The 56301-nt window shown below is 62.1% G+C and carries 39 protein-coding genes and 1 pseudogene (1 of these 40 cut by a window edge); 29 read left to right on the forward strand and 11 right to left on the reverse strand.

Annotated features, from left to right (window positions below; genetic code table 11):
* Positions 1–70, forward strand: a pseudogene (fdhA, locus tag P0D73_RS29285) (formaldehyde dehydrogenase, glutathione-independent); it begins 1130 nt to the left of the window's first position.
* Positions 71–254: 184 nt separating this feature from the next.
* Here the strand turns inward: fdhA and P0D73_RS29290 are convergent.
* A complete protein-coding gene (locus tag P0D73_RS29290; protein WP_408433988.1) occupies positions 255–1250 on the reverse strand; it encodes a GlxA family transcriptional regulator in 996 nt (331 codons plus the stop codon).
* 445 nt (positions 1251–1695) lie between these two features.
* Between P0D73_RS29290 and P0D73_RS29295 the strand changes: the two genes are divergently transcribed.
* The 10 genes from P0D73_RS29295 (at position 1696) to P0D73_RS29340 (ending at position 14205) form a co-directional block, all read left to right on the forward strand.
* Positions 1696–2970 carry a serine hydroxymethyltransferase gene (locus tag P0D73_RS29295; protein WP_408433991.1) on the forward strand — a complete coding sequence of 425 codons (1275 nt, stop codon included), beginning with the start codon at positions 1696–1698 and terminating at the stop codon, positions 2968–2970.
* Between the two features lie 18 nt (positions 2971–2988).
* The gene (locus tag P0D73_RS29300) at positions 2989–3960 is read left to right on the forward strand and encodes a dipeptidase (RefSeq protein WP_408288610.1); all 972 of its coding nucleotides are present in this window, start codon (positions 2989–2991) and stop codon (positions 3958–3960) included.
* Between the two features lie 52 nt (positions 3961–4012).
* On the forward strand, positions 4013–4549 hold the full coding sequence (locus tag P0D73_RS29305; protein ID WP_408224254.1) for a DUF5943 domain-containing protein: 537 nt from the start codon (positions 4013–4015) through the stop codon (positions 4547–4549).
* Positions 4550–4598: 49 nt separating this feature from the next.
* A complete protein-coding gene (locus P0D73_RS29310) occupies positions 4599–6662 on the forward strand; it encodes an oxidoreductase (protein WP_408433994.1) in 2064 nt (687 codons plus the stop codon).
* Positions 6663–6664: 2 nt separating this feature from the next.
* Entirely contained in the window at positions 6665–8578 is a 1914-nt protein-coding gene (locus tag P0D73_RS29315; protein ID WP_408433997.1) for a (Fe-S)-binding protein, read from the forward strand.
* Between the two features lie 4 nt (positions 8579–8582).
* Positions 8583–9755: an electron transfer flavoprotein subunit alpha/FixB family protein gene (locus P0D73_RS29320; RefSeq protein WP_408434000.1), complete on the forward strand. Its 1173-nt coding sequence runs from the start codon at positions 8583–8585 to the stop codon at positions 9753–9755.
* The gene (locus P0D73_RS29325; RefSeq protein ID WP_408179160.1) at positions 9752–10528 is read left to right on the forward strand and encodes an electron transfer flavoprotein subunit beta/FixA family protein; all 777 of its coding nucleotides are present in this window, start codon (positions 9752–9754) and stop codon (positions 10526–10528) included. Before P0D73_RS29320 ends, P0D73_RS29325 begins: the two co-directional genes overlap by 4 nt.
* Positions 10529–10601: 73 nt before the next feature.
* Positions 10602–11915 (forward strand): aromatic ring-hydroxylating oxygenase subunit alpha, encoded by a 1314-nt coding sequence (locus tag P0D73_RS29330; RefSeq protein ID WP_408288627.1) that lies wholly within the window; start codon positions 10602–10604, stop codon positions 11913–11915.
* A 33-nt stretch (positions 11916–11948) separates the two neighbouring features.
* Entirely contained in the window at positions 11949–13208 is a 1260-nt protein-coding gene (locus P0D73_RS29335) for an FAD-binding oxidoreductase (RefSeq protein WP_408315157.1), read from the forward strand.
* 139 nt (positions 13209–13347) lie between these two features.
* On the forward strand, positions 13348–14205 hold the full coding sequence (locus P0D73_RS29340; protein WP_132377108.1) for a glycine betaine ABC transporter substrate-binding protein: 858 nt from the start codon (positions 13348–13350) through the stop codon (positions 14203–14205).
* Between the two features lie 83 nt (positions 14206–14288).
* On the opposite strand, the gene purU is transcribed toward P0D73_RS29340, so the two are convergent.
* Together purU and P0D73_RS29350 are read right to left on the reverse strand one after the other, a co-directional pair.
* Positions 14289–15164, reverse strand: a complete 876-nt coding sequence (purU, locus tag P0D73_RS29345; protein WP_408288637.1) for a formyltetrahydrofolate deformylase — start codon at positions 15162–15164, stop codon at positions 14289–14291.
* Positions 15165–15302: 138 nt separating this feature from the next.
* Positions 15303–16217 (reverse strand): choline sulfate utilization transcriptional regulator, encoded by a 915-nt coding sequence (locus P0D73_RS29350; protein ID WP_408288640.1) that lies wholly within the window; start codon positions 16215–16217, stop codon positions 15303–15305.
* Positions 16218–16379: 162 nt separating this feature from the next.
* On the opposite strand from P0D73_RS29350, the gene betC reads away from it, so the two are divergent.
* The 3 genes from betC to P0D73_RS29365 all read left to right on the forward strand — a co-directional run bounded on the left by betC (position 16380) and on the right by P0D73_RS29365 (position 20338).
* Positions 16380–17918 (forward strand): choline-sulfatase, encoded by a 1539-nt coding sequence (betC, locus tag P0D73_RS29355; RefSeq protein ID WP_408434003.1) that lies wholly within the window; start codon positions 16380–16382, stop codon positions 17916–17918.
* A 51-nt stretch (positions 17919–17969) separates the two neighbouring features.
* A complete protein-coding gene (locus P0D73_RS29360) occupies positions 17970–18920 on the forward strand; it encodes a choline ABC transporter substrate-binding protein (RefSeq protein ID WP_408434006.1) in 951 nt (316 codons plus the stop codon).
* Between the two features lie 269 nt (positions 18921–19189).
* The gene (locus tag P0D73_RS29365) at positions 19190–20338 is read left to right on the forward strand and encodes a porin (RefSeq protein ID WP_408256197.1); all 1149 of its coding nucleotides are present in this window, start codon (positions 19190–19192) and stop codon (positions 20336–20338) included.
* A gap of 60 nt (positions 20339–20398) precedes the next feature.
* Here P0D73_RS29365 and P0D73_RS29370 read toward each other — a convergent pair whose 3' ends face one another.
* Complete coding sequence (locus P0D73_RS29370) at positions 20399–21319, reverse strand: LysR family transcriptional regulator (RefSeq protein WP_408434009.1); 921 nt, start codon at positions 21317–21319, stop codon at positions 20399–20401.
* 110 nt (positions 21320–21429) lie between these two features.
* Between P0D73_RS29370 and P0D73_RS29375 the strand changes: the two genes are divergently transcribed.
* Together P0D73_RS29375 and P0D73_RS29380 are read left to right on the forward strand one after the other, a co-directional pair.
* Positions 21430–22071: a glutathione S-transferase family protein gene (locus P0D73_RS29375; protein ID WP_408434012.1), complete on the forward strand. Its 642-nt coding sequence runs from the start codon at positions 21430–21432 to the stop codon at positions 22069–22071.
* 33 nt (positions 22072–22104) lie between these two features.
* Positions 22105–24153, forward strand: coding sequence for a pyridoxamine 5'-phosphate oxidase family protein (locus P0D73_RS29380; protein WP_408434015.1), 2049 nt, complete (start codon positions 22105–22107; stop codon positions 24151–24153).
* Positions 24154–24181: 28 nt separating this feature from the next.
* Here the strand turns inward: P0D73_RS29380 and P0D73_RS29385 are convergent, their stop codons facing one another.
* Positions 24182–24859: a TetR/AcrR family transcriptional regulator gene (locus P0D73_RS29385; protein WP_408434018.1), complete on the reverse strand. Its 678-nt coding sequence runs from the start codon at positions 24857–24859 to the stop codon at positions 24182–24184.
* A 71-nt stretch (positions 24860–24930) separates the two neighbouring features.
* Here P0D73_RS29385 and P0D73_RS29390 point away from each other — a divergent pair, with 71 nt between their 5' ends.
* A complete protein-coding gene (locus P0D73_RS29390; RefSeq protein ID WP_408434021.1) occupies positions 24931–25575 on the forward strand; it encodes a glutathione binding-like protein in 645 nt (214 codons plus the stop codon).
* A gap of 91 nt (positions 25576–25666) precedes the next feature.
* Here P0D73_RS29390 and P0D73_RS29395 read toward each other — a convergent pair whose 3' ends face one another.
* The 3 genes from P0D73_RS29395 to P0D73_RS29405 all read right to left on the reverse strand — a co-directional run bounded on the left by P0D73_RS29395 (position 25667) and on the right by P0D73_RS29405 (position 30907).
* Entirely contained in the window at positions 25667–27022 is a 1356-nt protein-coding gene (locus P0D73_RS29395; RefSeq protein ID WP_408434024.1) for an epoxide hydrolase family protein, read from the reverse strand.
* Positions 27023–27376: 354 nt separating this feature from the next.
* The gene (locus P0D73_RS29400) at positions 27377–28978 is read right to left on the reverse strand and encodes a DUF6345 domain-containing protein (RefSeq protein ID WP_408434027.1); all 1602 of its coding nucleotides are present in this window, start codon (positions 28976–28978) and stop codon (positions 27377–27379) included.
* A gap of 177 nt (positions 28979–29155) precedes the next feature.
* Positions 29156–30907: an FAD-binding protein gene (locus P0D73_RS29405; protein ID WP_408434030.1), complete on the reverse strand. Its 1752-nt coding sequence runs from the start codon at positions 30905–30907 to the stop codon at positions 29156–29158.
* Positions 30908–31254: 347 nt separating this feature from the next.
* Here P0D73_RS29405 and P0D73_RS29410 point away from each other — a divergent pair, with 347 nt between their 5' ends.
* Both P0D73_RS29410 and P0D73_RS29415 read left to right on the forward strand, forming a co-directional pair.
* Complete coding sequence (locus tag P0D73_RS29410) at positions 31255–32247, forward strand: ABC transporter substrate-binding protein (protein ID WP_408179175.1); 993 nt, start codon at positions 31255–31257, stop codon at positions 32245–32247.
* 335 nt (positions 32248–32582) lie between these two features.
* A complete protein-coding gene (locus tag P0D73_RS29415; RefSeq protein WP_408434034.1) occupies positions 32583–33116 on the forward strand; it encodes a MarR family winged helix-turn-helix transcriptional regulator in 534 nt (177 codons plus the stop codon).
* 22 nt (positions 33117–33138) lie between these two features.
* Here the strand turns inward: P0D73_RS29415 and P0D73_RS29420 are convergent, their stop codons facing one another.
* The gene (locus P0D73_RS29420) at positions 33139–34074 is read right to left on the reverse strand and encodes a LysR family transcriptional regulator (RefSeq protein ID WP_408434037.1); all 936 of its coding nucleotides are present in this window, start codon (positions 34072–34074) and stop codon (positions 33139–33141) included.
* A gap of 183 nt (positions 34075–34257) precedes the next feature.
* Here P0D73_RS29420 and gtdA point away from each other — a divergent pair, with 183 nt between their 5' ends.
* From gtdA to P0D73_RS29445, 5 genes are all read left to right on the forward strand, one after another.
* On the forward strand, positions 34258–35304 hold the full coding sequence (gene gtdA, locus P0D73_RS29425; protein WP_408434040.1) for a gentisate 1,2-dioxygenase: 1047 nt from the start codon (positions 34258–34260) through the stop codon (positions 35302–35304).
* Positions 35305–35375: 71 nt separating this feature from the next.
* A complete protein-coding gene (locus P0D73_RS29430; RefSeq protein ID WP_408179179.1) occupies positions 35376–36074 on the forward strand; it encodes a fumarylacetoacetate hydrolase family protein in 699 nt (232 codons plus the stop codon).
* A gap of 33 nt (positions 36075–36107) precedes the next feature.
* On the forward strand, positions 36108–36749 hold the full coding sequence (gene maiA / locus P0D73_RS29435; protein ID WP_408315179.1) for a maleylacetoacetate isomerase: 642 nt from the start codon (positions 36108–36110) through the stop codon (positions 36747–36749).
* A 27-nt stretch (positions 36750–36776) separates the two neighbouring features.
* Positions 36777–37982: a 3-hydroxybenzoate 6-monooxygenase gene (locus tag P0D73_RS29440; protein WP_408434043.1), complete on the forward strand. Its 1206-nt coding sequence runs from the start codon at positions 36777–36779 to the stop codon at positions 37980–37982.
* Between the two features lie 229 nt (positions 37983–38211).
* Positions 38212–38496 carry a DUF4148 domain-containing protein gene (locus P0D73_RS29445; RefSeq protein ID WP_408179181.1) on the forward strand — a complete coding sequence of 95 codons (285 nt, stop codon included), beginning with the start codon at positions 38212–38214 and terminating at the stop codon, positions 38494–38496.
* A gap of 132 nt (positions 38497–38628) precedes the next feature.
* Here the strand turns inward: P0D73_RS29445 and P0D73_RS29450 are convergent, their stop codons facing one another.
* A complete protein-coding gene (locus tag P0D73_RS29450; RefSeq protein ID WP_408434046.1) occupies positions 38629–41367 on the reverse strand; it encodes a winged helix-turn-helix domain-containing protein in 2739 nt (912 codons plus the stop codon).
* Between the two features lie 425 nt (positions 41368–41792).
* On the opposite strand from P0D73_RS29450, the gene P0D73_RS29455 reads away from it, so the two are divergent.
* The 3 genes from P0D73_RS29455 to P0D73_RS29465 all read left to right on the forward strand — a co-directional run bounded on the left by P0D73_RS29455 (position 41793) and on the right by P0D73_RS29465 (position 44603).
* Entirely contained in the window at positions 41793–43175 is a 1383-nt protein-coding gene (locus P0D73_RS29455) for a sensor histidine kinase (protein WP_408434049.1), read from the forward strand.
* Between the two features lie 378 nt (positions 43176–43553).
* On the forward strand, positions 43554–44195 hold the full coding sequence (locus P0D73_RS29460; RefSeq protein WP_408434052.1) for a response regulator transcription factor: 642 nt from the start codon (positions 43554–43556) through the stop codon (positions 44193–44195).
* 42 nt (positions 44196–44237) lie between these two features.
* On the forward strand, positions 44238–44603 hold the full coding sequence (locus P0D73_RS29465) for a response regulator (RefSeq protein WP_408179184.1): 366 nt from the start codon (positions 44238–44240) through the stop codon (positions 44601–44603).
* A gap of 30 nt (positions 44604–44633) precedes the next feature.
* Here P0D73_RS29465 and P0D73_RS29470 read toward each other — a convergent pair whose 3' ends face one another.
* Positions 44634–46004, reverse strand: a complete 1371-nt coding sequence (locus P0D73_RS29470) for a sensor domain-containing diguanylate cyclase (protein ID WP_408179185.1) — start codon at positions 46002–46004, stop codon at positions 44634–44636.
* Between the two features lie 786 nt (positions 46005–46790).
* Here P0D73_RS29470 and P0D73_RS29475 point away from each other — a divergent pair.
* Both P0D73_RS29475 and P0D73_RS29480 read left to right on the forward strand, forming a co-directional pair.
* On the forward strand, positions 46791–47648 hold the full coding sequence (locus tag P0D73_RS29475; RefSeq protein WP_408179186.1) for a hypothetical protein: 858 nt from the start codon (positions 46791–46793) through the stop codon (positions 47646–47648).
* A gap of 131 nt (positions 47649–47779) precedes the next feature.
* Entirely contained in the window at positions 47780–56197 is an 8418-nt protein-coding gene (locus P0D73_RS29480; protein ID WP_408434055.1) for an RHS repeat domain-containing protein, read from the forward strand.
* Positions 56198–56301: the final 104 nt, after the last annotated feature.

Here is a 56301-nt window from a genome sequence, read left to right on the forward strand (position 1 = left end):
TCGCCAGTTCGATGGTGGTGCGCCGAAGAAGTTTGTGATCGATCCGCATGGGTTGTTGAAGGCGGCTTGAGGCAGATCTGATGCGAAGGCGGGACTGCATACGCGGTCTCGTGTTGCGACGTCGTGCTGGAAGGTAGTTGGGCCAACAGAAACTGAAAAGGCCGAGCCACAAAAAAACGCGTTGAACGGAAACCCGCTCAACGCGTTTGTTTTTGTGGCTGGACAGCGAGTCCAGCGAGGCCGTCAAGCAGTCATCAAGCCGCCAGCACCGGCACCGCAGCCAGCGACGGCGCCTGCTTGCGTCGTTCGCGCGTCGGCGCCGTGCCAAACGCATCGCGATAGCTCTTCGAGAAGTGGCAAGCCGACTGGAAGCCGCACGCCATCGTGATGTGCATGATCGACATATCGGTTTGCAGCAGCAACTCGCGCGCGCGCCGCAAACGCAGCGTCAGATAGTAATGCGTCGGCGTCATGCCCAGATGTTCGCGGAACAGACGCTGCAATTGCCGTTGCGACATGCCCGCGAGCCGCGCGAGTTCTTCGCGCGAGAGCGGCTCTTCAATGTTGTTCTCCATCAGCGAGATCACTTCGAAGAGCGACTTGTTGGCCGAACCGAGCCGCGCCACCAGCGGCATTTTCTGTTGCGCGCTGGTATCGCGCACATGTTCGACGATGAACTGCTCGGCGATCTGCGTGACGCGTGCCGTGCCGACGCGCGGCGCGATCAGGTTCAGCATCATGTCGAGCGGCGCGACGCCGCCCGTGCAGGTGACGCGATCGCGATCGATCACGAACAGTTCTTTCAGAAAACGTGTGTCGGGAAACTCTTCCTTGAGCGCCGACATGTTTTCCCAGTGAATCGCGCACGCATAACCCGCCAGCAGACCGGCACGCGCCAGCGCATAGGTGCCGGTGCAGAGGCTGCCGAGCACGCAGCCCAACCGGGCGAAGCGGCGCAGTGCGGAAAGGTGGGCGGGCGTGGTCGCGCGCTGCACGTCGATGCCGCCGACCACGAACACGATGTCCGGTTGGCCAACGCATTCAACCGGTCCTGTATCGACCGACAAACCATTGCTAGCCATGACCGGGCCGCCGTCGGGGCTCACGATCGACCAGCGGTAAAGCGTTTGGCCCGTCAGGTAATTCGCCATGCGCAGGACTTCGATCGCGTTGGTGAACGCAATCATGGTGAAGTTGGGGACCGGCATGAATGCGAAATGCGACAACGACGCCGTGCGATCGGTGGACATGGGAGGAATGATTCCTTCGAATCTGTAGTGTCACGTCGCGGTGGGGAGCAGCGACTCCTTCAATTTTGAGGACTAGGGCAACTACCGTGCCATCAGGCTAAACCCTCGGTTGGCCCGTATTCGACTCGGATAGCTAAACAAGTGGCACCAGAACGGCGCCGCGGAGGTCCGCTCTCGCACCTGAAGCGCGCACGGGCGTTCGCGTGCAGTGCAGCACGACCCCGCGTTCCGCACGCTCGTTCGACCATGAACGAAAGCGCGCGGCAGCGTCGACTTGTGAAAAAAGGACGCGTATGGCGGAAAAGGCAAAGAACGCGTCTGAATTCATAAATTGACGTGCGGGTCGAGCGTCAAGAATAGACGCAATGCACACCGGCAGTAGCAGGGGCGAAGCAAGGCCCTGGCGCGGCTTCCGGCCTTCCGTCAACGACTCCACGGACCTTCCATGTCGAACCCGAATCCTTTCTTCGAAGCATCGCTGGCCACGCGCGACACGGCGGTGCGCGGCGCCATTCTGAAAGAGCTCGAGCGCCAGCAGTCGCAAGTCGAACTGATCGCGTCGGAAAACATCGTGTCGCGCGCGGTGCTCGAAGCCCAGGGCTCGGTGCTGACCAACAAGTATGCGGAAGGCTATCCGGGCAAGCGTTACTACGGCGGTTGCGAATACGCCGACGTGATCGAAACGCTGGCGCTCGATCGCATCAAGCAACTCTTCAACGCGAAGTTCGCCAACGTGCAGCCGCATTCCGGCGCACAGGCGAACGGCGCGGTGATGCTCGCACTGGTGAAGCCGGGCGACACGGTGCTCGGCATGTCGCTCGACGCCGGCGGCCACCTGACGCACGGCGCGAAACCGGCCATGTCCGGTAAGTGGTTCAACGCGGTGCAGTACGGCGTGAATCGCGACACGATGCTGATCGATTACGAGCAGATCGAGGAACTCGCGCAGCAACACAAGCCCGCGCTGCTGATCGCCGGCTTCTCGGCTTATCCGCGCGCGCTGGACTTCGCACGGCTGCGCGCGATCGCCGACGGCGTCGGCGCCAAGCTGATGGTGGATATGGCGCATATCGCCGGGGTGATCGCGGCGGGGCGTCACCAGAATCCGGTGGAGCACGCGCACGTGGTCACGTCGACCACGCACAAGACACTGCGCGGCCCGCGCGGCGGCTTTGTGCTGACGAATGACGAAGACATCGCGAAGAAGATCAACTCGGCCGTGTTCCCCGGCTTGCAGGGCGGCCCGCTGATGCATGTGATCGCCGGCAAGGCGGTCGCGTTCGGCGAGGCGCTGGAACCGGGCTTCAAGACCTACATCGACAGTGTGCTCGCCAATGCGCAGGCGCTCGGCGAGGTGCTCAAGGCGGGCGGCGTCGATCTGGTCACGGGCGGCACGGACAACCATCTGCTGCTGGTCGATCTGCGGCCCAAGGGCCTGAAGGGCAACCAGGTCGAGCAGGCGCTGGAGCGCGCGGGCATCACCTGCAACAAGAACGGCATTCCTTTCGACACCGAGAAGCCGACGATCACCTCGGGCATCCGCCTCGGCACGCCCGCGGGCACCACGCGTGGCTTCGGCGTGAGCGAATTCCGCGAAATCGGCCGGCTGATCGTCGACGTGCTCGACTCGCTGCGTGAGCACCCCGAAGGGCATGCCGCCACCGAACAACGCGTGCGCCGCGAGATTTTCGCGCTGTGCGAGCGCTTTCCCATTTACTAAGCACGCCTGGAGCAAACGATGAGCACTTTGCACGACAACAGCATCATCATCGACGGTCTGAACATTTCGAAGTTCGAGCGCTCCGTGTTCGAGGACATGCGCAAGGGCGGCGTGACCGCGGTGAACTGCACGGTCTCGGTGTGGGAGAGCTTCCAGAAGACCGTCGACAACATCGCCGAGATGAAGCAGCAGATCCGCGAGTACGGCGAGATCCTCACGCTCGTGCGCACCACGGACGACATCTTCCGCGCGAAGAAAGAGAACAAGACGGGCATCATTTTCGGCTTTCAGAACGCGCATGCTTTCGAGGACAACCTCGGCTATATCGAAGCGTTCAAGGACCTCGGCGTGAACGTGGTGCAGCTTTGCTACAACACGCAGAACCTGGTGGGCACGGGTTGCTATGAACGCGACGGCGGTCTGTCGGGCTATGGCCGCGAAGTGATCCAGGAGATGAACCGCGCCGGCATCATGGTCGATCTCTCGCATGTGGGCGGCAAGACTTCCTCTGAAGCGATTGCGGCGTCGAACAAGCCGGTGTGCTACTCGCATTGCTGCCCGTCGGGTCTGAAAGAGCATCCGCGCAACAAGAGCGACGAGCAACTGAAAGAGATTGCGGACGCAGGCGGATTCGTCGGCGTGACGATGTTCGCGCCGTTCCTCAAGCGCGGTCCGGACGCGACCGTCGAGGACTATATCGAAGCGATCGAATACGTGGTGAATCTGATCGGCGAAGACCAGGTCGGCATCGGCACCGATTTCACGCAAGGCTATAGCACCGAGTTCTTCGACTGGATCACGCACGACAAAGGCCGCTATCGCCAGTTGACGAACTTCGGCAAGGTGGTGAATCCGGAAGGCATCCGCACGATTGGCGAGTTTCCGAACCTGACGGCCGCGATGGAACGCGCCGGCTGGAGCGAGACACGCATCAAGAAGATCATGGGTGAAAACTGGGTACGGGTGTTTGGGGAAGTGTGGAAGGTGTGACCTTGCATCGCTAATGAAATCTCACTCGTACACATAAAAACGGAGCCTCCACATGCAACCCCAACTGCCTATCGACGTCGATGCGAACACCGGCGTCTGGACCACCGACGCACTACCGATGCTATATGTGCCGCGTCACTTCTTCACGAACAACCACACCGCCGTGGAAGAAGCACTCGGACTCGATACGTATGCCGAGATTCTCTACAAAGCCGGCTACAAGTCCGCGTATTTCTGGTGCGACAAGGAAGCGAAGCAGCACGGCATTGCCGGCATGGCCGTGTTCGAGCATTACCTGAAGCGTCTGTCGCAACGCGGCTGGGGCATCTTCACGATCACCGAAGCCGATCCGTCGAGTTCGCACGCGCGCATCGAGTTGCATCATTCGTCGTTCGTGCTGGCGCAGCCGGGCAAGGTCGGCAAGCTCTGCTATATGTTCGCCGGCTGGTTCGCGGGCGCGATGGACTGGGTCAACGACACCGCGCCGGACGCCTCGCGCAAGGGGCCGCCGTCCCATTCGAGAGAAGCGCAATGCGCGGCCGAGCACCACGACCACTGCGTGTTCGAAGTGTCGCCGCGCGCTTCCTGACCGCGCACGACACAGCGCAAAAAAGTACTCCATTCCGAGGTCGATCGCGATGCGTTACCCGAACCTTTTCAAGCCTCTCACGCTGAACAAGCTGACCTTGCGTAACCGCATCGTCAGCACCGCGCACGCGGAGGTCTATGCGGAACCAGGCGGCCTGCCCGGCGACCGCTATATCCGTTACTACGAGGAGAAGGCCAAGGGCGGCGTCGGCCTCGCGGTGTGCGGCGGATCGAGTCCGGTGTCGATCGACAGCCCGCAAGGCTGGTGGAAGTCGGTGAACCTGTCGACCGACAAGATCATCGATCCGCTCGCGCGGCTCGCCGAAGCGATGCACACGCATGGCGCGAAAATCATGATTCAGGCCACGCACATGGGACGCCGCTCGGCTTTTCATGGCGAGCATTGGCCGCATCTGATGTCGCCGTCGGGCGTACGTGAGCCGGTGCATCGCGGCAATGCGAAGATCATCGAAGTCGAGGAAATCCGCCGCATCATCAGCGATTTCGCAGCGGCTGCGAAGCGTGTGAAAGATGCGGGCATGGACGGCGTGGAAATCTCGGCGGCGCACCAGCATCTGATCGATCAGTTCTGGAGCCCGCGCACCAACTTCCGTACCGATGAATGGGGCGGTTCGCTCGAAAACCGTCTGCGTTTCGGCACCGAAGTGTTGAAGGCCGTGCGTGAAGCAGTGGGTGCGGATTTCTGCATCGGCTTGCGGATGTGCGGCGACGAGTTCCACGAAGACGGGCTCGACCACGAGCAACTGAAGGAAATCGCCCAGGCGATGAGCGAAACCGGCCTGATCGATTACCTCGGCGTGATCGGCTCCGGCGCGGACACGCATAACACGCTGGCCAACTGCATGCCGCCCATGGCGCTGCCGCCCGAGCCTTTCGTGCATCTCGCGGCGGGCATCAAGTCGGTGGTGAAGCTGCCCGTCATGCACGCGCAAAGCATTCGCGACGCGGGCCAGGCCGAGCGGCTGCTGGCCAGCGGCATGGTCGATCTGGTCGGCATGACGCGCGCGCAGATCGCCGATCCGCATATGGTCATCAAGATCCGCGACGGCCGCGAGGACGAAATCAAGCAGTGCGTCGGCGCGAATTATTGCATCGACCGCCAGTACAACGGGCTCGACGTGCTCTGTGTACAGAACGCCGCGACCTCGCGCGAAGAAACAATGCCGCACGTGATCGCCAAGACGCGCGGGCCGAGGCGCAAGGTGGTCGTGGTCGGCGCGGGTCCGGCGGGACTCGAAGCGGCGCGTGTGGCGAAGTCGCGCGGTCATGACGTGGTGTTGTTCGAGAAGAACGACTACGTCGGCGGCCAGATCATGCTGGCCGCGAAAGCGCCGCAACGCGAACAGATGGCGGGCATCGTGCGCTGGTTCGACATGGAGACGAAGCGCCTCGGCGTGGACCGGCGCCTCGGTGTCGCCGCCGACGAGCAAACCATCATGGCCGAGAAGCCGGACATCGTCGTGCTCGCCACGGGCGGTTCGTCGTTCACGTCGCAAGTGGCGGCGTGGGGCGTCGACGAAGGCCTCGCCGTGAGTTCGTGGGATGTGCTCTCGGGTAAGGTCGAACCGGGCAAGAACGTGCTGGTGTACGACGGCGTCAGCACGCATGCCGGCGCGGGCGTGGCCGATTTCATGTCGAGCCGCGGCTCGAACGTCGAGATCGTGACGCCGGACGTGAAGGTCGCCGACGACGTAGGCGGGACCACATTCCCGATTTTCTACCGGCGGCTCTACGCGCAAGGCGTGATCCACACGCCGAACTACTGGCTCGACAAGGTCTACGAGGAAGACGGCAAGAAGATCGCCGTGATCCGCAACGAGTACACCGAGGAGCAGGAAGAGCGCGCGGTCGATCAGGTGGTGATCGAAAACGGCAGCACGCCGAATGACGAGTTGTACTGGAAGCTCAAGCCGGAGTCGGTGAATCGCGGTCAGGTGGACGTGCACAAGCTGTTCGCCTCCGAGCCGCAACCGTCTTTGGGCGAAGAGCTCGGCAATGGCCGCTTCCTGCTGTTCCGTGTCGGCGACTGCATTTCCATGCACAACATTCACGGCGCGATCTACGATGCGCTGCGCCTTTGCAAGGATTTCTGACGATGAGCCCCGTGTTTGTCATCACCGTCCTGCTGTGGTTGTCGGTAGCAGGTCTGGCGTTCGCGCTCGTCAAACGCGCCGCGTATTGGCGCGAAGGCCGCGCCACGGCGGCGGGCGCATACGGCTGGGCCAATCTGCTGACGATTCCCAAGCGCTATTTCGTCGATCTGCATCATGTGGTGGCGCGCGATCCGTACATTGCCAAAACGCACGTGGCGACCGCGGGCGGCGCGATTCTCGCGATGGCGCTGGTGTTCGTCAACTACGGTCTGGCGATTTACTCGCCGTGGCTCGACAAGCTGATCTTTCTCGCCGCGCTCGTGATGCTGGTCGGCGCGGTGTTCGTCTGGCGCCGCCGTCACGGCGCGAAAGCGGTGCCGGCCCGGCTCTCGCGCGGACCTTGGGATCATTTGCCGCTGTTGCTTGGATCGTTCGCACTCGGCCTCGTGCTCTTTATCGCGCTGCCTGCCGGCGCGATGTCCGGCGCGCTGGCGATCATCGTCGCGCTGCTGATCGCGGCGGGCGCGTTTGCGATGACGTTCGGCGCGGCGCGCGGCGGTCCGATGAAGCATGCGCTCGCCGGTTTGCTGCACCTCGCGTTTCATCCGCGCCAGGAGCGTTTCGCCGAGCGCAATGACACCGACGTGGTGCCGCCTACCGCATTGAAAGCGCCGCTGCTCGACGCGAAAGAATACGGTGTAGGCAAGCCGGTCGAGTTCCGCTGGAACCAGTTGCTCAGTTTCGATGCGTGCGTGCAGTGCGGCAAGTGCGAAGCGGCGTGTCCCGCGTTCGCCGCCGGTCAGCCGCTCAATCCGAAGAAGCTGATTCAGGATCTGGTCACGGGCATGGTGGGCGGCACGGATGCGGAATACGCGGGCAGTCCCACGCCAGGCATTCCAGTCGGCAAGCATGCTGGCGCGCCGGGCAAGCCGCTGATTTCCAGTCTGATCGAAGCGGACACGCTGTGGTCCTGCACGACCTGCCGCGCATGCGTGCAGGAGTGCCCGATGCTGATCGAGCACGTGGACGCGATCGTGGATATGCGCCGCAATCAGACGCTGGTGGAAGGCAGCGTGCCGGGCAAAGGCCCGATCACGCTCGCGAATCTGCGCGAGGCGGGCAGCTCGAACGGCTACGACATCGGCGCGCGTTACGACTGGGCCGTTGATCTGCAGGTGCAGGTCGCGCAGCCGGGGCGTCCGGTGGATGTGCTGCTGATCGCAGGCGAAGGCGCGTTCGACATGCGCTATCAGCGCACGCTGCGCGCTTTGGTCAAAGTACTGAATCGCGCCGGTATCGACTATGCGGTGCTGGGCGGCGTGGAAACGGATACCGGCGACACGGCCCGCCGCCTCGGTGACGAAGCGACTTTCCAGCAACTCGCGCAGAAGCTGATCGGCACGCTTTCGCAGTACTCGTTCCGCAAGATCGTCACCGCCGATCCGCACGTGCTGCATAGCCTGCGCAACGAGTATCGCGCGCTCGGCGGCTTCTATGAAGTGCAGCATCACACGGCGCTGATCGAGCAACTGGTCGCGAGCGGCAAGCTGACGCCGCGCGCGGTGGCCGCCTTCGCGGATCGCAAGATCACGTATCACGACCCGTGCTATCTGGGCCGCTATAACGGTGAAACGGAAGCGCCGCGCCGTTTGCTGAAGACCATCGGCATCAAGGTCGTGGAGATGGAGCGCAACGGTATGCGCGGACGCTGCTGCGGCGGTGGCGGTGGTGCGCCTCTAACCGACATTCCGGGCAAGCGGCGTATTCCGGATATCCGTATCGACGACGCGAAAACCGTCGGCGCGGAGATCGTCGCGGTGGGCTGTCCGAATTGCACGGCGATGCTCGAAGGCGTGGTCGGGCCGCGTCCGGAAGTGCTGGACGTCGCCGAACTGGTTGCAGCGGCGCTGGAGTAACGCGATGAACACTCTCAAACGAATCGATCCGCGCCGTCCGTTCACGATCACGGCAGACGGACTCAAACGCATCACGCTCGGCGTGACGGGCGTAACTGGTTCACTGGAATTTGCCACGCACGGCGGCGCCTCGCATCGTGAACAGGCCAAACCGCGCCGGAGCACAGCTGTGCCGCAGCGCGTGATACTCGTGGCCGCGCATGCCGACCGTGGCGCATTGGACGATCACGCACGTCAAACTCTGGCTGGCGCTGCTTTGATCGCCGATTCGGCAACCGAAGTCGTGCTGCTGGTATTCGGCGAGTTCAGCGGCGACGCCGCCGCGCTCGGCGCCGACAAGCTGATCGAATTGCCGATGTTCGATCGCCGTAACTTTGCGCCGCTAGACGAACTGAACGCGCTGGCTGCGTGCGTCGCGGCGTATGCGCCAGTCCATATTTTCCTGCCCGATAACGCGACCGGCGACGGCGATCTTGGCCGGCGTTATGCCGCCGCCGCGAATGCAAGCGTCGCGACGCATGTCGTCGAGATCGATGCCGCGCATGTGGCGGCCTATGTTCAGGCGAATACAGCGTTCGCCGCGCGCAAGCTGCCCGAGGTGGTGCTGCTAGCGCCCAACGCGGTTGATCCGAAATTGCCGTTCGTCGGTGCGGGTGAACGGGTCATGTGGCGCTTCGACGGAGAGCCCGCCTCGCAGCAAGGCGTGGTGCGCGATCTCGGCATCGAGGAAATCGACGCCGCGCAACTCGCGCTCGAAGAGGCGGATTTCATCGTGTCAGCCGGCAACGGCGTGAGCGACGTGCCGGCGTTCGAGCGTCTCGCGGCTACGCTGGGCGCGGCGATCGGCGCGAGCCGCGTCGCCGTGGACGACGGCAAGTTCACCCGCGACAAGCAGATCGGCGCGACCGGCAAGACCGTCGAAGCGAGTGTGTATATCGCGTTCGGCATTTCCGGCGCGGTGCAGCATCTGCAAGGCATCAAGGATTGCCGGCATGTGATCGCGGTGAATCTGGACGCCAGCGCGCCGATCGCCAAGCGCGCGAATCTCACGCTGATCGCGGACGCGCAGGAAACCATCGCGGCGCTCAACGAAGCGGCGTCCGCGGCGCGCACGGCGCGCGGAACCGGTGCGGCGCTGCTCAATTCAAAGGCTGTCGTCGAAGGAGCGCTCGCATGAAGATCGCCATCCTCGTTTCCGTGGGCCGTCATCCGGTGAGCGGCACTGCGCGCTACAGCCGCAACGACGCCGCCGCGCTAACCCTGGCGCTCTCGCTCGCCAGAACGCACAACGCGACGCTCGACGTGCTGCACGCGGGCGATCCGTCCAATCCCGCATTGAAAGAATATCTGGCGCTCGGCGCACGTTCGGTCGAAGTGCTCGAGATCGCCGCAACACCCGAATTGCAAGCCGACGCAACCGCGCCGCTGGCTGCGCGTCTGCGTGGCTACGACCTCGTTCTGACCGGCACGTGTGCCGAAGGCGCGTTCGACAGCGGCATGCTGCCGTATCGCGTCGCCAATGCGCTGGAGATGCCGTTGGTCGGCGCCGCCGTTGACATCGCGCTGCGCGACGGCTGCGCGGAAGTCCGCCAGTTCATGCCGAAGGGTTTGCGCCGTCGCGTGGAAGTGCGGCTGCCCGCGCTGATTGCCGTGCATCCGCTGGCCAACGCCGCACCGACCTACGCGTATGCGCGCTTGCGCGAAGGCTCGATTCGCCCGGTCGCCACGCAGGCCGCCGCCAACCCCGACGACCTCGCCTGGACCCTGCGCCCGGCGGGCGCGAAACCGGTGCGCCTCGCCGCTGCCGAAAAGCGCTCCGGCCACGCCCGCATGCTCTCGGCGACGACGACTGAAAGCCGCGGCGGCAGCGTCGTAATTGAAGGAAGTTCTGTCGAAAAAGCACAAGTGATTCTGGCGTATTTGCGCGAGCATCAACTCGTGGATTACTGATTTCCGGTTCGGGCCAGCATGCGACCAGGAGGGCCTGGCGCGGCGCCAGACGTGACATGCAACGGAGCACACAATGAAAGTTTCGGCAGACGTTCGCGCAATGATCGAACGCCGCAAGAAGAATTACACGCTGGAAGCGCCGTTCTATACGAGCGAGGATATTTTCGCGCTCGACATGGACGCGATCTTCCGTCAGCACTGGATTCAGGTCGCGGTGGAACCGGACGTGCCGGAGCCGGGCGATTACATCACGGTGGAAATCGGCAACGATTCGATTCTGATCGTGCGCGACGACGACATGCAGGTGAGGGCGTTTCACAACGTCTGCCGCCATCGCGGCGCGCGCCTGTGCAATACCGACAAAGGCTCGCTCGGCAATATCGTCTGCCCGTATCACAGCTGGACGTACAACCTGAACGGCGATCTGATGTTCGCCGAGCACATGGGCGATCAGTTCGACCGCTGCAAACATAGCCTTAAGGCCGTGCACGTCGAGAATCTGGCGGGCCTGATTTTCATTTGCCTCGCTGACAATCCGCCGACCGACTTCGGCGTGATGCGTGCCGCAATGGAACCGTACCTGCTGCCGCACGATCTGGCCGGCTGCAAGATCGCGGCCTCGATCGACATTATCGAAGACGGCAACTGGAAGCTCACGATGGAGAACAATCGCGAGTGCTATCACTGCGTCGCGAACCATCCCGAGCTGACCATTTCGCTCTACGAATACGGTTTCGGCTATCAGCGCTCGCCGGCCAACGAAGAAGGCATGGCCGCCTTCGAAGAGACGGTGGCTCGCCGTACCGCGCAATGGGAAGCGATGAAGCTGCCCTCGGCGGAAATCGAACGGCTGGCCGATCTGGTCACGGGTTTCCGCACGCAACGCCTGCCGCTCGATCGCGATGGTGAATCGCAGACGCTCGACGCGAAAGTGGCGTCGAAAAAACTGCTGGGCGGCTTCGAGCAGGCCGATCTCGGCGGCCTGTCGTTCTGGACGCAGCCGAATTCGTGGCATCACTTCATGAGCGATCACATCGTCAGCTTTTCGGTGATTCCGCTCTCGGCAGGCAAGACGCTGGTGCGCACCAAGTGGCTCGTGCACAAGGACGCGCGCGAAGGCATCGATTACGACGTGAATAACCTCACCGCCGTGTGGCGCGCGACCAACGATCAGGATCGCGCCCTCGTCGAATACTCGCAACGCGGCGCGACGAGCAGCGCGTACGAGCCGGGTCCGTATTCGCCGTTCACGGAAGGGCTCGTCGAAAAGTTCTGCGAGTGGTACATCGCGCGCATGGCGGATTACAGCAATGCACCCCAAACCCATGAGGCAGGCGATACCGCGCCGGCTTCGCACGGCGAAAAAGTCGTGTCCTTCATGCGCTGAGCGCGACACCGCAACCAGGAGTCGGAGAAAACAATGATGCGCGATCAGGCGACGTTTCAGCTCAGCCCCGAGCCGGCTCCGGTCCACGCTGCGAGCCGCGTCACGCAGCCGCGGTTCTGGGAGACGTTGCCGCCACGCTGGAATAGCGATACCGACGATACACTGGTGTGCTGCCAGGTTCGTCAGGAAACGCACGACGTGAAGAGCTTTTTCTTTCGCGCGCCGTCCGGGCGGGCGTTCGTGTTCGAGCCGGGGCAGTTCATTACGCTGGAGTTGGAGATCGACGGCGAATCGATCAACCGGTGCTATACGATTTCTTCGCCGCCCACGCGTCCTCACACGATCTCGATCACGGTGAAGCGTGTACCGGGCGGCAAGGTCTCCAATTGGCTGCACGACAATCTGCACGCGGGCGCCGAAGTTCGCGTGCTCGGGCCGTCGGGCGAATTCACCTGCGCACGGCATCCGGCGCGCAAGTTTCTGTTTTTATCGGCCGGCTCGGGTATCACGCCGCTGATGTCGATGAGCCGCGCGCATCATGAACTCGGCGAAGACAGCGACATCGTGTTCGTGCACAGCGCCCGTACGCCGGACGACATCATCTTCGCGCGCGAGCTCGATCTGATCGCGTCGAATCAGGCCCATTTCCGCACCGCGTTTGTGTGCGAACGGCTCGGTGCGCGCACGAATTGGCCAGGTGTCACCGGTTTTCTGACCTTGCCGCTGCTCAAGCTCATCGCGCCGGATTATCTGGAGCGGGAGATTTTCACCTGCGGCCCCGCGCCGTACATGCAAGCAGTGCGCAATCTGCTGGACGAGGGCGGGTTCGATCGCAGCCACTATCACGAGGAAAGTTTTTCCTTCGAGACGGTCAGCGAAGTGGCCGCGCAATTGACCACCGTGCATGTCGCGGACGCATTGCAAGGCGCGCTCGCGCCGGTGACTGCCGACAGCTTTATCGAGGCGCGCGAAGAGGCGTCCGGGTTCACGCCCGCGTCCGCACCGGCGCCCGTTTCCGTCGAAACGGAAACGCGCTTCAAGGTGAGTTTCGCCAGGAGCAACCGCGAGATCGAATGCGGCAGCGCCCAACACGTGCTCGACGCGGCGAAGAAAGCGGGCGTGCGGCTACCCGCTTCGTGTACGCAGGGGATGTGCGGCACTTGCAAGGTGAAGCTGGTGTCGGGCGAAGTCGCGATGAAACACGCCGGCGGCATTCGTCAGCGTGAGATCGATCAGGGCATGGTGCTGCTGTGCTGCAGCAAGCCGTTGAGCGATCTCGTCGTGGATAAGTAAGACGAGAAGGATGCTGTGTCCAGTGGCCACGAAGTCGCGTGGGGACAACTGGATGTCGGAAAACAACGCTACCCGGCAATTCTGGCTGGCGATTCTAAATGCTCATTGGGTTGTTTTGACGGCAAACGGGAGAGCGGCGATGAGACTGATCAGAAAGATATTCGTGTTGAGCGCCTTGAGCGCGGCGCTGGCGGCAAGCAGCGTGAGCGTGTCGGCCGATAGCAAGCCGACCATCAAGATCGGTTACGTGGAAGGCTGGGACGACAGCGTCGCGACCTCGAACGTGGCTGCCCGTGTGATCGAGAAGCGCCTCGGCTATCAGGTCACACTCGTGCCGGTCGCGGCCGGTGTGATGTGGCAGGGCGTGGCGCGCGGCGACCTCGATGCGACGCTGTCGGCGTGGCTGCCGGTCACGCACGGCGCGTACTGGAACAACTTCAAGGACAAGGTGGTCGACCTCGGTCCGAACTTCAACGACGCGAAGATCGGGCTGATCGTGCCGGATAACGTCGACGTGAAGAGCCTGGGCGATCTGCAAGCGAAGAAGTCGGAGTTCGGTTCGCGCATCGTCGGTATCGACGCCGGCGCGGGCGTGATGCAAAAGACCAGCGAGGCGATCAAGGCCTACGGTCTCGACTACACGCTGATGCCGAGCTCGGGCAGCGCGATGACCGCCGAACTGGCGCGTTCGGAAGCGGCGAGCAAGCCGATCATCGTGACGGGCTGGAAGCCGCACTGGATGTTCGCGAAGTACAAGCTCAAATTCCTCGACGATCCGAAGAAGGTGTTCGGCGAAGCGGAGCACGTGGATAGCGTCGTGAATCCTGAACTCGAGAAGAAGGCGCCGCCGGTGGTCGCGTTCCTCAAGAAGTTTCAATGGAAACCCGGCGAAATCGACAGCGTGATGCTGGCGACGCAAAACGGCGAAAAGCCGACCGCCGCCGCCGATGCGTGGATCAGCGCGCATAGCGATCGGGTGGATAGCTGGGTGAAGTGATTGTGCCGTTCGTGTGAACGCGTTGCCGCTTTGATGAAACGGCAACGTCTAAAGGAAACGCCGCTTTTTAGCGGCGTTTTCGTTTATTGCAGTACGACGGTCCGATCCCCGTTGATAAACACCCTTCGCTCGATAAACGCCTTGACCGCCCGCGCGAGCGTAATGCATTCGACGTCGCGCCCGGTGGCAAGCAAGCGCTCCGGGCTATACGAATGATCGACGCGCTCCACCACCTGTTCGATGATCGGACCTTCGTCGAGATCGTCGGTGACGAAGTGCGCGGTGGCGCCGATCAGTTTGACGCCCCGTGTATGTGCCTGATGATACGGCTTGGCGCCCTTGAAGCCGGGCAGAAACGAATGGTGGATATTGATCGCGCGCGCCGCGAGCGCACGGCTCGTTTCGCCGGACAGAATCTGCATATAGCGCGCGAGAATCATCAGCTCGGCACCCGACGTCTCGAACAGATCGAGCAGGCGCGCTTCCTGTTGCGGCTTTGTGTCCGCGGTGATGGGCAGATGGTGGAAAGGCAGTCCGTGTTGCTGCGCCAGCGGTTCGAGATCGCGATGATTCGAGCCGATGCCGACGATGTCCATTTTCAGCTCGCCCATGCGCCAGCGGAACAGCAGGTCGGCGAGACAGTGCTCGAGCTTCGACACCATGATCAGCACCTTCGGCCGTGTGCCGACGTCGTGCATCGCCCACGTCATGCGGAAACGCTCGGCGATCGGCTCGAATTCGTGCTTGAGCGCCGTGACTTGCAGCGTCTCGCTGCTGTCGACGCCATGAAACACGCAGCGCACGAAGAAGCGCTCGCTGAGGTCGTCGTCGAAAACGGTCAGTTCGTCGATATAGCAATGATGCCGGTCGAGAAAGCCGACGACGGCGGCAACCTGGCCAGCCGCGCTCGGACAGGCGACGGTGAGAACCAGCTGATCAGGACGGGAATCGGCGGGCATGCGCACTCCACTTGAACGATAGGACGATGCCGCGGGGCGCGGCATGCATCTTCGCAGTAGAGCAAATCAGGCGGGCGCGCGGATAGAAGCTAACCGCCGTCGCGCTGGAACGGGAGCGTCAGGCTGGCGCGCAGGCGTTCATTCGGCGTCGAGCCCGCATTCGCCGAGCAGCCAATGGCGAAAGGCGCCGACCACGGGTGTCGCCGCGCGCTGCGTGACGAGCAGATAGCCGCGCTCGGTGACGACCGGCGGGTCGAACAGTTCGACCAGTTGCCCGGTGGCAAGCAGTTCGTCGATCAATGGCGCCCAGCCCAGTGCGACGCCCTGACCCATGATCGCCGCATGGGCCACGAGCGCAAAACTGTTGAACGTGATGCCGCGATGCGCGGCGGGCGCATCCAGTTCGTGCGCGGCAAACCAGTCGGCCCACGACAGCCAGCGCGCCGGCTGGGTCGGCTCGAGATGCAGCAGCGGCAGGTTCAGCAGATCGGACGGCGTGCGCAACGACGGATGCGCCGCGAGAAAGGCGGGGCTGCACACCGGCGTGACGCGCTCGGGAAACAGCTTGACCACGCCGCGCGCGGTCCAGTCCGCGTGTTCGTCGCCGAACGCAATGGCGATATCCGCCTTATCGTGCGAAGGATCGAACACGTTCTGCGAGGTGATGATCTTCACGTCGACGTCCGGCATCAGCGCCTTGAACTGCGATAGACGCGGCATCAGCCAATAGGTGGCAAAGCCGAAGTCGGTGGAGAGCGTGAGCGTTTGCGGCGTGCGCCGCGCGCGGATTTCACTGGTGGCGAGGCGAATCGTATCCAGCGCGTGGCGCACCGCTTCGAAGAGCCGCTCGCCGTCTTCCGTGAGCGTGACGCCGCGATGGCCGCGCTCGAAGAGCGGTGCGCCCAGCGCTTCCTCGAGTTGCACGACGCGTTGACTCACCGCGGGCTGCGTCGAACCCAGCTCGCGCGCGGCCGCCGTGAAGCTGGCCAGACGCGCGGCGGATTCGAACACCGTCAACGCCTGCATCGGCGGCAAGCGATCCTGTCTCGACATAACACCCTCTTATAGGCACATAACGAATTGCCGTCTTCACAGCGGCGAATTGGACGGCAATAGTGGTGCACATGGCGGGCTCGGCACGCTGGCAGCCGCTCGCAGTTGCATCCATCACGACATTTGCACCAACACTTGCGATTCTATTCGAGGCACGCACCAATGCTTGACACCAGGAAGAATATTCTCATTCTGATGGCCGACCAAATGACGCCGTTCGCGCTCGCCGCTTACGGACACCGTCTGACGAAAACGCCCAATCTCGATCGCCTCGCGAAACAGGGCGTGGTGTTCGAATCGGCCTATTGCGCGAGTCCACTGTGTGCGCCTTCGCGGTTCTCCTTTTTGTCGGGCAAGCTGCCTTCCGCAATCGGCGCCTATGACAATGCAGCGGAATTTCCGTCGCAGACGCTGACTTTCGCGCATTATCTTCGGGCCGAAGGATATCGCACGATTCTCTCCGGCAAGATGCATTTCTGCGGCGCCGATCAGTTGCACGGGTTCGAGGAACGGCTCACCACCGACATCTATCCCGCCGACTTCGGTTGGACCCCCGACTGGGACAACTTCGAAGCGCGTCCCACGTGGTATCACAACATGAGTTCCGTGATCGACGCGGGCCCATGCGTGCGCACCAATCAACTCGACTTTGACGACGAGGTCACGTTCACCACCCGTCAGAAACTCTTCGACATCGCGCGCGAACGTCATGCGGGCAAAGACGCGCGGCCATTCTGCATGGTCGCCTCGCTGACGCACCCGCACGACCCGTACGCGATTCCGCAAAAGTACTGGGACATGTATCGCGACGAAGATATCGACATGCCCGCGTTTCGCGATTCGTTCGAAGACGCCGACCCGCACTCGAAGCGCTTGCGCCATGTCTGCGAAACCGATCGCACGCCGCCCACCGATCAACAAATCCGCAATGCGCGCCGCGCCTACTACGGCGCGATCTCCTACGTCGACGACCAGTTCGGCGCGATCCTCGAAGCGCTCGACCAAGCCGGGCTCGCGAAAGACACCGTGATCGTCGTGACGTCCGATCATGGCGAGATGCTCGGCGAGCGCGGCCTTTGGTACAAGATGACTTTCTTCGAAGGCGGTTGTCGCGTTCCGCTGATCGTGCACGCACCGCAGCAATTCGACCCGCATCGCGTTCAGGCATCCGTCTCGCATCTCGATCTGGTGCCGACGCTGGTCGAACTGGCGCGCGGCGAACAACCGGCTGCGTGGCCCGATTCGCTCGATGGACAAAGCCTCGTGCCGCATCTGCTGGGGACTCAAGGCGGCCATGACGAAGCCATCGGCGAATATCTGGCTGAGGGCGCGATTGCGCCGATTGTGATGTTGCGGCGTGGGCGCTTCAAGTTCATTCATACGCCGGCCGATCCCGATCAACTCTACGACGTGGCGGCTGATCCGCTCGAACGCGAGAACCTTGCCGCGCGCAGTGAATATGCATCACAGGTCGCGGCATTTCGTGAGGAAATCGCGCAACGCTGGGACCTCGCCGCGTTGCACGACGAAGTGCTGCAAAGCCAGCGGCGTCGCCATTTTCATTTTGCTTCCACGACGCAAGGCACGGTCGCGTCATGGGACTGGCAGCCGCTCGTCGATGCGAGCCAGCGCTATATGCGCAATCACATCGATCTCGATACGCTCGAAGCAATGGCGCGTTTTCCCGCCGTCGCCCGTTGATCCTCACGCTGCTAACGACCCCATCCACCCCACGAACAGGAAGCCGACATAATGAAAAAGCTCTTCAAACAGGCGGTAACCGGCGTTGCGCTACTGTGCGCGGCAGCCACTTTCGCGTCGGCCGCCGAGCCACAGTCGTGCGCGCAGGTCAACATGGCGGGGCCGGGATGGACCGACATCGACGCGACCAATGCGATGACCGGCGTGCTGTTGAAGGCGCTCGGCTACAAACAGAACGTCGCGAACCTGTCGGTGCCGATCACGTATCAAGGCCTGAAGAAAGGGCAGATCGACGTATTCCTCGGCAACTGGATGCCGGCGCAAGCGCCGGTCGTCAAACCATTTGAAGAGGAAAAGTCGATCGAGGTCGTGCACCCGAATCTGAGCAACGCCAAGTTCACGCTGGCCGTGCCCGACTATGTGGCCGCTGCCGGCATCCATTCGTTCGCTGATCTGGCGAAGAATGCCGATAAGTTCGACAGCAAGATTTATGGCATCGAGCCTGGCGCGCCGGCCAATCAGAACATCAAGAAGATGGTCGACGACAAGGCGTTCGGACTCGGTAACTGGAAGCTCGTCGAATCGAGCGAGACCGGCATGCTTACGCAAGTCGAGCGCGCGGTGCGCGAGAAGAAGTGGATTGTCTTTCTCGGCTGGGAGCCGCATTTGATGAACACGAAGTTCAAGCTCACGTACCTCGATGGGGGAGACAGGTACTTCGGGCCCAATTACGGCGGCGCCACGGTCAATACGGTTGCGCGCAGTGGCTATGCGGCGCAGTGTCCGAATATCGGCCGCCTGTTCAAGCAACTCACCTTCAACGTCGATCTGGAAAACGGCGTGATCACCGAAGTACTGGAAAAGAAGACGGGCGTGGACGCGGCGGCGACAGAAGCGCTCAAGCGTCACCCCGAATTGTTGAAGTCGTGGCTCGACGGCGTGAACACAGCCAGCGGCGCCAATGGCCTGCAAGCCGTGCAAACCGCACTCGGCGTGAAATAACCGCCGCATTCCTAACGATGAGGTCGCCGTGCGACAGATTTATGTCGCATCCGGTCGAATCCTCGTCAATCTGGACTCGTATTCTTGATCCGGCGATGCGGACATGATTGGTCACTGCATGCATCGTAGATAGCTCCAATCCGTTTCACTCGGTCTCAGCCGGTTTCGAACTGCCCGTCATGCGAGAAGTGCCGCGCGCTGGTCAACAGCACGCAGCAGGGATCGCTTTATCCAACGAAATAAGCAGGCAAAGAGCAGGGGAGAATTAGATGAAGAAGAGAAATGCCGTCAGCCTTTCGGGACTCGCGATCGCGGCAAGCGCTGTATGCGCGCCGACGGCTGCCCATGCGCAAAGCAGCGTCACCCTGTACGGCATTCTGGATGCCGGCATCACCTACGTGAACAATGCCGGCGGGGCTCACCAGTTCAAATTCGATGACGGTATTTCGTACGGCAACCGGATCGGCTTCAAGGGCGTCGAGGATCTCGGCGGCGGCTTGCAGGCCGTGTTCGTGCTCGAATCGGGTTTTCACTTGGGCAACGGGCAATTAGCATTCGGCGGCGCCGAGTTCGGACGCCAGGCTTATGTCGGCTTGAAGAACAACTGGGGAACGCTTTCGCTGGGTAATCAGCTCGACATGACTGAAGAGTTTGTCTACCTCTATAACATCTCGGCATGGGCGAGCGGCTACGCGATCCATCAAGGCGACTTCGACCGGATGAACGGCGACCGGCTGCCGAATTCGGTCAAGTTTCTCTCCAACGACTATGCGGGCTTCTCGTTCGGCGGCATGTATTCGTTCGGCAATACGGCGGGCGATTTCCACAACAAGAGCGCGTGGAGCGTGGGCGCGCGTTACGAGCATAGCGCCTTCAACATGGGCGCAGCCTATACGCAGTTGAACAACCCGAACGGCATCTATGCATTCGACCCATACGCGATGATCGGCACGCGCACGTTCCTCGGCAAGCCGACCGTATCCGTCGATCCGGCGACCGGCGCGGTGACGGACCTGTATAGCTCGTCGCCGTTCCCGGTCGACAAGCAAGGGGCGTTCGCGGTCGGCGCCGCCTATACGATAGGCAACGTCATGCTGAGCGGCGACTTCACCTACACGACCATCAAGGGTCTCGGCGAAACCTCGCATATGCAGGTCTATGAGGCGGGCGCCTCGTACACCTTCACGCCCGCGTTGATGCTGTACGGCGGCTATCAGCACACGCGGTTCGAAGGCAATCACTGGAACCAGGGCTCGCTTGGGCTCCATTACCTGTTGTCCAAGCGTACGGACGTCTATATCTCCGGCGACTACCTGCGCGCGTCGGATGGCGTAAACGCGGTAATCGGTTATAGCTTTACGCCGTCCACATCGAACACGCAGACCGACGTGCGGATCGGCATGCGGCATTCGTTCTGACGTGCGGCGAAGGTTTTCAGGTTTTGCGGTGTCCCGGGTCACGGGACACCATCCACGCCGTCACGATGCGCGGTCGAGCTGCTTCTTGAACGTGTCGATCAGCGCGCGCACTTTTGGCGGAGGATGGCTGGTGGGCGGAAAGATAGCCTGAATACTCGCGGGCTCGGTCGCCCATTCCGGCAGCAGGCGAATCAACCGCCCGGCGGCGATGTCGCCGCCGATCGAGAAGTCCGTCAACAGGCCGAAGCCGCCGCCGGCAAGTGTCGCCGCACGGCAGGCGTCGGCGGTGTTCACGAGCAACGCGTTTTCACAGCGCACGGTCTCGGCGTCGCCATCGCCTTTAGCTCCGTTGCGCTGCAAGTCGAGCGTCAGCGGACGCGGCAGGACCGTCAACGCGCAGAAGGGCATCGCCGACAATTCGGCGGGCGTCTGCGGCTGTCCCCATATCTCGACGAAATCCGGACTCGCCACGACCCACTTGACGAAGCTGCCGAGTTTCACCGCGCGGTAATTGGAATCGGCCAGCCGGCCGAGGCGAATCGCGACGTCGATGCCGTCCGCGATGAGATCCACATATCGGTCGGTGCACAGCAACTCGACATTGAGTTGCGGATGCGTGCGGCGCAGTTCGACGAGCACCGGCGCGACGGCAAGCGAACCGTAATCGATCGGCGAGCTCACGCGCAACATGCCGCGCACGGACGCCGTTTCGCCGCCGATCGCCGACAGCGCGTCTTCCGTGGCGCGCAGGATCTTCACGCTCGCGTCGTAGAATGCGCGGCCCGCTTCGGTCAAACCGAGCCGCCGTGTCGTGCGCACCAGCAGGCTTGCGCCCACCTCGGCCTCGAGCCGCTGCATGTGCGTGCTGACCATCGTCTTGGCGAGACCCAGACGCGCTGCCGCGGCGGTCAGCGAACCCGCGTCGACGACCGCGACGAAGATCGCCAAGCGGTTGAGGTTTACGTCGCGTACGTCGGCCATGGTGGATTGTCCATCTTCGATTGATTGTGTTTCCCGGATTATCAGGCTTCTGCAAGGTGGCTCGTGCGCATTATGCTCGATCCATTCCTTCACGTTTTCCGGAACCCGTCATGCCCGTTGCCCGACCCGCCCAGCCGATCCGCCTCCATACGACCCTGCTTTCCGGCCACGGCCATCGGGTGAAGCTGTTTCTGACCCTGCTCGATCTGCCGTTCGAAGTGGTCGAACTGGACATGAAGGCCGGCGAGAACCGCAAGCCGGAGTATCTGGCGCTCAACCCGTTCGGACAGGTGCCGACGATTCAGGACGGCGACATCACGCTGTTCGATTCGAACGCCATTCTCGTGTATCTGGCGAAGCGTTACGGCGACGCCTCGTGGCTGCCGGAAGACCCGCTCGGCGCGGCCGCGGTGCAACGCTGGCTGTCGCTCGCGGCCGGCCAGATCGCCTATGGGCCGTGCACGGCGCGGCTCGTCACCGTGTTTGGTGCGCCGCACGATCACGACACCGCGAAGAAGCTGGCCGTCAAGCTGTTCGACGTGCTCGACGGCGAACTGGCGCACAAGCCGTTCGCGGCGGGCAATCAGGTGACGATTGCCGACATCGCCGCCCACACCTACATTGCGCACGCGCCGGAAGGCGGCGTGTCGCTCGACCCGTATCCGAACATTCGTGCGTGGCTGCGCCGCGTCGAGGCATTGCCGCGGTTCATCGCGATGCCGTCGACAAAAGCGGGGCTGCTCGCCGAATGAGCGGCTGATCTTTCACGACACCGGAGTCCGGTCATGTCCACCTTTATCCCACTGAATGGCTGGGGCGTCGACGCCTCGCCGTTTCACGCGGCCGAACTGGCCGCCCAGCAGCGTGCCGGGGTGAGAAGCATGGCGGAAGCGTCCGGACGCCGGGGGATTCGCCGCTACATGCCGGATCAGCATCGCAAGTTTTTCAGCGAGCAGCCGTTCATGGTGTTCGGCGGTGTCGACGGACACGGGCAGCCGTGGGCGACGGTGCGCGCCGGCATGCCGGGCTTCGTGTCGTCGCCGGATGCGCAGACGTTGCGCATCGAGGGCGGGGTGTTGCCCGGCGATCCGCTCGCGGATAGCTGGCGGGAGGGCTCGATGATCGGCGGCCTGGGGCTGCAGCCGCAGACTCGCAGGCGCAACCGGATCAACGGCGTCGTGAGGTCGGTGGACGGGGCCGCGTTGACGCTCGACGTTCGCCAGAGCTTCGGCAACTGCAATAAGTACATTCAGAGCCGTACGCCGACCTGGGTGGAGCAGAGTTCGTCTGAATCTGCCACGCCGCTGGCAATAGCGACCCAACTCAGTGATGCCGACCGCGAGTTACTGGCGCGGGCGGATACGTTTTTTATCGCGAGCGCGAATCTTGCGGAAGATGCGGACCTTGCCCGCGGCGTCGACGTGTCGCATCGCGGTGGCGCGCCAGGCTTCGTTCGAGTCGACGATGAGCACACGCTGACGACGCCCGACTTTATCGGCAACAACTTCTTCAATACGATCGGCAACCTGATCCACGATCCGCGCGCCGGCCTGCTGTTCATCGACTTTGCGAGCGGCGATCTACTGTATATCGCGGCGCGCGCGGAGATCGTATGGGACGGCGCGGAACTGGCTGCGTTCGAAGGCGCGCAACGGCTCGTGCGTTTTCACGTGCAGGAAGTGCGGCGCAGCCGGAGCGCATTGCCGTTCCGTTGGTCCGACGTCGAGTATGCGCCGCAGTTTGCGGCGGCGGTGCGTAAGCCGGTGGCTGCATCGCCCTGGCATAAGTTGAAGGTTGCGGCCGTGGTCGATGAGACAGCGTCGGTTCGCTCCTTCTATTTCGAATCGGTCGACGGTGTGCCGTTGTCGCCGTACAAGCCGGGGCAGTTTCTGCCGATCCGCGTGCCGGTGTCGGACTCCGCCACCCCTTTGTCGCGCACCTACACGCTTTCCGATGCGCACGATCCGCAGCGGTATCGAATCAGCGTGAAGCGCGAAGGCGTGGCTTCGGCATGGCTGCATGAGCACCTCATTGACGGCACGGAAATCGAAGCGATGAAGCCGCGCGGCGCGTTCGTTTTCGATGAAGACAGCCCGCGGCCCGCCGTCCTTATCTCGGCGGGCATCGGCATCACGCCGATGATGGCGATGCTTCGGCATGCGTTGGCAGCATCTCCCAGTGAGGTTGCGCGAGCGAAGCGGCTGTTCTTCTTTCACGGCGCGCGCAGCGATCGCGAACGTCCGTTCAGTGCGCAATTGAAAGAGCTTGCCGCGCGCAATGCGGCGCTGTCCTTGCATCTTTTCGATAGCGCCGCCGATGGGTTGGCCGAAGGCGTGTCGGCCGGGCGTGTGACTATCGACGCGTTAAAGCGCGTGCTTCCGTTCGATGACTATGACTTCTATCTGTGCGGCCCCGAGTCGTTCATGCGTGATCTGTATGAGGGCCTCCGCGGCTTGAATGTCGCGGATGAGCGGATTCGTTTCGAGGCTTTCGGTCCGGCGACCGTCAAGCGTGCGGTTGTCGTAAACGCGGAGACGAAACCGATTGAGACTTCGGCGCAAGACACCGGCGCTGTGCAAGTGACTTTCGCGCGCTCGGAGCGGACGATTCAATGGCTGCCGCGCGACGGCAGCTTGCTCGAATTTGCCGAAGCGCACGGTATCGACGCGCCGTCCAGTTGCCGAGCAGGTGTATGCGGGACGTGTTCGACGCGACTGTTGTCGGGCAAGGTCAAGTACGACGGCGAAGTCGAGGCGCAAATCGAACCCGGCGCGGCACTGGTTTGCATGGCACATCCGGTTGCCGGCGATGCGGGCGTGACGTTGGATCTTTGATCGACGGCCTCTAGCTTTCGGTAAAAATCTAGGACTTCGTTTTGCGTCGCCCGCGTGGTTGCGGATCGGCTGGCGGCTCGTCGCGCGTGCCACAGATCAACGCGATGCCGGCGTCGGCGGTTGCTCGCAACGAATCGCTCGAGTCGCCCGCACGCGAGCGCAGCGCGATGCTGTGAAGGATTGCCGAGGCGATTTTCGCCAGCATGGCCGGATCCGAGTCCGCACTAAGTTCGCCTTCGGCTTTGGCGCGTTCCAGCCGCCGCTCGAATGCGTGATCGTAGGTAGTCAGGCCGCCGAGGAGCTTGTCTCGAACTTCGCCATCGTTTCTTGATTCCACGAGTGCGGTACCGATCAGGAAACATCCGCGAGGCGCCTCGCCAGGAGGAAGGTACATGGCGAGCGCGGCGTCGTACACCGACTGCAAGGCCTTCGCCAATGGGCGATCTCCGGCGAGCGCGGCTTCCATCCCCTGAAGCCCGAGTTCGATGTATTGATCCAGCGTGTTCAGATAGAGCGCGTGTTTATCGCCGAATGCGCCGTACAGACTCGGCCGGTTCATGCCGGTCGCGTCGCTCAGCGCGTCGAGCGAGGTGCCGGAATAGCCGCCATGCCAGAACGCGTCCCGCGCGTCGCGCAGCGCCTGCTCGGAATCGTAGCCACGAGGCCGTCCGCGCGAACGCTTCTCACTTTTTGTACCGTTGTGCATAAAATTATCTAGCCGCGTCGATTTTTATACACTATAGTACAAAAATTATTCCAACGACCGGAGGCGCCAGCATGGAGCTTTACTTCTCGCCGCTCGCCTGTTCGCTCGCGACACGTATTGCGCTCTACGAGGCCAATGCCGACGCGCAGTTCATCGAAGTCGATACGAAGTCGAAGCAGTTGCGTGACGGCTCCGATTTTTATCCGATCAACCCGTTAGGTCAGGTGCCTGTCTTGCGTACCGACGAGGGTTGGCTGCTCAGGGAAAACACCGCGATCCTGCCGTATGTTGCCGACGCATTTCCGGCAGCGCGGCTCGCGCCGGCAGTGGGGACCGCGGAACGCGCGAAATTGCAGGAATGGCTGGGTTTTATCAGCACGGAGCTTCATAAAGCCGTATTCGTGCCGCTGCTCGATCCGCATGCGACGGCCGACGTTCAGACCTACACACGCAAGAAAATCAACCTGCGACTCGGTGTACTGGAAGGGCATCTACGCGGGCGCGAGTTTCTCATGGAGCATTTCACGGTTGGGGACGCTTATCTCGTCACCGTCCTGAACTGGGCGCAGCATAGCGGTGTCGATCTTGCCGAGTGGCCGTCCGTTGACGCGTATTACAAGCGAACGGCGCATCGTCCGCAGGTCGCTAAGGCGTTGGCCGAAGAGGTGGCGCTTTATCTCGAGGAACAGGCTCGGCGGCATGTGAATGCTGCGTGAACTGCCGTAGCGCGATGCGGCCGCGTGATACGCCGAACTCGGACCGTTGTCGCTTGCTGCGGGTAGTGGTCCGAGTCCGGCAATTTCTCATTTACGCGCGCAGCGGCCTCAACCCTGCGCGGACCTCTTCGGCAAATAGTTGCGGCTGCTCCCACGCCGCGAAGTGGCCGCCTTTATCGAGCCGGTTGTAATAGATCAGGTTGTGATACGCCCGCTCTGTCCAACTGCGCGGAGCCTGATAGTTCTCGCGCGGAAAGACGCTTACGGCAGCGGGGACGGATACATCGGCGGCGGCCAGGAAGTTGAAGTGCGACTCCCAATAGAAACGCGCCGCGGAAACCCCCGTGTTCGTCAACCAATACAGGGTGATGTCGTCGAGTACATCGTTGCGCGTCAGCTCGCCGGCCGATTCCCCGTTGACGGAGTGCCCGAACACGGCCGAGGTCAGTGCCGCCGCCGGCTGCTCATACCCGTCGCCATGGTCGAGAAGCCAGCTCGCGAGGCCAATGGGAGAGTCCGACAATCCAGAGAGCGTTTGCGGGCGTGTGCCCATTTCCAATGCGTAGGCGCGTCGCTTCATGGCCGCGGAACTCAGTTGTTCGTAAGCGTGCTTTTCGTCGGCGGAGAGGTTGGCTGGCGGCGGATCGCCGGCTTGAAGCGCCTTGGTGATTTCCGGTGGAACAGTCGCCGGGAAATTGACGTGGATGCCTAACAATTCCGGTGGCGCCTGCTTGCCCATTACGTTGCAGACAACACCACCGAGATCGCCGCCTTGCGCGGCAAATTTCTCGTATCCGAGGCGCTTCATGAGGACGACCCATGCACGCGCGGTACGCTCGGGGCCCCAACCGGTCGTGGTCGGCTTGCCTGAAAATCCGTAGCCCGGCAACGACGGAATGATCAGATGAAACGCGTCGGACGCACTCGCGCCATACGCGGTTGGATTGGTCAGCGGATCGATGATCTTGAGCTGCTCGATCACCGAACCTGGCCATCCATGCGTGACGATGAGCGGCATCGCATTCTCATGTTTCGAGCGGACGTGAATGAAATGAATGTCCAGTCCGTCGATCTCGGTCACGAAATTCTGCAGCGAGTTGAGCTTCGCTTCGCACTTGCGCCAATCGTAGTCGGTTGTCCAATGGCGCGCGAGTTCCTGGATCATCGCGAGCGGCACGCCTTGCGAGTTATCCGTGACGGTCTCCCGATCAGGCCATCTCGTCGCCTTGATGCGTCGGCGCAGGTCGATGAGTTGCGATTCCGGCACATGCACGCGGAGCCGGCGAATGGCGGTCCTCTCGCCGCCCGTCGCCGGGGCAACTTCAGTAATCGCTTGATTCGTTTCCGCGAACGCGAGCTGACTCAATGAGCCGGCGGCAACGGCCGCCGCTGCTACGCTGACAAAACGGCGGCGAGAGGGCGAGTGAGGAGGGAGGTTGTCTGACATAAAGTCTCCGATCGGCGATGAAGCCAGGCTTACCCATCAATGGCAACATGATTTCACGATTTCACGAGCGATTGGCAGGCGGTATTCGATGTAGGGTGGACGTATTGGAGCGCGCGGAGGTATCCCGCGTGTGTCGGGAGGGGCGGTTTTTGTATGCGCGGGTATCGGTGAACCCGGCAGATACGTTGCGATACAAAGCGGAACCGTATCGGCGCACACGGCGGATCCGCTTTCATTTCAACGGCGTAGGTTCGCAGTTGGAGAGTGGTTCATCGACGACGCCTCCAACTGCCACAGACGTGTGCCGCTTGACGCACATCTACAGCAGTTGGAGTACGAGGCTGAGTGTTGCGCTCAGCAGGTCGTCCACATCGCGGCGAGCCACGTCGGCGAGGTCGGATCATTGGCGACCGAGCCATAGTCCCATGCGTGGTCATTGACGGGATCGACTCCGTCTTTGCCCACCCACATCGCGCCGACCCAGACGTTCGGACCATCGGGCGCGGCGGCGCCGTTCGTCGCCGGCTGAATCTCCCGGGCTGTGCGGAACCACGAATCGATGATGGTGCTGCCGCCCTTCGCGTACTGGGCGAGTTTGCGTCCTTCGTCGGTGTTGTCGAAGGTGATCGCGCCGTAGCCCATCAGGATGTGCATGCCATCGAACGCGCCATCCCAGCGGGCCAGCACGTCACCGCCGCCACTTGCGAGCAGGTCGTCCTGCAATGGGCCGCAGGCGGCAATCGTCGCCCATTCGAGATCGCTTTGGCCCCACAGGTCGCCCGGTGTTTGTGGTCCGGCGCCGACTTCGGCGAAGTCGAGGAATCCGTCGTCGGGTTTGGATAGCACCCAGCCGTTCATATTGGCGTGCCCCGTGTAGAACACGAAGTCGGCGTTGTCCACCCAGGTGTCGTCGTTGCGGCGCCAATCCGATTCCCATGCGTTGGCATCGCCCCAGTTGAAATCGATGTGCCAACCTGCTGCCGCCCATTCGTCGACGAATCCTTGCGCGTTGGCCTGGCTCCCCGCCAAACCTCCGCTCTGTCCGATCCACGATGTTCCGGCTTCCCACGGCCGCGTCACGGTTGCGGCGGCAAACGACCGGCGCAGTTTGCCGGCAGCTTCGGTCTTGGCTTTTTCCTTCGACACCGTGGCGGGCTTGGCCGATTTCGGCCGTTTCGCTTGCGGCTCGCCGAAGGTGAGCGGTGGACCGAAGTCGGTGGCGGCGAGCATGACCTGCCGAAGCGGCACGCGTTGTTTGCCGAACACGGCCGTGGCGCGGCACACGTACACCGGATAGAGGAACTCCTGCGCGGTAAACGACGGCGCTGCGTAATAGGCGAGCGACATGTCGAAGGATTCGATTTTCATCTGGCTCATGAGGCCGTGAAATTGTTCCTTCACTTTGTCCGGCGCGATCATTTTCGCGTCGAATTCAGCCACCACTGTGCGCCAGCCGCCGCTAAAGCCGATCACGCTGCCTTTGTGTCCCAATGTCACAGTCAGATCGCTGCCACCGCCGACTACGGGAATCTTGTCGACCATAACCGGGTACACCACCTGTACGTCAAGACGCCGGTTTTGCCGCTTGCCGTCCTTGCGTAACGCGAAATGAGTGCCGCCGATCACCGGCTTGCCATAGGAAAACGGCGCCTTCAAAGCAGGCAGCAAACCTTCGCGATGCAGAAAGTCTTTGGCTATCGACAGTGCGTCGTCATCGCCCGGCAGTTCCGCGCTGACTGATGGTCGCCACATCTGCGACTCGTCAGCGGCCCATACCGCGCCGCTGGCATTGGCAATTTCCACGAGGTGGTGGGCGTTGCGCAGTACTTTGCCGTCGCGCGTTTCGCTGAGCCGGAACTCATCGTGCAGGCCGAAGATTTGCCGCCCGAGCATCGCCAGGCGCTTGACGCTGGTGTCTTGGGGTTCGAGCCGGTAAATGGGCAAACTGTCTTTCATGATGAACTCCTTGTGCGCATACATACGGGGCGACGACAGGCGATATAAGGAAACCGCCAATCAAAGGACGACGAGCGCGCAAGCGAATTGAAAGACAGTGAAGGTTTGGATGCCGAAACGAGGGCGCGGAGTACGCGCCTTCATCGAATGGACGATTCAGCGGTTTGCGGTATTTGATCAGGAAAGGCCGACGTCTTGCGTACGCGATGAAGCGGACTCCAACTTGCTGATGACCTCGGCCTGATCATTCGCGGCAAGCGCCATGGCGGCGAGATATCCAAACGTCAATGCGGGCCCGAGCGTAATTCCGGCACCGATGTAATGACCGCCTACTGGCGAGTTCATATCGTTGCCGCAGGCATATAGTCCGGGAATCGGGCGACTATCGTCGTCGAGAACTTCTCCGTGAGATCCGGTCACGAGCCCGCGGCTCGTTCCAAAGTCGCCCGGCATCAGCTTGACGGCGTAGAAGGGCCCCTTTTCAATGGGGCCGAGACAGGGACTTGGCGAGTGTGTCGGATCACCCTTATAAATGTTGTACGCAGATGATCCCTTCCCGAAGTCCTCGTCGATACCGGTTTTCGCAAAGCGATTGTTGCGCTCGACACTGCGTTCCAGTCCGCTCGGGTCGACGCCGATCTTGCCGGCAAGTTCACGCAACGTGCGACCGCTGAACAGGTAGCCCGCTTTCTCATAGCGTCGCAACGACAAGCTGCCCGGCAAGATGACGCCAATCCCGTACTTCTTGATCGCCGTGGCATCTGCGATCAGGTGGGCCGGGATTGCGCCTGCGTTGAACATGCCCTGCGTGAAGGCATGATACGACGCCGCCTCATTCGTGAAGCGGTGTCCGTCCTTGCCTACGGCAACGAAGCCGGGCTTGGGACGGTCGAGCATGAAGTGCCCCCAGAGTTCCTTGCCACCCGCGTCGTTCGAATAGACCGACATGGGGACGTAGAAGCCGGTGTCCTGACCGTTGTGGTCGAGTCGACCGCCGGCCGATTCGCCAAGATGAATGCCTTCGCCGACGTTGCTGGGCAGCCCAAGTCCGAGTTCTACCGTTGGTTGTCGCGAGTGCTCCCGACGCATGACCTGGTTGCCGGGGTAGCCCCCCGTCGCAATGACGACGCCGCGGCGAGCGCGTACGCGGATTGTCCGACCGTCTCGCACCACTTCCGCGCCCGTGACTTTGCCGCCATCCATGATCAGCCGGGTCGCGGACGCGCGCAGCCAGACGTCGATGTTCTGATCCAGCATTGTTTTGTACAAGCGGCCTATCAATGCATTCCCACCGACGAGCCGGGTGCCGCGATGATAGTTCAGCCGGTCCACGCCATAGCGAAAAAAGCGCTTCAGTACATGGAAGAACGACCGCGCCGAGCGCGTGAAGGAGAGGAAATGGAGCAGGTCGACGAGGTCGAGCATCATCCCGCCGAATGGCGCGAAGGCCGGAAGCGGGGCACGTAGATCCTTGAAGTGCGCGCCAAGCTTGCGTCCGTCGAATTCGAGCGGGGCATGAGCGCGACCGAACATCCCGCCCTCGAGTTCGGGACTGTAGTCCGGATACTCGAGCGCCATGACTTCCAGTTCGGAGTGACGCAACAGGTAATCGAGCGCGACACGGCCCTGCGAGATGTAGGCTTCCTGCAATGAGCGGTCGACACTGGTCCCGACCGTGGCGGCAAAGTATTTTCGCGCCTTGTCGAACGAGTCCTTGAAGCCGGCCGCCTGCATAGGCGCGCTGCCGACGAACCACATCATGCCCACCGACCAAGCGGAGGTGCCCCCGACCTGGTCGGTCTTCTCGAGAACGAGCGGCACAAGCCCTTCGTTCTTTGACACGATTGCCGCCGTCATGCCAGCCGCGCCGGCTCCCATGATGATGACGTCGGCCTCGCGGTCCCAGTTCTCCGTCGTAGCGGTGTCCATGGCGGTTTTCCTGCTTTAAGGGTTTCTGTTGGATCTTGTTGAAAATCGATTTATATCGAATCATGTGTCGCGGAATGAATGATGTCAAGAAACTCCAGGGAATCCCCTGACAAAGTCATATCCGTCTCATGTGGCGCGCGTGTCGTCTCGCCCTGAGAACTTCTTGACGCGCATAATTCCTTGTAAGATCATGCTATATAAAACGAATTGATTCGATTGTCGATCGCGATGAAGGTTGGGCTGCGTTGGCACCCTCGCAATCGGAAAAAGCGAGACAGGAGTCGTGAGCCACCAGACGATGCATCAACCCGCAGAGGTTGCATTTTCAGTAATGTTCAGGAGACGCAATGAGCAAGCTTCAGCTTTCCGTCGCCGTAGGCAACTACGACCGGATTCGGCCGCTGGTCGATGGCGAGGTGCAGATCGAGGGTGTCGATCCGGTTTTCATGTTGCAGGATCCCGAAGAGATATTCTTCCGTGCTTTCCGACATGCGGACTACGATATCTGCGAACTCTCGCTTAGCAGTTACTCGGTGAAGACCGCAGCGGGCACTTCACCCTACATCGCTGTCCCGGTGTTTCCGTCGAGAGCGTTTCGGCACACCTCGATTTATGTGCGTGCGGACCGCGGTATCAACCGCCCTGAGGATCTGAAGGGTAAGCGCATCGGCGTGCCCGAGTATCAACTCACCGCCAACGTCTGGGTCCGTCTCTTTCTCGAAGAAGAATACGGCGTGAAGGCTTCCGACGTGACGTGGGTGCGCGGCGGCTACGAGGATGCGACACGCGTTGAGAAAATCTCGTTGAATCTGCCTGACGATGTGAAACTGGAGAACGCTCCTGAAGGGCAGACGATCTCGAACCTGCTGGCAGAAGGGGAGATCGACGCGGTCATCGGGCCGCGCGCTCCTTCCTGCTTCGACCGTGGACATCCGCAGGTCAGGTATCTTTTCGACGATCCGCACAAGACCGCCGCCGAGTGGTATTCGCGCACGAAGCTTTTCCCTATCATGCACACGCTCGGAATCAGGAAGACGCTCGCGGAACGTCACCGGTGGCTGCCCGGCGCAGTAATGAAGGCGTTTGAGAAGTCCAAGGCTCTTGCCTTGACTCGGCTGAGCGATACGTCGGCCACGAAGATTACGTTGCCGTTCGTTGAGGATCAGTTGCGTGCCGCTCGCAAGCTGATGGGCACCGACTTCTGGTCATACGGTTTTGCTGACAATGAACATGTCGTTGACCGCTTTCTCGCCCGTCACTATGCAGAAGGACTGTCGAGCCGCCGGCTGGAAGCTCGGGAGCTATTCCATCCGGCAAGTCTCGAGAGCTTTGCGATCTGATCCAGGCCGGCAAGGCTAGAGGTTGCACGGAGCGGCAGTTGCCAACTCCGGCGTGGAATTGGCGTGCTGCTTTCCTGACAGCCTGATGCCGTTACCCTGTGCGCGGAGCCACTAACGGCAGCGGCCTCGCCAGACGGTGAGCGTCAACAAAGCAGCGCGCCGGTCCCGCACTATAAGTGGATTCGCGGATACAGACGAACAGACGGGTATCTGTTGTATGATCTCTGTCGAAACGAATCATCTTTAAAAAGATGATTCCGTTGGAGATAGAGTTATATCGAATGATGTGTTTTGGGGTGAATAAAGTCAAAGACTCCATGTCAAGGAATGAGCGAATGCCCAAGTCAAATTCCACTGCGGCCAAAGCAACGATGGACGTTGCCGTACGACCGGCAGCAACAGAACCCTCTGACGTGTTTGATGATCGGGGCCGAACTGTGCCGTGGATGGCGCGAACGATACACAGGCTCTACGACGCGCAAGCACAGAAGATTCTCGACAGGGAGAATCTCGCGATCGCGTACTGGTACTACCTTCGGGTCCTGGCCGAACGCGGTGAACTAAACCAGTTGGAACTCAGCAAACGCGTGGGCATTGCCTCGACCACCGCGGTACCGGCGCTGGATAACCTTGAAAAACGCGGCCTCGTGCAACGAACCCGCGATCCAAACGACAGAAGAAAGTACTTCGTCAATCTGCAGGACGAGGGCAAGCGGCTTGTCGATGAAATGCTGCCCGAACTCACTGAGATGATTTCGTCATCATTCGACGGGATCACCCAAAAAGATATGCGCATTTTCTGGAAGGTCATGCGTCAGATTGAGACGAACCTCACCCAGAAGTCTCAAGGCGATACGGTCGTGGATTGAACGTGGGCCGGCGTCCAAGGCCTTAAGCGGTGTGCCATTCTTCCATATGCGGGTCGGCGAAAGCGCGCAGGCTTTCCAGTGTCATGGCCACCGCGGCGCGATTGACGTTCTCGGCGTGCCAGTAGACCGAGACCGACCCGAACCCTTCGAGTTCGATAGGCAGAATACGAAGGGCGTTTAACTGCTCGAATCGGAGCGCGGCCCGATGCGATGCGACGCCTACCAGTTCCGTGTTGTTCAGCAATGTCAGGTTGAGAATCGAGGAATTCGATTCCATGCAATGATCTGGCAGCGTGCGTCCTTCGGCCGTCAGCGCTGCTTCCAGTGCCGTTCGCACCGGTGTTCCCTGTGGCCAGACGATCCATGAAAAACCAAGCACGTCTTCCCACGTGAGCGTCGACTTGCGGGTGAGCGGGTGCTGCGGTCCCGCGACGAAGTTGATCGGCTCCGTGTAAAGAGTTTGCGTCTGCAACTGCGGATCGTCGTACTGCTGGCCAGACCGGCCGACGACGATATCCAGCTCGCCGCGCACCAACTGCGGCATCAGCTGGTTCATCGTGCTCTCGACGAGTCGCACCTGCGCGCGAGGCATGCGCTCCAGAAGCCGGGAGACGGCGAGGGGCACTGTATCGGCCGCCGATACGCCCGACGTTCCGATGCTCACGAGGCCGCTGCCGCCTTCACGCATTGCCTGCATGTCGTCGCGCGCGACGTCGAGGCGCGCTTCGATGCGGCGCGCGTGTTCGATCAGCGCCTCGCCATACGACGTAGGCCGCAAGCCGCGCGCGTGCCGCTCGAATAGCGGCAGGCCGACATCCTCCTCCAGTTCCTTGAGCCATTTCGACAAGGCCGGCTGCGTCGTGTTGAGCGCCGCCGCCGACTGGCTCAGATTGCCTGTGCTCGCGAGGCTCAGCAGCACCTGCAGATGCCTCAGACGAAGACGGTAAGTCCAGTCCATCTCCTAATCCTCTCGTCAGATTCCCGTTGTGGTTGCGCAGATATACCCAAAACCATATGGGCTAGATGTTTTTGCCATTTTACCGAGTATAGCTTTGTCGCATATAAATATTGCGGAGGGTCGACAAGAGCGACGCGTGACCCGCGACGCGCCTGACCCACGAGACACCGAAAGGAGACGCGAATGACCAGCAACGCTCCGGGCGCATCGCGCGCGGCCTATTACGAGCAAATCGCGCGGCAGCGCATGTCGCCGCTGTGGGAATCGCTGCACAACCTCGTGCCGAAGACGCCGCAACCGAAAGCCCAGCCCGCGATCTGGAAGTACGCGCAAGTGCGCGACCTCGTGATGCAGTCCGGTTCCGTCATCAGCGCCGAAGAGGCCGTGCGTCGCGTGCTGGTGCTCGAAAACCCCGGCCTGCCCGGCAAGTCGAGCATGACGCCGAACCTGTACGCCGGATTGCAGTTGATCCTGCCGGGCGAAATCGCGCCGAGCCATCGTCATACGCAATCGGCGCTGCGCTTTATCGTCGAAGGCAAGGGCGCGTGGACGGCCGTCAACGGCGAACGCACGACCATGCATCCGGGCGACTTCATCATCACGCCGTCGTGGACGTGGCACGACCACGGCAATCCGTCCGTGGAAGACGGCGGCGAACCCGTCGTATGGCTCGACGGCCTGGACATTCCGCTCGTCGCGCAGATGGACGCGGGTTTCGCCGAGAACTATCCCGAGGCGACGCAACCCGTGTCGCGCCCGGAAGGCGACAGCTTTGCGCGCTTCGGCCACAACATGGTGCCCGTGCGGCATCGCGTGACCGATCCCACCTCGCCGATTTTCAGCTACCCGTATGAGCGCAGCCGCGAAGCGCTCGACGCGCTGTTGCGCAACGGCGAACTCGACGAATGGGATGGCGTGAAGCTGCGCTACGTGAATCCGGCGACGGGCGGCTGGCCGATGCCGACCATCGCGACCTTCATGCAATACCTGCCTGCGGGCTTCAAAGGCCGCACATATCGCAGCACCGATGCAACCGTGTACTGCGTCGTCGAAGGCAAGGGCGCCGTGAAGATCGGCAGTGACGAATTCACCTTCGAGCCTCACGACGTGTTCGTCGCGCCGTCGTGGGCGCCCGTGCACTTGTCGGCGGCTGCGGAAAGCGTGCTGTTCAGCTATTCGGATCGTCCGGTGCTCGCCGCGCTGAATCTGTTACGCGAAGAACGCAGCTAACCGTTGGCATTTTCTTACGCGCGCCGCCGGCGCGGCGCGTGCTCAATCCTCTTCTCCGAGTCGAATTCATCATGGCTTTTGTATTTCCTCCCGAAGCTCCGATCGCCGTTCCCGTCGCTGGCAGCGATGCTCAATTCGCGGTACGTCGCGTCTATTGCGTGGGCCGCAATTACGCGGCGCACGCACGTGAAATGGGCTTCGATCCCGATCGTGAGCCGCCGTTTTTCTTCTGCAAGCCCGCCGATGCCGTCGTGCCCGTTGCTGATGGCGAGACGCTAGAACTCGCGTATCCGTCGCAGACGCAGAACTACCACTACGAGGCCGAACTCGTCGCGGTGATCGGCAAGGGTGGCTCGGATATCGCCGTCGAACAGGCGCTCGATCACGTATGGGGCTACGCGGTTGGCCTCGACATGACGCGCCGCGACTTGCAGATGAAGATGCGCGAGATGGGCCGTCCGTGGGAAATCGGCAAGGCCTTCGACCGTTCGGCGCCGATCGGCCCGATTCATCCCGCCAGTGCGGTCGGCCACTTTGAAAGTGGCGGCCTGTGGCTGACGGTCAACGGCGAGACAAAGCAGAAGAGCGATGTGTCGCATCTGATCTGGTCGGTGGCCGAAACCGTTGCGGACCTGTCTAAGTACTTCCGCCTTGAACCGGGCGATGTGATTTTCACGGGCACGCCGGAAGGCGTCGGCTCGGTGAAGTCGGGCGACACGATGAAAGTAGGCGTCGAGCGTCTGGGCGAAGTGACGGTACGCGTGGCCTGATACACGTAATCTGCATTGGACGGAGATCTACTCGTGCAACTCCATAGTTTCTTTAACAGCTCGACCTCGTACCGTGTGCGCATTGCACTCGCGCTCAAAGGTCTCGCGTACGACACGTTGCCCGTCAATATCCGCATCGGCGAACATCGCGCGGCGGACTACGTGGCGAACGTGAATCCGTCGGCGTCGGTGCCGGCGCTCGTCGACGGCGATTTCAAACTCGGCCAGTCACTCGCGATCATCGACTATCTCGACCGGACGCATCCCGAGCCACGCCTGATTCCGCTCGAACCGGTGGCGCGTGCGCGCGTGCTCGAATTCGCATCACTGATTTCGTGCGACATTCATCCAGTCAACAACCTACGCGTGCTGCGCTATCTGGAAACGGAACTCAAGGTGACGCCACAGCAGAAGACCGCGTGGTATCGACACTGGATTGCTGAAGGGATGGCCGGTGCCGAGCGCATGCTTGAACGCAGCAACGAAGGGCCCTGGTGCTTCGGCGCGCAGCCGACGCTCGCTGACGTGGCCCTCGTGCCGCAGATCGCCAACGCGCTGCGCATGGACTGCGATCTGAGCGCCTATCCGCGCTGCCTCGCTGTGTATGAACACGCGTCGAAACACCCGGCATTTGCTGCTGCGCAGCCGCAGCGCCAGCCGGATTACATTGCTTGATGGCGGGGCAATCATGGGGAGACAGTCATGAGTGAGACAGACAAAGGGCGCCGCGTGCTCGTGATCGGCGGCGGAATTGGCGGCCTGGCCGCTGCGCTGGTGCTGGCGCGTCAGGGCATTCGCGTGCAACTGCTCGAGCAGGCTCCGGAAATCCAGGAGATAGGCGCGGGCATCCAGCTGGCCGCGAACGCGTTCAATGCGCTCGATGCGCTGGGTGTCGGCGAGGCGGCGCGTGGCCGCGCCGTGTTCACCGACTATCTGAGCCTGATGGACGCGCTCGACGCGAAGGAAATCGTGCGCGTCGACGTCGGCGCGTCGTATCGCGAGCGCTTCGGCAATCCGTATGCGGTGATTCATCGCGCGGACATCCATCTGTCGATTCTCGAAGCCGTGAAGGATCATCCGCTGATCCAGTTCCGCACGAACACGCAGGTCTGCACTCTCGATCAGGATGCAGACGGTGTGACCGTCACCGATCAGCATAGCGAGCGCTACAGCGCGGACGCGGTGATTGGTTGTGACGGCGTGAAGTCAGCGATACGCAAGGCGTTGATTGGCGACGAGCATCGCGTGACGGGACATGTCGTGTATCGCGCAGTCGTCGATGCCGAGAACATGCCCACGGATCTGCAAATCAATGCGCCTGTCGTGTGGGCGGGTCCGCATTGTCACCTTGTGCACTATCCGCTGCGCGGCGGCCGGCAGTACAACCTCGTCGTCACGTTCCATAGCCGCGAAAAGGAGGAATGGGGCGTGCGCGAAGGCAGCAAGCAGGAAGTGCTGTCGTACTTCGAGGGCATCCATCCGCTGCCGCACCAGATGCTCGACCGGCCGACTTCCTGGAAGCGCTGGGCCACGGCGGACCGCGATCCCGTGGAACGCTGGAGCGACGGGCGCGCCACCGTGCTCGGCGACGCCGCGCACCCGATGACCCAGTACCTTGCCCAAGGCGCCTGCCAGGCGCTTGAAGACGCGGTCACGCTCGGCGCGGCCGTTGCCGCGACCGACGGCGATTTCGAAGCCGCGTTCAAGCTGTACGAGACCGCACGTATTCCGCGCACGGCACGCGTGCTGTATTCGGCGCGCGAAATGGGCCGCATCTATCACGCGAAGGGTGTCGAGCGTCTGGTGCGTAACTCGCTTTGGGTCGGCCGCACGCAGGAGCAGTTCTACGACGCGTTGGCGTGGTTGCATGGCTGGCGCGCGGAAGATTGCCTGAAGGGCGTCCTCTGAGGATAAGGGTAGCTGTGCACCAAGATCGAGGTCTGCGGAAAAGACACGATCGGTTCTGTGTTGGAATACCAAAAGTGATGAGATCGTTTTTTTGATTGTGTGCGCCGATGCAACGGTGAATTGGCAAAATTGGTACTTACCCTAAGTGCTTCTCCCTCTTAGACTGTTTTCAGCCGTGGCAGAAAACCCGTGTGGTCCTGCCACCAACCAATCTAAGAGGTACGAAGTCATGAAGTCGTTCACCAAGGTTGTTCTCGTTGCGGCGCTTGCCGTTGTCCCTCTTGCATCGTTCGCACAGTCAAGTCCGTCGCTGACCCGTGCGCAAGTGCGTGCCCAGTTGGAACAGCTCGAGAAAGCGGGTTACAACCCGCGCGATTGGGTTCATTACCCGGAAAATATCCAGGCTGCTGAAGCGAAAGTCGCGGCACAGAACACCGCAGCGCAAGGTGCGGTATCCGGGTATGGTGGTGATGTGGATGGAACGTCTCGCTCGGGGCGAGCAGACGGACTCTGATAGGAAGCTGTATCGGGACTGAGGCGGCGCAACCTCAGTTCCGGAATTCCGCGGTTCGTGGCGGCATGGTCCCTGGCTGAGCCCGGCAAGTGCGTTAGTCCACATACCGTGAGCGGCCCCTCGGCACGCGGCCTAGTATGGACCCACGAGTCCGAGGTCCCGCGCGTGTGCAACGGCTTGAGCTCGCTTATCGACGCCGAGTTTCATGAAGATGCTCTTCATATGAGATTTGACGGTTTCAGCGCCAATTCCAAGCGTATTTGCGATTTCCTTGTTCGACTGTCCTCTCGCAATCAAGGCGACGATTTCGCGCTCCCTTGAGCTCAGTGATCCGCGCTCCGTGTCGCGCTGACGGTTGCCGCCGGGCTGATAGAGTGTCCGCCAGCCATGGAGCAGATGATTGGCGTAGGCGATCGTCTCGTTCGTTTGCGCCGTATTGTGCGCGTCGTCGCAAACGGCGTGCAGCAAGTCGCCGATGTCCGGGCCCACATCGAGAATGGATTGGTACACCCCTGCGGGCGCGGCGATCTTCAGGACTTCGCTAAAGACCTCGATCGCACGGGTGCGTTCGTTCGCTGCCAGCCAGACGAGCGCAAGCATGGTTCGCAAACGTATCGCGAGGAAATCTCCATGTCGCCGTTCGGCGCTCTGCAGCGCGGTGCTCAACAACGCGGAGGCCTCTTCGGTCCGGTGCTGAGCCGCGGCGACAGAGGCCGCCCCTAGTGCACGATAATCCTCGATCTCGAGCGAGATGGAGCGTGAAGAATGGGAATGGGAGCGCGCCACCTGATCGAGTTGGGCGACGCACACAGCCGCCTCGACCGTCCTGCCTTCCACAAGATAGAGCCGTATGCGTTCGACCAGGGCGGCGGCGGTCATGCGTTCCCATCCACGTGCGCAAGCCAACGCCTGCGCGCGATCGAGCAACGCATACGCCTGCCTCATGTCCGAACGCGCGACTGCGATTCGGATGAGGACGCGATAGGCGATCAACACGCTATCTAGCAAGACCGCTACGTCGATAACGGGCATCAGTCCGGCAACCAGCGTTTCAGCCTCGTCCAGTCGGCCGTGTTCGTACCAGATCTGTCCGATCATCGGTGCGCATAGTGCTACCGAGATCGAATCGGGACCGGCTTCGCGTTCGGCCAGCTTCATCGATTCCGTGAAATACCGTTCTGCTAGCTCGAAGTGCAACTGTTGCATCTCCGCGTGTCCCAGCAGGCACAGCCGGTAGACGGAAGAATAGAGGTTGCGTTGATTTTCTTCGATTGAATAGGACATCCACGGCGTGGCGTAAAGCGCTTCGAGGTTGCCGGCCTTCCAGTGCGCGAAGCGCACGACGTTGGATGCCACATTGGTCGTCCAGATATTGGCGGATGGTCGCTCGAGGCATGGCTCGGCAATAGCGAGCGCCGCTTCAGGATCGTCCTTTAGTGCCGCGACGACCGAACGGATCGCCTGGCATTCCCACCGGATGTCTTCGGGCTCGGCGCCGGTCTGGGACGGGATATCACGTTCGACCGTATCCAGCATCGCGAGCGCCTCGTCGAAACGCAACGCGAGCGCCATTCCCCAGGCGATCGCCAGCGTAACCCTCACCTGTGCACCGGCCAGACCCACGGGGAAGCGGCGCTGCAAACCGAGCAGCGTGAGCAGATCGCCTTTCTTGACGAGTGCCATCGCGCACTGTTCCATGAGACGGATCGCGTTATCCGTGGTGCCCGCGGCGATCGCATGTTTGACTGCCTCCGTCCACAGCTCCTGGCCGCCATACCACCCGGACGCGCGGCAATGCAATTCCGCCACCTCGTCGGCGTGCTGTGCGTCGAGCTTCGCTCGCAGGTACTCGCCCATCAGATGGTGATAGCGGAACCATTTTCCGTCGCAGTCGAGCGCTTGCAACAGCATCTGCCCCTCGGCGATGTCGTCCAGCATGCGCTGGCTAGTGCGCAGGCCCGTTACCGCCTCGCAGAGCGGCGCGCTCAATCGATCGAGTATCGACGTGCGCAGCATGAACCCGACTATTTCGGCGGGCAGCCGCTCGAACATGTGTTCGATATAGGCGGCGAACGGCCGCGACGTGCCAGACGGCGCACCAGGCTCCTTAACGCCTTGGCATTCCTTGCGCGAGAGCATGGACATCGAGATGCGCAGCGCCGCAGCCCAGCCCTCTGTGCTCGCAAAAAGCGTCTCGATGCGGGAAGCGTTCAGCACGCCGGGCAATGCGTGTTCGACGAAGCGCTTCGTTTCGTCGAAGTCGAAACGTAACGCCGACGCATCGATTTCCAGCAGATCGTCTCCTGCTCTCATCCTCGCGAGCGGCAGCGATGGTTCTGTGCGACTGCAGAGAACCACATGCACATTCTGCGGTGCCTTTTCAATAAAGAACGACATCGCGTCGTGCACCGCTTGAAGGGTGACCACGTGATAGTCGTCCAGAAACAGGACGACCTCGTCGTCGACTTCGACAAGCTCGTTGATCAGCGTGGAAACGACGGCGTGCAGAGGGACGAATGCGGCGTCGGCAGTCAGGCTGATCGCCGCCGCGCCGACATTGCCGCAGGCATGCCACAACGCATGCGCCAGGTAATTGACGAAGCGTGCGGGTTCGTCGTCCTCGGCGTCGAGCGACAACCAGGCCACCCGCGCACCGTTCGCGCGCAGCCGGTCGAGCCAGATGAGCGCCAGCGAAGTCTTGCCGAATCCGGCGGGCGCTTTGATCACGGTGAGACGTTTGCTCGCGGCGCGCTCAGCCAGACCGACGAGTTGCGGACGAACGATCAGATCCACCGGCAAACGCGGCGGAACGACCTTCGTTGCAAGGAAAAGATGCGGCCCGATCGTGGACGTTTCTCCAACCACACGCATTTTTCAGTCACATTGTTTTTGGGGTGGGCGTGCTTGCCGCCATCCCCCATCTATTGAAGCGTATCCCCCGGGTTGGGGGATGGCGGGCATCTCCCCTGTATGGGGGATGGTGGGCCGCGCCGCGCCAGGAGATCATGCGTCCACCGGGTTGGGATCGAAGCGTGCCCCCTGGAGAAGGCAGCGCGCTTGTCGATCACTGCCGGGCGGCTCACTGGCGCTTCGCCGGGAACGACTCGTTTTTTGCCACATGATACGCCGCCTCGAATCGCATTGCAGAGTACCAGGCGGGAACCGGTCGGCGCGCAGCCGTCAACATCGCTGCGCCGGCGCTCCTTGTCAGTCGAAATCGCGCGCCTGCTACTGATAGATATATAGCCGTGTTAGCCAAAGTTCCAAAGATCAGCAATCACTTGCGGGAAAAAACCGTGTCCATCGCAGCCGATCTGACGCTTGTCGTCGAACGCACGCTTGCGATACTGACCCAGTTCGATGGATACAAATTGCTCGCGCCGGCAGCGAAACGGGACGTTCACGAATCCGTCGCGCTGTCGGCCAAAGTATGGTTCGAGACGCTGTTGTCGGGCGAACCTCCATCGGCACAGGACATGGACGCTTTCCGGGAAATCAGCCAAAGACGTGAGCATCAGCGCGTGCCGCTGCAGAGCCTCCTTCAGGCGCTGCGCCTCGGGTTGCGAGAAACCTGGAGCACGTACATCGCGCTGGGCGAGTTGGACGAGCGCATTGCCAAAGAACTTCTGGCCGACGTTTCGCTGTATCTGCTCGATCATTTCGATTTCATTGCGCAGATCATTGTCCGGGCCTATCTGGCCGAACATTATCGGCAGCCGCGGTGGGCGGAATTGGCCATCGCAATCGAGGAGGGCGCGCGCCGATCCGAAAGTGTACGGCACCATCTCGTCGCGCTCCTCGAGCACTTATCGGATGAGCCGGACCTGCTATCAAGGCTCGAGGTCGGCCACGCTCGAGAGCAGCGCGGTACTGAAGCGGCCGGCGCGCAGGTGATGAAGTTCTTCGGCCTCGACGTCGATATCGATGACGGCGCGGAACTGTCGAAGGCCTTGCACGATGCGCAGGAGCAGCTCGCGCAGGCGTCGAGGCTCGCGGCCGTTGCCGAACTGTCCGCCTCCATCGCTCACGAACTCAATCAGCCGCTCCAGGCCATCGTGGCGCATGGGCGCGCATGCGTGCGATGGCTCGCCGCAACGCCGCCGAGGATCGACGAAGCCAAATATTCGGCCGAGCAGTTGCTCCGCGACGCGAATTCCGCAGCGGACGTGGTCAGCCGCATTCGGGCGCTCTTCAGGCACACGGCTCCACAGAAGGTCGAACTCGATATCAACAAGCTGATTCTTCAGGTATGCACGCTGATGGCCGACGACATCCAGCGCAGCGCGGTTTCGCTCGAGACAATATTGGGCGAAGACGTGTCGAAGATCAGCGCGGACGCGGTGCAGATCCAGCAGGTGATCGTGAACCTCGTGCGCAACGCGATCGAAGCGCTGGCGGCAACGGAGGAACGGCCGAGGCTGCTAGTGATTCGCTCGCGTCGCGATGCGGACAACGTGGTGGTCGACGTGGAGGATCATGGTTCGGGACAGGTGGACTTCAAGAAGATCTTCGAGCCGTTCTTCACCACGAAGGAAACAGGAATGGGCATGGGGCTGGCAATCTGCCGGTCCATCATCGAGGCACACGCGGGCCGGATCTGGGCCGTGCGCAATGTGTCCCGCGGCGTAACCTTCAGCTTTAGTCTTCCGATAGAGCGGTCGAACGCGACAGCACGTTGACGAGGGCTGGCGGTATCGCCGGTCGGCGCGTCAGGTAAGCCTTTCCACCAGGGCATTCATTGACCAGCACCAGCATTTGCGCAGCCAGACCGTGCGGGGATGGTTCAGGCACACGTTAACGCAAGGACGTTTGCAGACCATTCGTGACAGACCTTGTGGGTCATTTCGCAACGGGTGCCGAGCCTACAACTTCATTTTGGGCGCTGCCATTACATATTCATGTGATGCACAACACAGCCGTCCGTGGTCTCATGTGACGTTTCCGATGGCAATGGTTTTTTGTCGGCACGACCGCGCGAGACGGACATTCAGCGGGATTATCGTGGCCCGGCTGTGCCGAAGTTAGGAGGGACTTTCACCTAACCACCGAGGGGTTCCATGGAATCCGCAAGCGAATTGGTCTACGTGGTCGACGACGAAAAACGGGTGCGGGAAGCACTCTCCGCACTGCTGCGCGCAAACGGAAGAAACGTTCAGGCGTTCAGCTCCGGTGAAGAGTTTCTGGACACACCGCGTCAAAAAAATGTCGTTGCATGTCTGATCCTGGATATGCGCATGCCAGACATGAATGGCCTGGAAGTCCAGAAGCTGGTACGCACGGACTCGCGAATTCCTGTCATTTTCATTACGGGAAGAGGCGATGTGCCGTCCGCGGTCCTGGCCATGAAGGGCGGGGCAGTTGATTTCCTCACCAAGCCCGTCAATGAAGACGCATTGATGGGCGCGGTCGATGCGGCTCTCGCGAGAGCATACGTGCTTCGCAAGGAGGCGGAGGACGCGACGACACTCTGGGCTCTCTATCAATCGCTGACGCCTCGCGAGCAGGAGATTTTGCCGTTACTCGCAAGCGGTCTGCTCAACAAGCAGGCGGCAGCAATTCTTGGCATCACCGAATACACCGTGCAGGTACATCGCGGCCACATCATGAGAAAAATGCAGGCGGATTCATTTGCTACTCTCGTCAGGCAGGCCAGCAAACTGCAACTCGAAGCATCGCTGACAACCACGTCCGATGTCTGAGGTCGATTAATTCTTCGTGAGAAGCGATGAGCGGAGAAAAAAATGCCCACGCCTCCGGTTCGGACCGTCGCCATAATTGATGACGACCGGCGCGTTTTGACGTCTCTTGCGAACCTGCTTGCGTCTGGCGGGTATGGAGTACGAGTCTACGAATCGCCACTGGATTTCTTTTCCGATGGTTGCTCCGGTCTGGTATGCGTTATCACGGACTTGGGAATGCGGCCCATTGACGGTATTCAAGTACTCGAAAGAACAGTTCATTCGAACGCGCTTACACCCGTCATCATCATCACCGGGAACTCGAGCGGGCATACGGAAGACTACTATCTGCAAAGAGGCGCCTTGGGTTTCTTCAGAAAGCCTGTTGACGGCGACGCGTTGCTGGACCTGCTGGATAGTATCGCTTGAGCAGTTGGCCCTGAAACAGACAGTCGCGCTTCACGGCAGCGACGTGACGGACTGAACCCGATTACGTCCTGCACGTTTTGCGTCGTAAAGCGCGGCATCCGCTGCGTGAACGAGTGCGCTGGGCGTGCCCAGTGTGTTTGGGTCGATCGTTGTCGCGCACCCGGCGCTGATGGTGATCTGACCGGCGGGTATCGGCGCTGTCAATCGTAAGTCCATGACTGCGAGCCTGGCCTGCTCGGCAATCGCCGATGCCTCGCTCAATCCCGTGTCGGGTAGCACGAGCGCGAACTCTTCACCGCCGTAACGGGCGACGAAATCGCCTGGCCGGCGCGCGGTTCCTGCCAGCGCGTCCGCAATGACCCTAAGGCAGGCATCGCCACGAAGATGACCAAAAGCGTCGTTGTAGTCTTTGAAATTGTCGACATCGACCATGACGAGCGAGAGCGGCTGACGGTTGCGCGTCGCACGCTCGAATTCCCTGCGAAACTGGTCGTCAAAATAGCTGCGGTTATAAACGCGGGTCAGTGCGTCGCGTATGGACGTATGCAACAGAGTCGTGTGCGCCTCGGACAGTTTGCGATAGAGGACAGTGACTTCCCAAACCAGGACGCAGACCAGGACGCCGGGAGCCAGCATGCTGAAGACCCGTGCGACGTACCAGCCGAGCGTGAACTGAACGATGCTCAGCAGATTCAGGGTAGCGTCCACGAACGACGCCAGCAGGGCGATGGTGATCCACAGATCGAGCACCGTGCGCAGTCGCCCTTTTATCAAAACGACGACGATCGCCAGAACGTCGAGCGAGCAGATAACGACCGCGGTTCGGCCGCCCGAGAGCACGCCCGTTTCGGGCGCCATATGAAAAGGCGCCGACAGATCCGCATAAACAGCGAGGACGCCTAGCGCGACGGCAAGCGCGGTTGGAACACCGATCAGCGCCCAGGTCCAGAAGTCGATATGAGGCAGTTCGATCGACTTGCCCGGAAAGCGGTCGCGAATGAGCGCTGCCACGATGACGAGCAGCGGGAATCCCGCATGCCAGAAAACCCACATCCACGCCGCACTGTAAGCGCCGGCACCGAACAGGCCAGTGCGCGTGAAAATGCCAGGGAACATCAGCAGTTGCAAAGCGACGGTGATCGCCGTGAACGCGTATGCGCCACCGAGCGCGCCGATCATCGGTTGTTGCGTCACGGCAAAGCGGGCGCCGAGAAGGAACGCGGCGATTCCCGACATGGTGAACACCGTGAGCGCGCACATCGGCATGAAGGAAGTGATTGCCGGCAACGTCTGGTGCGCGCGCGGACCCGCGATCACGAAGGTGAGCAGAACAAGCGACGCAAATGTACCTGCGAAAACGGCCTGTTTGCGTGTCGCCGGCCCGATAAGCAAGCTGTCCATTCTGACCCGTTTGGTTGATGTTCTGTCTTCTGGGTGTATCGGCGTCGCTAACCATCCAATCTGTATGTGTGCTGGACGGTAGAGTGCGGAGTGCGCTGCTGACGGAACATATTGTCCTACATATCCGCTCCGACGAAAGGCTTTCAGCTTATTCAGTGCGGGCTCGCACTCATCACAACCCGAGCACAATCAAGGCACAACGCGCCCGGTTCATCCGCTTTGCATCGATGCCCGATAGCCAAACGTCAAACTGCGCTAATCGACTGAAATTATCTCTCTTTCAATTGGGAATGTGATTTTCCTTACCCGCCGAACCAGCGCCTGAGTGAAACGCTTTTTTTTGATGGCAATGCCTTTCGGAATTGGTCTGAACATTGAATTTCCTGTTGCCATCAACCATACTGAGTCGCATAACAGCAATTTAGACGCAATCCGGCTATCGGCCGCTCAGAGTGCCGAGGTTCTGTAGGAGGCCATCGAATACCGGGGGCATCAGGCCCGCGGGACGGGCATTTCCGTTCGTGCGCGAGGGTGCGGTCTGCGCTTTCGCTCTTCAAAATCAGACAATCCGATTCCCTTCACTGGAGTCTGGGAGAGCTTTTGTATTTTGGATTCTGATTTAGCGGGAATGTTAAATTTTTAAATAAAAGTACGTTGGGTTTTATTTCAGTATTTTACTGAAAGGGGTTCTTTTTTTATTAAAAATGGCTGGTTAAGCCACGGCGCATAAATCGCCATGGCAGGGACTGGCTTTGTCCGCGCGTATTCAAATTCGGGAGCAATATCATGCCGCTGCAGATTCAGAGTGCCCAGATCAAACCCGGTGCTACCAACACCTTCAACTTCACCGACCAGATTACGCAACGTATGGTCGGCATCTCGGCTTTTTCGTTGAGCTATGGCAATACGGACCATCACGTGCAGACGATATCGGTCTCGCTGAGCGTCAATCAATCGGGATCGTCCCTCGCGATCACGGCGCATGCGACGATGGTCGATGCCAGCGGAAACAACCTCGATCCGGCTTCGTCCTATGTCAATGTCGTCGCGCTCGCGTGGGTCGGCGTCGACGATTCCAATCTGAAGCTCGGCAATGTCTCCGGCATCGTCAACGGCGGGTCGAGTTCGCCGATCACGATTCCCGGCACCGATCCGAACGTGCTGCAAGCCGCGCTCGCCGGTTACTACCTGTCGTATGGCGGCACCGATCACCATATGGAGACGGCATGCGCGGCTGTCGGCACGACCTTGAGCGGGAACACCGCGTCGATCAACGGCACGGTCTATATGTACGACGACACGGGTCATGGGAACGTATCGGGCACCGTGGATGCGGGACTCGTGGCGAACTGCGACCCGTCGCTCGGCAACTTCGTGCGCGGCACCAACACGTTGCAGAACAACACGCAGAAAGTCACGTTCGGCAAGCCGTTCGCCCACTACACGCCGTTCCTGAGCAGCTACAAGGTGCAGTACCGCGACAACTCAGACCATCACGTGAAAACGTTCTCAGTGAGTCTGTCGGTGCAGAGCGTGAGCGGCAGTGACGTCACGGTTACCGGCGCGGCGAAGCTGATCGACAACTCCGGCCATGTGCAGGACGACGGCGTGAGTAACGTCAGCGGTTTCATCGTCGGCACCTGAGTCAGCGGCCAGGCAACCCGCCGCAACATGCAACGGCGCACGCGCGTGCGCCTCCTTACACCTGCGCGTTCACGCCGCCCGCATTGGCCGCGGGCGGTCGCGTGCGCGCGTTCTTTCCGGAGCCGGCCGTCATGTCTGATTCCTCGATTCCCAGCATTCGTACTTTCCAGATGGATGCCAGCACGGTGGGCGTGCTCAAGAGCAGCGTCAACCTGTTTCGCGGCGACGTGAACCTTACGCAGGCACTGTTTTCGATGCCCGGGCGTACCGGCAACGACGGCCTGCAGATCGATCTGTCGATCCAGTACGAGAGCAACGTCCACCAGCAGGCGATGACATGGAACCGCGACCGTCCGACGGGCGTGCTGGGCATGGGCTGGCAATTGCCGGTATCGGCGATCACGCTCGACACCGGCGGCGCGCCGACACCGGGAGCCGCGACCTATTCGATCAATATGGCGGGCGTGTCGAGCCAACTGATCCGCGAGCCCGCCAATCCGTCGCTGTTCGGCATGGCCGGCGCGTTGGCGGGATCGCTGGTCGACGGTCAGACGGTGCCGGCCGCCGTGCGCAGCGAGTTCGTGCAGCGCGGTTTGCCGCTCTCGGCGAGCGCGAAGATCGCGGGCAGCGCAAGCCCGTGGCGGATCGACGATGATGCACTCCAGCAGCAATTCGTTCTGCAACTGAATCAGCAAACGCTCGATGCCAGCGACGGCGGCGAGTCGTACCAACTGGTCAATTACAAGTTCTGGAAGGTGCTGTATTACTCGCGTTACGAGCGTTGGGCCGTGACCAACGAGACGGGGCAGACGATGTCGTTCGGCGGCGGCGTCGCGCAAACCGCGCAGGGCTACAACGTCAGTGCCGGCAACAGCATCGAATGGGCCGTGCAATGGACCGACGACAACGGTCTCGCTCTGTGGCAAGGCAACAGCGCCGTGACCGGCAAGCAGCAGCAATACGCGAGTGCGTGGCATTTGCAGCGCGCCTATAGCCGCTTTGGCGAATTCGTCTCGTACGGCTACAACGGCTTCGATCGCGACGGCAGCGGACTGCTTACGCATGGCGCGGAACAGCAGGTCGGCGTGGGCGGTAAGCCGTACACCAAGGCCTGCTATCTGACGAGTATCACCGACGTGTTCGACCGTACTGCAAGCTTCACCTATCAGCCGAAACTGTGGAGCAATGCGACACCGGAGAGCCCGCGCGAATATGCGGATCCGCACAAGACCGTGCCGGACATCACGCCCAACGGCTTCCAGGACCGTTACGAGACGCAGTTCCTGAGCGGGATCGCGGTCACGCATACCGACGGCTCGACGCTGTTTTCGCTGGCATTCGTCTACGACCCGAGCCCGTCGAACCCGGGCGCGCAGGCGGTGGCCAACGTTGCCGGCACATCGGGCGACACCTGCAAGCGGTTGCTCACCGGCTTCGCGCTGTTCAATCCAGCCGAAGAAAATTTGCCAGGCTATGGCTATGACTACAACCTCGACATCGGCGAGCCCACCAACCTCGGCGCGTTGCGTCGCGTCGTCTATCCGACCGGCGGCAGCGCCAGCTATGCGTATGAGCAGGTCGAGTTGCCGATCTGCGAGCGCGCGCTGACGCTATCCGCGCCCGCGCCCATGCCGCAGCAGTCGATGCCGCGCGTGTGGTTCGGTCCCGACTATGCGGTCGCGCTGTGGAACAACAGCGCGACGCAGCAGTTGTCGTTGCAGATCCTCACCTGGAACGGACAGTGGACCAGCTGGCAGGCGGACCCATCCAACCCGCTGCTGGTGGACGGCAACGGCGGCACGGATCTCTCGACGGTCGCCGTGCTGGCCGCCGCGGACTTCGTTGCGATTACGTACAACACGAGCACCAACACCAATCTGCACCTGTTCCGCAAGGATCCGGCGCGCCGGGCCCAGTGGGACGCAGCAGTGATTGCCGGCGGCGGCAGCGGCGGTTGCAACAGCCCGACCTGGCACTGGCCGATTGCCAACGGCCACGTCTCGACACTGGCCGGGCAGAACTTCGTGCTCGTGCCGCAGATGAGCACCTCGGCCAATCAGGGCACCTATGACCTGTTCACGTGGAACTGGCCGACCCAAAGCTGGACGCATACGACCCGGCAGACGGCCTCCTATACGTGGTTCACGGCTGGCCGCGAGTACTTCACCACGCTGGATATGAAGTCACAGGTCACGCTGTCGTATCTGAGTCCGACGGGCACGTGGCAGCAGGGCGGCAGCGCGACGCTCGGCTTTTCGCCGAGCAATACCACGACAGTCGCGCTGAGCTCGGACGTGTCGCTGCTGGCGGTCTCGCATCTGACCTCGGGTGGCGCGTCGAGCGGTCAGCAGGGCTACGACGTGTTCGTGCTGCAATGGAACAGCGCCTACCGCTTTGCCGCGCCGGCGAAGTTCTCCTTCATCGACAAATTCGACAACGCGTATCCGACCAGTTGGGCGCCCGCGAGCATCGGCAACGCGATGGTCGCGGTGGGCGGCAACCTGATCCGCTTCGATGGCGACGCGTGGCTCGCGAACAGCAACCTGAAGCCGCAAAGCGGCGTGATCGTCGGCGAGCAGCGTTACGCGTATGGACCGGACTACGGCACGCTGATTCTCGTCGGCAACGGTTCGCCGAAAGCACAACTGGTCGGCTACGACGCGAACAGCACCAGCGCGAACTGGACCGACACGGCGACCGCGATCACCGGCTTGAGCGTCCCGCCGAGCAACCAGAGCACGGCGAACTGGGCGAGCGGCGGCAACCCGGACTATCTGAGCGTCGGCACGCAGCTATTTTTCCGCGGCGTGGCGACCAACTGGTCGCATGCGGTGACGCAGAGCATCGGCGACATCCAGACGCTGATCAACCAGGCCGCCGGAACGAGCAACCGCTATCAGTTGAACGCGGCGTCGGTGATCAACGAAGGTCCCGCGTTTATCGCCTGTGCGGCGTACGACACGCAGAATCCGAGCGGGCATGCAACGGCTTCGTCGGCGCTGGTGCTGCGCAATGGCGGGGTGGCCGGCTCCGCCCAACTGCTCGGCGGCCAGCAGATGTGGACGGCGCAGGAGCACGATTTGCCGGGACAGGGCATGTATCCGGGCGGAGCCTCGGCGTTCTTCACGTACCCGGACACCGCGAGCGATCTCGACGACGCCACCAGCGTCAATCTGCATCGCTACGCGGGCGACGCGATCCAGGGGCCGATCGAGGATTGGCCCGTGGCCAGCATCACGATCGACGACGGCCTGTCGGAAAGCTCGACCACCTGCTATGCGCAGAACACCGCGAGCGCCGCGTGCGATGCGAGCGGCGAGGTCGTCAAATATTTCGAGAGCATCGTGTACCCGGGTGGCAGCAGCGCGAATCCGGTGAATGGTTCTGTGACGAGTTGCTACCTGAACGGCAACCAGCTGGTCGCGCCCGACGATTACTACAACATGCTCGACGGCTTGCTGCACAGCGTCGTGACCTGCGATGCATCGGGCACGACCCTGAGCAGCGTCGAGAACGAATGGAATGCGTATGTGATGCGCGCGGGCGACCCGACCGATACGCATGCCGCGCCGGTTCAGCTTTATGGCGCGTACGTCCTGCAGACCGCGCAGAACGCGGTGACGGACGGCGTCGCCTCGGGGCAGGCGACCGTGTACGCGCCGCAAGGGCTGCCGTACACCTACACGGGACAGCCGGCGAGCGTCACCCGCACGACGATGAACGGCGCGGGCGAACTCGAAACCGACGTGCAGACCAATGTGTACGCGTGCGAAGTCAACCCGGCCAGCCGCGTGCTGAGCGATGTCAGCAGCCTGGTGGCGCAAAGCTCGACCAACGCCGGCGTCACGACATCGTCGGCGGTCACGGCGCTGAGCAACTGGCCGACGCTATGGGGCGACGACGTGCTGACGCCCGCCGAAGAAGCCGACTTCAGCTGGACCGGCGGACCCGCCGCGTTCCCATTTTCGACCTATGCGCCGGGCGAAACACCCGCTGACTGGCAATGCACGACGCGCAACCTGGTGCGCGCGGCCAACGGCACCGTCTTGCAGCAGGCGGATGGCGCCGGGACGTTATGCGCAACGCTGTTCGGCACCGCACTGGGTTTGCCGGTGGCGACATTCAAGGCCGCGGCGCTCGCCGAATGCGCCTGGAACGGTTTCCAGTCCTACGAAGACGCGAGCGGCTGGACACTTACGGGCACGACCTTCGACACGGCCAACGCGTGGCTCGGCACCCGCAGCCTGAGCGTACCGAAAGGTGCGAGCGCAAGCGTGACGGTTGCGCCGGCGGCAGGGCGTACGGCCTATCTGCTGGCCGTGCGTTATCAGACGCCCGCGGGCTACGACGCCGACGGCTCGGGCATCGACATCGACTGTGGCTCACAGAAGAGTCACCTCGCGTTCGTCGACACGCAAGGGCAATGGCAGTATCTGAGCGCGTCGGTCGCGCTGGCTGCGGGCACCAGCAGCATCGCGTTGCGCCTTGCCAATGTCGGCAGCGGCAATGTGCTGGTGGACAGTGTGCTGTTCGCGCCGTTCGGCACCGACGTCACGGTTCAAAGCTGGCACGCGGACACGCGTCTGCTGCGCGCGACGATGAACGCCGGCGGCAACGTCAGCTTCACGCTCTATGACGCGTACAACCGGCCGCTGGGGGCGGTCGGCGGCGACGGTCAGTTGCAGGAACTGGACGTGCGCTTCCTGTCGCGCCAGGGCGCGTCCGACGATGCGTTCAACAACGCCAGTCCGAATGCCGAACTGACATTGCACATGGCCGACGGCGGCCACGCGGAAACCTTCCTCGACGGCGCGCAGTGGCGCACCCGCTGGCAGCCCGGCAATCCGGGCCTGTGGAGCACCGCGGACGGCGTGCTGAGCAAGACCGGCAACGCCGCCGACTCGCTGGTCTGGCAAGGCGCCGCGAACGCCGCACCGGCCGTCGTGTTCTTCATCGAGATGGTGCCGCCGGCGACGCTGGGCAACGGCACGATAGCGTTCCAGTTCGGCGCCGGCGAGCAGATCGGCTGGACTCCGGGATCCGGCTGGCAATGGACCGGCGCGGGCGGCACAACCGTGCAAACCCCGCTGGCGACCCCGCCGCATCTGGCGACCCAATGGCTACTCGCCATGGTGCCGGGCGCCGTGCTGTTCTTCGGCAACGGCCAGTTGTTGTTCAGTCATGCGAGCGCCGCGACGCCGTCGCAAGGCCTGACGTTCTCCACCGGGCCGAACGCGTTGCAGATCGTCAATCTGATGGCGGGCGCCAATCCGCGCATCGGCCAGTCTTATACCGACGGCGCCGCACGCCAGCGCCAGGTGCATCAGTTGCAGGGGACCGACAGCCGCGTAATGGAAGTCGTCTACGACGCGCTCGACCGGCAACTCGCCCTGACGCGCATTGCGCCCGGCACGTTCGGCAGCGGCGCGGCGTTCGCGCCGCTGCAATACCGCTCGAGCTTCGTCGACGTGCCGGCTTTCCTCGCCGCGCTGCAAAACACCTGCGAGATGGAAGGCGACGTCGCGGCGTACTACGCCGGCCAATCCGACGGGCCGGTCAAGCGTTCGAACGACCAGAACTATCCGTACAACGGACTGCGCTACGGCGGCTCGGCGCTTGGCCGCATCGTGGAAAGCGGCAAGCCCGGGCTGCAACTGTCGATTCACGACGTCAACACCACAAGTCCCGCCGAGCGCGAAACGACGCGCACCGTCTATACGGCAAGTGCCGCGAACGATCCGGTGCAAGCCGGCCAGTATTTCGCGACCCTCACCACTACGCCCGGCGGTTACCAGGGAAGGCAGTTCGTCGACACGGCCAAGCGCGCGGTGGCCACCGTGCAACTCGCCACCGACGGCAGCAACGCCGGGCAAACCACTGTGAGCCCGAGCTATGACGCGGCGGCCGGCACGGCCGGGATCCTCGGCACGATGAAATTGCCGAATGCGTTCACGAACGGGCCGCAGTCCGACCCGGCCGCATTCGTACGGACGACTTTGCAGAATCCGTTGGGCCAGCCAAGCGTCTACAGCGATCCGGATACCGGCAACACGTCGTATCTGTTCGACGGGAAAGGCCAGTCGCGCTTCGTTCAGGTGCCGCTCGACGGCGATGAGCAGTACTTCCTCTATACCCGCTACGACGCGCTCGGCCGCATCGTCGAGGAGGGCGTGGTAGCCGGAGCATGGGACGCCGCAAAACTCACCGCGGAAGTGGACAACCTCGCGTGGCCGAGTGCGAGCGACGGCGCAACCGCGGCGCGTGTCTACAGCTACGACGGCGACGGCACGGACCCGAACGCGCTCGGCAAGCTTACGCGCGCGCTCACCTACAATCCGGCGCCGGCATCCGCACGCGGCCTCGGCGACTGCACCGTCGACGAGCAATGGGTCTACGACGCCTTGGGCCGTGTCGTGACGACGCGTCTCGATGTGTCCGGCGCCGCGCAACTGTCGGCCAGCGCGACTTATCACTACAACGCGCTGAACGAGATCACGCAGATCGATCTGCCGGCGGGCGGTCCATTGCCGAGCATCGTCTACACGTACGACGATCAGGGGCAAATCACCGCGATCGGCGTGCCCGGCACGCCGGCCGCGATCGCAAGCTATACATGGACTGCCGACGGCCAGTTGCAAACCGCACAACGCGGCGCGCTAGCCGACGCGTGGGGCTACGACTCGCCCGGCAGCATCCTCACGCACCAGGCGAGCGTGGGCACGAAGACGGTGTTCAGCCAGAACTACACGTATACGCCCGACTCGCAGATCGCCAGCCGTGACACCGCCTTCAATTTCAGCGCGCTGAGCGACACGCGTTCGGTCGCGTACACGTACGACGGCCAGCAACGCTTCAACACGGCGGTCGTGGCCAACGCCGGCCGCGGCAATCAGGCAGTGACGGAGTACGACGCGAACGGCAACATCTGGAAGGCCACGCAGGACGACGCGACCTTGTCGGCGAGTTTTAGCGCGGGCACCGACAGGCTCGACACCGCGACGCTCGCAGACGGCGACGGCGTCACGTTCCACTATCGCAACGACGGCAAACCCGATCAGTGGCGCGGCCTGAGCATGGAATACGATCCGGCGCTCGGCACGGTCGCCGCCGTGACGAACGGCTCGAACGTGGTTCGCTACGCACGCGGCCTGAACAATCAGCGCGTGCTGCGTCAGCAGGGCAGCGCGTTGCAGATCAGTTTCCAGGGCGCGGGCAATACGCCGCTCGTGATCTGGAACGACGGCACGCCGCAGCTTTGCATCTGGGGGGCCAACGGGCTCGCCGCCGTGCACGATGGCGCCCTGAAGTATCCGATCGCCGATCATCAGAACACGGTCTGGGCCGTGACCGACACAGCCGGCGCACTGGTTGCCAGTTTCGACTATCTGCCGTTCGGCGGGTTGTTGAGCGAAGCGGGCAGCGGCGCACCGAGCTGGCTGTTCCAGTACGCTGGCAAGCCGTGGGACGCGACACTCGGTTTGTACGACTTCGGCGCGCGGCTCTACGACCCTGCGCTGCTGCGCTTCGTCACGCCCGATCCGGCACGGCAATTTGCGAGCCCTTATGTGTTCGCGAGCAATAACCCGCTGAACATGGTCGACCCGAGCGGCAACATTTCGCTATGGGCGCAGATCGGCATCGGTGCGGCGATGGTTGCGGTGATCGCGGCCGGCATCGCACTGAGCTTCGTGACGTTCGGCGCCGCCGCACCGGCAGCCGCGGCGGCCGACGGTGCGCTGGCGGGAGCGGCACTCGGCGGTGAGGCCGCAGCCGGCGCGGTGGCCGTGGGCGGTGAAGCGGCCGGTGCGGCCGCGGGCGCCGCGGCGGGCGAGGTCGCGGTCGAAGGGGCGGCGGCCGGAGCGACCGAGGTCGCGGCCGGCGCGAGTGCCAGCGTCGAGGCGGCCGCGCCGCTCACGACCGCGCAGGTCGTCGCGCAGAACGCCACCTCGGTGTTGTGGAGCGCGACCACCAGCGCGATCAGCGGCGCCGGCACGAGCGGCTTGCAGTACGACGTCCAGCACGGCCGGGACTTCACGGCCAAGGGCTTTTTCGAAGCCATGGGCACCGGTGCGCTGACCGGGTTTGCGAGCGGCGGCATCGGCGGGCTTGCCACGATGCCGGCCACGCTGGGTTTGTCACAGGGGATGAGCGCCACGGCGAGCGTCGCGTTCCGAGCCCTGACGAAGGCGACAGCCGGCATGATCGGCAAGGACGTCTCGACCCTGCTCACCGACGCCGTCTCCGGCCAGAAGGTAACGGTCGGACAGTTGCTGCTCAGCTCGGCGCAGGGCTTCGGCACGGGAGCGCTCTCGGGTGCGTTCAGCGGCGTGAAAGCGGCCAATGCCGGGCCGGCGTCTACCGCCGTCAGCGCGTCGGACAAGGCGATCGTGCGGGTCTCGAGCGTGATCAACGGCGCGGTCGACACGCTCAAGCAGCAGGCAACCTCGCAGGCGGCGATCGCCGCGTATATCGCGGGCGGCTATTTCCTCGTCACCGGTTATACGGTGTGGGGCGTCTACGGCGCGTCGTCGAAGAACCAGAGTGCGTGAAGTCGATCACGATGATTGAACGCGGCGGTGGGGTGGGGGGGGGGGCCCGCGGCCCCCGCCCCGTGTTAAGGGGGGACAACAAGAGGGTATTAAAAAAAAAAACC

This window comes from Paraburkholderia sp. RL18-101-BIB-B (assembly GCF_046026985.1).
Lineage (GTDB): Bacteria > Pseudomonadota > Gammaproteobacteria > Burkholderiales > Burkholderiaceae > Paraburkholderia.

Coding starts and splice junctions, on each gene's coding strand:
- P0D73_RS29290 (WP_408433988.1), bottom strand. CDS start 1,250: ATGTCCACCGATCGCACGGCGTCGTTGTCGCATTTCGCATTCATGCCG.
- P0D73_RS29295 (WP_408433991.1), top strand. CDS start 1,696: ATGTCGAACCCGAATCCTTTCTTCGAAGCATCGCTGGCCACGCGCGAC.
- P0D73_RS29300 (WP_408288610.1), top strand. CDS start 2,989: ATGAGCACTTTGCACGACAACAGCATCATCATCGACGGTCTGAACATT.
- P0D73_RS29305 (WP_408224254.1), top strand. CDS start 4,013: ATGCAACCCCAACTGCCTATCGACGTCGATGCGAACACCGGCGTCTGG.
- P0D73_RS29310 (WP_408433994.1), top strand. CDS start 4,599: ATGCGTTACCCGAACCTTTTCAAGCCTCTCACGCTGAACAAGCTGACC.
- P0D73_RS29315 (WP_408433997.1), top strand. CDS start 6,665: ATGAGCCCCGTGTTTGTCATCACCGTCCTGCTGTGGTTGTCGGTAGCA.
- P0D73_RS29320 (WP_408434000.1), top strand. CDS start 8,583: ATGAACACTCTCAAACGAATCGATCCGCGCCGTCCGTTCACGATCACG.
- P0D73_RS29325 (WP_408179160.1), top strand. CDS start 9,752: ATGAAGATCGCCATCCTCGTTTCCGTGGGCCGTCATCCGGTGAGCGGC.
- P0D73_RS29330 (WP_408288627.1), top strand. CDS start 10,602: ATGAAAGTTTCGGCAGACGTTCGCGCAATGATCGAACGCCGCAAGAAG.
- P0D73_RS29335 (WP_408315157.1), top strand. CDS start 11,949: ATGATGCGCGATCAGGCGACGTTTCAGCTCAGCCCCGAGCCGGCTCCG.
- P0D73_RS29340 (WP_132377108.1), top strand. CDS start 13,348: ATGAGACTGATCAGAAAGATATTCGTGTTGAGCGCCTTGAGCGCGGCG.
- purU (WP_408288637.1), bottom strand. CDS start 15,164: ATGCCCGCCGATTCCCGTCCTGATCAGCTGGTTCTCACCGTCGCCTGT.
- P0D73_RS29350 (WP_408288640.1), bottom strand. CDS start 16,217: ATGTCGAGACAGGATCGCTTGCCGCCGATGCAGGCGTTGACGGTGTTC.
- betC (WP_408434003.1), top strand. CDS start 16,380: ATGCTTGACACCAGGAAGAATATTCTCATTCTGATGGCCGACCAAATG.
- P0D73_RS29360 (WP_408434006.1), top strand. CDS start 17,970: ATGAAAAAGCTCTTCAAACAGGCGGTAACCGGCGTTGCGCTACTGTGC.
- P0D73_RS29365 (WP_408256197.1), top strand. CDS start 19,190: ATGAAGAAGAGAAATGCCGTCAGCCTTTCGGGACTCGCGATCGCGGCA.
- P0D73_RS29370 (WP_408434009.1), bottom strand. CDS start 21,319: ATGGCCGACGTACGCGACGTAAACCTCAACCGCTTGGCGATCTTCGTC.
- P0D73_RS29375 (WP_408434012.1), top strand. CDS start 21,430: ATGCCCGTTGCCCGACCCGCCCAGCCGATCCGCCTCCATACGACCCTG.
- P0D73_RS29380 (WP_408434015.1), top strand. CDS start 22,105: ATGTCCACCTTTATCCCACTGAATGGCTGGGGCGTCGACGCCTCGCCG.
- P0D73_RS29385 (WP_408434018.1), bottom strand. CDS start 24,859: ATGCACAACGGTACAAAAAGTGAGAAGCGTTCGCGCGGACGGCCTCGT.
- P0D73_RS29390 (WP_408434021.1), top strand. CDS start 24,931: ATGGAGCTTTACTTCTCGCCGCTCGCCTGTTCGCTCGCGACACGTATT.
- P0D73_RS29395 (WP_408434024.1), bottom strand. CDS start 27,022: ATGTCAGACAACCTCCCTCCTCACTCGCCCTCTCGCCGCCGTTTTGTC.
- P0D73_RS29400 (WP_408434027.1), bottom strand. CDS start 28,978: ATGAAAGACAGTTTGCCCATTTACCGGCTCGAACCCCAAGACACCAGC.
- P0D73_RS29405 (WP_408434030.1), bottom strand. CDS start 30,907: ATGGACACCGCTACGACGGAGAACTGGGACCGCGAGGCCGACGTCATC.
- P0D73_RS29410 (WP_408179175.1), top strand. CDS start 31,255: ATGAGCAAGCTTCAGCTTTCCGTCGCCGTAGGCAACTACGACCGGATT.
- P0D73_RS29415 (WP_408434034.1), top strand. CDS start 32,583: ATGCCCAAGTCAAATTCCACTGCGGCCAAAGCAACGATGGACGTTGCC.
- P0D73_RS29420 (WP_408434037.1), bottom strand. CDS start 34,074: ATGGACTGGACTTACCGTCTTCGTCTGAGGCATCTGCAGGTGCTGCTG.
- gtdA (WP_408434040.1), top strand. CDS start 34,258: ATGACCAGCAACGCTCCGGGCGCATCGCGCGCGGCCTATTACGAGCAA.
- P0D73_RS29430 (WP_408179179.1), top strand. CDS start 35,376: ATGGCTTTTGTATTTCCTCCCGAAGCTCCGATCGCCGTTCCCGTCGCT.
- P0D73_RS29440 (WP_408434043.1), top strand. CDS start 36,777: ATGAGTGAGACAGACAAAGGGCGCCGCGTGCTCGTGATCGGCGGCGGA.
- P0D73_RS29445 (WP_408179181.1), top strand. CDS start 38,212: ATGAAGTCGTTCACCAAGGTTGTTCTCGTTGCGGCGCTTGCCGTTGTC.
- P0D73_RS29450 (WP_408434046.1), bottom strand. CDS start 41,367: ATGCGTGTGGTTGGAGAAACGTCCACGATCGGGCCGCATCTTTTCCTT.
- P0D73_RS29460 (WP_408434052.1), top strand. CDS start 43,554: ATGGAATCCGCAAGCGAATTGGTCTACGTGGTCGACGACGAAAAACGG.
- P0D73_RS29465 (WP_408179184.1), top strand. CDS start 44,238: ATGCCCACGCCTCCGGTTCGGACCGTCGCCATAATTGATGACGACCGG.
- P0D73_RS29470 (WP_408179185.1), bottom strand. CDS start 46,004: ATGGACAGCTTGCTTATCGGGCCGGCGACACGCAAACAGGCCGTTTTC.
- P0D73_RS29475 (WP_408179186.1), top strand. CDS start 46,791: ATGCCGCTGCAGATTCAGAGTGCCCAGATCAAACCCGGTGCTACCAAC.
- P0D73_RS29480 (WP_408434055.1), top strand. CDS start 47,780: ATGTCTGATTCCTCGATTCCCAGCATTCGTACTTTCCAGATGGATGCC.